Annotated in this window: 50 protein-coding genes and 11 pseudogenes (1 of these 61 running past the window's edge); 31 read left to right on the top strand and 30 right to left on the bottom strand. The window is 69.0% G+C overall.

The annotated features are described in order from the left end of the window. A pseudogene (locus ACZ6BB_RS37650) lies at positions 1 to 59 on the top strand (transposase); its annotated part reaches 420 nt to the left of the window's first position; the annotation flags it as partial. Here the strand turns inward: ACZ6BB_RS37650 and ACZ6BB_RS37645 are convergent. Together ACZ6BB_RS37645 and ACZ6BB_RS37640 are read right to left on the bottom strand one after the other, a co-directional pair. Further along, complete coding sequence (locus tag ACZ6BB_RS37645) at positions 56 to 418, bottom strand: hypothetical protein (RefSeq protein WP_471619619.1); 363 nt, start codon at positions 416 to 418, stop codon at positions 56 to 58. The pseudogene ACZ6BB_RS37650 and the gene ACZ6BB_RS37645 sit on opposite strands and share 4 nt — an antisense overlap. Beyond that, entirely contained in the window at positions 402 to 692 is a 291-nt protein-coding gene (locus tag ACZ6BB_RS37640) for a hypothetical protein (protein WP_471619618.1), read from the bottom strand. Before ACZ6BB_RS37640 ends, ACZ6BB_RS37645 begins: the two co-directional genes overlap by 17 nt. Between ACZ6BB_RS37640 and ACZ6BB_RS37635 the strand changes: the two genes are divergently transcribed. Both ACZ6BB_RS37635 and ACZ6BB_RS37630 read left to right on the top strand, forming a co-directional pair. Next, the gene (locus ACZ6BB_RS37635) at positions 679 to 1002 is read left to right on the top strand and encodes a Na+/H+ antiporter NhaC family protein (protein ID WP_471619617.1); all 324 of its coding nucleotides are present in this window, start codon (positions 679 to 681) and stop codon (positions 1000 to 1002) included. The genes ACZ6BB_RS37640 and ACZ6BB_RS37635 overlap by 14 nt on opposite strands. Before the next feature lie 20 nt (positions 1003 to 1022). Then, entirely contained in the window at positions 1023 to 1277 is a 255-nt protein-coding gene (locus tag ACZ6BB_RS37630) for a hypothetical protein (RefSeq protein WP_471619616.1), read from the top strand. On the opposite strand, the gene ACZ6BB_RS37625 is transcribed toward ACZ6BB_RS37630, so the two are convergent. Continuing rightward, entirely contained in the window at positions 1264 to 1476 is a 213-nt protein-coding gene (locus tag ACZ6BB_RS37625; RefSeq protein ID WP_471619615.1) for a hypothetical protein, read from the bottom strand. The two genes, ACZ6BB_RS37630 and ACZ6BB_RS37625, sit on opposite strands and share 14 nt — an antisense overlap. A 357-nt stretch (positions 1477 to 1833) precedes the next feature. Here ACZ6BB_RS37625 and ACZ6BB_RS37620 point away from each other — a divergent pair, with 357 nt between their 5' ends. The 3 genes and pseudogenes from ACZ6BB_RS37620 to ACZ6BB_RS37610 form a co-directional block, all read left to right on the top strand. Beyond that, positions 1834 to 2742 (top strand): dihydrodipicolinate synthase family protein, encoded by a 909-nt coding sequence (locus tag ACZ6BB_RS37620; protein ID WP_471619614.1) that lies wholly within the window; start codon positions 1834 to 1836, stop codon positions 2740 to 2742. A gap of 42 nt (positions 2743 to 2784) precedes the next feature. Then, positions 2785 to 3861 (top strand): Glu/Leu/Phe/Val dehydrogenase family protein, encoded by a 1077-nt coding sequence (locus ACZ6BB_RS37615; RefSeq protein ID WP_471619613.1) that lies wholly within the window; start codon positions 2785 to 2787, stop codon positions 3859 to 3861. Positions 3862 to 4260: 399 nt separating this feature from the next. After that, positions 4261 to 4365 (top strand): annotated as a pseudogene (locus tag ACZ6BB_RS37610) (RNA-guided endonuclease TnpB family protein); the annotation flags it as partial. 174 nt (positions 4366 to 4539) lie between these two features. On the opposite strand, the gene ACZ6BB_RS37605 reads toward ACZ6BB_RS37610, so the two are convergent. After that, positions 4540 to 5052: a winged helix-turn-helix transcriptional regulator gene (locus tag ACZ6BB_RS37605; protein WP_471619612.1), complete on the bottom strand. Its 513-nt coding sequence runs from the start codon at positions 5050 to 5052 to the stop codon at positions 4540 to 4542. Between the two features lie 462 nt (positions 5053 to 5514). On the opposite strand from ACZ6BB_RS37605, the gene ACZ6BB_RS37600 reads away from it, so the two are divergent. Both ACZ6BB_RS37600 and ACZ6BB_RS37595 read left to right on the top strand, forming a co-directional pair. Continuing rightward, complete coding sequence (locus ACZ6BB_RS37600) at positions 5515 to 5952, top strand: hypothetical protein (protein WP_471619611.1); 438 nt, start codon at positions 5515 to 5517, stop codon at positions 5950 to 5952. A gap of 655 nt (positions 5953 to 6607) precedes the next feature. Beyond that, positions 6608 to 8278: an FUSC family protein gene (locus ACZ6BB_RS37595; RefSeq protein ID WP_471619610.1), complete on the top strand. Its 1671-nt coding sequence runs from the start codon at positions 6608 to 6610 to the stop codon at positions 8276 to 8278. Positions 8279 to 8350: 72 nt separating this feature from the next. Here ACZ6BB_RS37595 and ACZ6BB_RS37590 read toward each other — a convergent pair whose 3' ends face one another. After that, a complete protein-coding gene (locus ACZ6BB_RS37590; RefSeq protein WP_471619609.1) occupies positions 8351 to 9622 on the bottom strand; it encodes an aldehyde dehydrogenase family protein in 1272 nt (423 codons plus the stop codon). Positions 9623 to 10039: 417 nt separating this feature from the next. On the opposite strand from ACZ6BB_RS37590, the gene ACZ6BB_RS37585 reads away from it, so the two are divergent. Continuing rightward, positions 10040 to 10168 carry a hypothetical protein gene (locus ACZ6BB_RS37585; protein WP_471619608.1) on the top strand — a complete coding sequence of 43 codons (129 nt, stop codon included), beginning with the start codon at positions 10040 to 10042 and terminating at the stop codon, positions 10166 to 10168. 215 nt (positions 10169 to 10383) lie between these two features. Here the strand turns inward: ACZ6BB_RS37585 and ACZ6BB_RS37580 are convergent, their stop codons facing one another. The 6 genes and pseudogenes from ACZ6BB_RS37580 to ACZ6BB_RS37555 all read right to left on the bottom strand — a co-directional run bounded on the left by ACZ6BB_RS37580 (position 10384) and on the right by ACZ6BB_RS37555 (position 14877). Further along, positions 10384 to 11085 carry an alpha/beta fold hydrolase gene (locus ACZ6BB_RS37580; protein WP_471619607.1) on the bottom strand — a complete coding sequence of 234 codons (702 nt, stop codon included), beginning with the start codon at positions 11083 to 11085 and terminating at the stop codon, positions 10384 to 10386. Between the two features lie 27 nt (positions 11086 to 11112). After that, complete coding sequence (locus ACZ6BB_RS37575) at positions 11113 to 11523, bottom strand: nuclear transport factor 2 family protein (RefSeq protein WP_471619606.1); 411 nt, start codon at positions 11521 to 11523, stop codon at positions 11113 to 11115. Between the two features lie 2 nt (positions 11524 to 11525). Further along, entirely contained in the window at positions 11526 to 12332 is an 807-nt protein-coding gene (locus ACZ6BB_RS37570) for an MBL fold metallo-hydrolase (RefSeq protein ID WP_471619605.1), read from the bottom strand. A 35-nt stretch (positions 12333 to 12367) separates the two neighbouring features. Then, positions 12368 to 12979, bottom strand: a complete 612-nt coding sequence (locus ACZ6BB_RS37565; protein WP_471619604.1) for a DsbA family protein — start codon at positions 12977 to 12979, stop codon at positions 12368 to 12370. A gap of 382 nt (positions 12980 to 13361) precedes the next feature. Continuing rightward, positions 13362 to 13857 (bottom strand): annotated as a pseudogene (locus ACZ6BB_RS37560) (MarR family winged helix-turn-helix transcriptional regulator). Positions 13858 to 13941: 84 nt separating this feature from the next. Then, on the bottom strand, positions 13942 to 14877 hold the full coding sequence (locus ACZ6BB_RS37555; RefSeq protein ID WP_471619603.1) for a helix-turn-helix domain-containing protein: 936 nt from the start codon (positions 14875 to 14877) through the stop codon (positions 13942 to 13944). 97 nt (positions 14878 to 14974) lie between these two features. On the opposite strand from ACZ6BB_RS37555, the gene ACZ6BB_RS37550 reads away from it, so the two are divergent. From ACZ6BB_RS37550 to ACZ6BB_RS37520, 7 genes and pseudogenes are all read left to right on the top strand, one after another. Continuing rightward, complete coding sequence (locus tag ACZ6BB_RS37550) at positions 14975 to 15757, top strand: MBL fold metallo-hydrolase (protein ID WP_471619602.1); 783 nt, start codon at positions 14975 to 14977, stop codon at positions 15755 to 15757. Positions 15758 to 15890: 133 nt separating this feature from the next. Beyond that, entirely contained in the window at positions 15891 to 16898 is a 1008-nt protein-coding gene (locus ACZ6BB_RS37545) for an SMP-30/gluconolactonase/LRE family protein (RefSeq protein ID WP_471619601.1), read from the top strand. A gap of 54 nt (positions 16899 to 16952) precedes the next feature. Then, positions 16953 to 17612 (top strand): annotated as a pseudogene (locus ACZ6BB_RS37540) (NADPH-dependent F420 reductase); the annotation flags it as partial. 98 nt (positions 17613 to 17710) lie between these two features. Then, a complete protein-coding gene (locus ACZ6BB_RS37535) occupies positions 17711 to 18652 on the top strand; it encodes an SMP-30/gluconolactonase/LRE family protein (RefSeq protein WP_471619600.1) in 942 nt (313 codons plus the stop codon). Between the two features lie 103 nt (positions 18653 to 18755). Beyond that, positions 18756 to 20030, top strand: a complete 1275-nt coding sequence (locus ACZ6BB_RS37530) for a multidrug effflux MFS transporter (protein WP_471619599.1) — start codon at positions 18756 to 18758, stop codon at positions 20028 to 20030. A 72-nt stretch (positions 20031 to 20102) separates the two neighbouring features. Then, positions 20103 to 20612, top strand: coding sequence for a MarR family winged helix-turn-helix transcriptional regulator (locus ACZ6BB_RS37525; RefSeq protein WP_471619598.1), 510 nt, complete (start codon positions 20103 to 20105; stop codon positions 20610 to 20612). Positions 20613 to 20929: 317 nt separating this feature from the next. Next, the gene (locus ACZ6BB_RS37520; RefSeq protein WP_471619597.1) at positions 20930 to 22033 is read left to right on the top strand and encodes an SGNH/GDSL hydrolase family protein; all 1104 of its coding nucleotides are present in this window, start codon (positions 20930 to 20932) and stop codon (positions 22031 to 22033) included. Positions 22034 to 22138: 105 nt separating this feature from the next. Here ACZ6BB_RS37520 and ACZ6BB_RS37515 read toward each other — a convergent pair. Then, positions 22139 to 22408: pseudogene (locus ACZ6BB_RS37515) on the bottom strand (ATP-binding protein); the annotation flags it as partial. Positions 22409 to 23059: 651 nt separating this feature from the next. On the opposite strand from ACZ6BB_RS37515, the pseudogene ACZ6BB_RS37510 reads away from it, so the two are divergent. Beyond that, positions 23060 to 23712, top strand: a pseudogene (locus tag ACZ6BB_RS37510) (IS5 family transposase); the annotation flags it as partial. A gap of 40 nt (positions 23713 to 23752) precedes the next feature. On the opposite strand, the gene ACZ6BB_RS37505 reads toward ACZ6BB_RS37510, so the two are convergent. Both ACZ6BB_RS37505 and ACZ6BB_RS37500 read right to left on the bottom strand, forming a co-directional pair. Further along, a complete protein-coding gene (locus tag ACZ6BB_RS37505; RefSeq protein WP_471619643.1) occupies positions 23753 to 24880 on the bottom strand; it encodes a serine hydrolase domain-containing protein in 1128 nt (375 codons plus the stop codon). Between the two features lie 57 nt (positions 24881 to 24937). Next, positions 24938 to 25714, bottom strand: a complete 777-nt coding sequence (locus tag ACZ6BB_RS37500) for a CHAT domain-containing protein (RefSeq protein ID WP_471619596.1) — start codon at positions 25712 to 25714, stop codon at positions 24938 to 24940. A gap of 98 nt (positions 25715 to 25812) precedes the next feature. Here ACZ6BB_RS37500 and ACZ6BB_RS37495 point away from each other — a divergent pair. Then, positions 25813 to 26244: pseudogene (locus tag ACZ6BB_RS37495) on the top strand (transposase); the annotation flags it as partial. A gap of 130 nt (positions 26245 to 26374) precedes the next feature. Here the strand turns inward: ACZ6BB_RS37495 and ACZ6BB_RS37490 are convergent. Beyond that, positions 26375 to 27574, bottom strand: a complete 1200-nt coding sequence (locus ACZ6BB_RS37490) for a serine hydrolase domain-containing protein (protein ID WP_471619595.1) — start codon at positions 27572 to 27574, stop codon at positions 26375 to 26377. A 344-nt stretch (positions 27575 to 27918) separates the two neighbouring features. On the opposite strand from ACZ6BB_RS37490, the pseudogene ACZ6BB_RS37485 reads away from it, so the two are divergent. Beyond that, positions 27919 to 28245 (top strand): annotated as a pseudogene (locus ACZ6BB_RS37485) (transposase); the annotation flags it as partial. 144 nt (positions 28246 to 28389) lie between these two features. Here ACZ6BB_RS37485 and ACZ6BB_RS37480 read toward each other — a convergent pair. The 12 genes from ACZ6BB_RS37480 to ACZ6BB_RS37425 form a co-directional block, all read right to left on the bottom strand. Further along, positions 28390 to 29022: a DUF6368 family protein gene (locus tag ACZ6BB_RS37480; RefSeq protein WP_471619594.1), complete on the bottom strand. Its 633-nt coding sequence runs from the start codon at positions 29020 to 29022 to the stop codon at positions 28390 to 28392. 111 nt (positions 29023 to 29133) lie between these two features. Continuing rightward, positions 29134 to 30207 (bottom strand): ABC transporter permease, encoded by a 1074-nt coding sequence (locus ACZ6BB_RS37475; RefSeq protein ID WP_471619593.1) that lies wholly within the window; start codon positions 30205 to 30207, stop codon positions 29134 to 29136. A gap of 2 nt (positions 30208 to 30209) precedes the next feature. Next, entirely contained in the window at positions 30210 to 31751 is a 1542-nt protein-coding gene (locus ACZ6BB_RS37470) for a sugar ABC transporter ATP-binding protein (RefSeq protein WP_471619592.1), read from the bottom strand. Further along, a complete protein-coding gene (locus tag ACZ6BB_RS37465; RefSeq protein WP_471619591.1) occupies positions 31748 to 32914 on the bottom strand; it encodes a substrate-binding domain-containing protein in 1167 nt (388 codons plus the stop codon). The genes ACZ6BB_RS37470 and ACZ6BB_RS37465 overlap by 4 nt, the downstream gene beginning before the upstream one ends. 165 nt (positions 32915 to 33079) lie before the next feature. After that, positions 33080 to 33595 carry a cupin domain-containing protein gene (locus ACZ6BB_RS37460; protein WP_471619590.1) on the bottom strand — a complete coding sequence of 172 codons (516 nt, stop codon included), beginning with the start codon at positions 33593 to 33595 and terminating at the stop codon, positions 33080 to 33082. A gap of 135 nt (positions 33596 to 33730) precedes the next feature. Next, on the bottom strand, positions 33731 to 34513 hold the full coding sequence (locus ACZ6BB_RS37455; protein WP_471619589.1) for an SDR family NAD(P)-dependent oxidoreductase: 783 nt from the start codon (positions 34511 to 34513) through the stop codon (positions 33731 to 33733). Further along, positions 34510 to 35301: a LysR substrate-binding domain-containing protein gene (locus tag ACZ6BB_RS37450; RefSeq protein ID WP_471619588.1), complete on the bottom strand. Its 792-nt coding sequence runs from the start codon at positions 35299 to 35301 to the stop codon at positions 34510 to 34512. Before ACZ6BB_RS37450 ends, ACZ6BB_RS37455 begins: the two co-directional genes overlap by 4 nt. Positions 35302 to 35437: 136 nt before the next feature. After that, on the bottom strand, positions 35438 to 35617 hold the full coding sequence (locus tag ACZ6BB_RS37445; protein WP_471619587.1) for a LysR family transcriptional regulator: 180 nt from the start codon (positions 35615 to 35617) through the stop codon (positions 35438 to 35440). Between the two features lie 224 nt (positions 35618 to 35841). Next, entirely contained in the window at positions 35842 to 36798 is a 957-nt protein-coding gene (locus ACZ6BB_RS37440; RefSeq protein ID WP_471619586.1) for a fumarylacetoacetate hydrolase family protein, read from the bottom strand. 18 nt (positions 36799 to 36816) lie between these two features. Then, positions 36817 to 37839, bottom strand: a complete 1023-nt coding sequence (locus tag ACZ6BB_RS37435; RefSeq protein WP_471619585.1) for an amidohydrolase family protein — start codon at positions 37837 to 37839, stop codon at positions 36817 to 36819. Then, on the bottom strand, positions 37836 to 38960 hold the full coding sequence (locus tag ACZ6BB_RS37430; protein ID WP_471619584.1) for an FAD-dependent monooxygenase: 1125 nt from the start codon (positions 38958 to 38960) through the stop codon (positions 37836 to 37838). Before ACZ6BB_RS37430 ends, ACZ6BB_RS37435 begins: the two co-directional genes overlap by 4 nt. Before the next feature lie 47 nt (positions 38961 to 39007). Then, the gene (locus ACZ6BB_RS37425) at positions 39008 to 39313 is read right to left on the bottom strand and encodes an antibiotic biosynthesis monooxygenase family protein (protein ID WP_471619583.1); all 306 of its coding nucleotides are present in this window, start codon (positions 39311 to 39313) and stop codon (positions 39008 to 39010) included. A 329-nt stretch (positions 39314 to 39642) separates the two neighbouring features. Between ACZ6BB_RS37425 and ACZ6BB_RS37420 the strand changes: the two genes are divergently transcribed. The 5 genes and pseudogenes from ACZ6BB_RS37420 to ACZ6BB_RS37400 all read left to right on the top strand — a co-directional run bounded on the left by ACZ6BB_RS37420 (position 39643) and on the right by ACZ6BB_RS37400 (position 44662). Then, positions 39643 to 40620 carry a fumarylacetoacetate hydrolase family protein gene (locus tag ACZ6BB_RS37420; RefSeq protein WP_471619582.1) on the top strand — a complete coding sequence of 326 codons (978 nt, stop codon included), beginning with the start codon at positions 39643 to 39645 and terminating at the stop codon, positions 40618 to 40620. Beyond that, positions 40617 to 41570, top strand: a complete 954-nt coding sequence (locus ACZ6BB_RS37415) for a VOC family protein (RefSeq protein WP_471619581.1) — start codon at positions 40617 to 40619, stop codon at positions 41568 to 41570. Before ACZ6BB_RS37420 ends, ACZ6BB_RS37415 begins: the two co-directional genes overlap by 4 nt. 70 nt (positions 41571 to 41640) lie before the next feature. After that, positions 41641 to 42948, top strand: a complete 1308-nt coding sequence (gene hisD / locus ACZ6BB_RS37410) for a histidinol dehydrogenase (protein WP_471619580.1) — start codon at positions 41641 to 41643, stop codon at positions 42946 to 42948. Between the two features lie 97 nt (positions 42949 to 43045). After that, positions 43046 to 43465: pseudogene (locus tag ACZ6BB_RS37405) on the top strand (SDR family NAD(P)-dependent oxidoreductase); the annotation flags it as partial. 1017 nt (positions 43466 to 44482) lie between these two features. Continuing rightward, positions 44483 to 44662, top strand: coding sequence for a hypothetical protein (locus tag ACZ6BB_RS37400; protein WP_471619579.1), 180 nt, complete (start codon positions 44483 to 44485; stop codon positions 44660 to 44662). On the opposite strand, the pseudogene ACZ6BB_RS37395 reads toward ACZ6BB_RS37400, so the two are convergent. Beyond that, positions 44661 to 45190 (bottom strand): annotated as a pseudogene (locus tag ACZ6BB_RS37395) (transposase family protein); the annotation flags it as partial. The gene ACZ6BB_RS37400 and the pseudogene ACZ6BB_RS37395 overlap by 2 nt on opposite strands. Before the next feature lie 25 nt (positions 45191 to 45215). Between ACZ6BB_RS37395 and ACZ6BB_RS37390 the strand changes: the two are divergent. The 4 genes and pseudogenes from ACZ6BB_RS37390 to ACZ6BB_RS37375 form a co-directional block, all read left to right on the top strand. After that, positions 45216 to 45752 (top strand): annotated as a pseudogene (locus ACZ6BB_RS37390) (transposase); the annotation flags it as partial. Positions 45753 to 45901: 149 nt separating this feature from the next. Continuing rightward, on the top strand, positions 45902 to 46207 hold the full coding sequence (locus ACZ6BB_RS37385) for a hypothetical protein (protein ID WP_471619578.1): 306 nt from the start codon (positions 45902 to 45904) through the stop codon (positions 46205 to 46207). Between the two features lie 374 nt (positions 46208 to 46581). Further along, a complete protein-coding gene (locus ACZ6BB_RS37380; protein WP_471619577.1) occupies positions 46582 to 46761 on the top strand; it encodes a cupin domain-containing protein in 180 nt (59 codons plus the stop codon). A gap of 98 nt (positions 46762 to 46859) precedes the next feature. After that, the gene (locus tag ACZ6BB_RS37375) at positions 46860 to 47642 is read left to right on the top strand and encodes an alpha/beta fold hydrolase (protein WP_471619576.1); all 783 of its coding nucleotides are present in this window, start codon (positions 46860 to 46862) and stop codon (positions 47640 to 47642) included. A gap of 607 nt (positions 47643 to 48249) precedes the next feature. Here ACZ6BB_RS37375 and ACZ6BB_RS37370 read toward each other — a convergent pair. Beyond that, positions 48250 to 48729: an ATP-binding protein gene (locus ACZ6BB_RS37370; RefSeq protein ID WP_471619642.1), complete on the bottom strand. Its 480-nt coding sequence runs from the start codon at positions 48727 to 48729 to the stop codon at positions 48250 to 48252. 1444 nt (positions 48730 to 50173) lie between these two features. Here ACZ6BB_RS37370 and ACZ6BB_RS37365 point away from each other — a divergent pair. Next, the gene (locus ACZ6BB_RS37365; RefSeq protein WP_471619575.1) at positions 50174 to 50632 is read left to right on the top strand and encodes a Mu transposase domain-containing protein; all 459 of its coding nucleotides are present in this window, start codon (positions 50174 to 50176) and stop codon (positions 50630 to 50632) included. On the opposite strand, the gene ACZ6BB_RS37360 is transcribed toward ACZ6BB_RS37365, so the two are convergent. Beyond that, positions 50544 to 50858, bottom strand: a complete 315-nt coding sequence (locus ACZ6BB_RS37360) for a hypothetical protein (protein WP_471619644.1) — start codon at positions 50856 to 50858, stop codon at positions 50544 to 50546. The two genes, ACZ6BB_RS37365 and ACZ6BB_RS37360, sit on opposite strands and share 89 nt — an antisense overlap. Positions 50859 to 51094: 236 nt before the next feature. On the opposite strand from ACZ6BB_RS37360, the gene ACZ6BB_RS37355 reads away from it, so the two are divergent. Both ACZ6BB_RS37355 and ACZ6BB_RS37350 read left to right on the top strand, forming a co-directional pair. Continuing rightward, positions 51095 to 54817 (top strand): nSTAND1 domain-containing NTPase, encoded by a 3723-nt coding sequence (locus ACZ6BB_RS37355; RefSeq protein ID WP_471619574.1) that lies wholly within the window; start codon positions 51095 to 51097, stop codon positions 54815 to 54817. A 460-nt stretch (positions 54818 to 55277) separates the two neighbouring features. Beyond that, on the top strand, positions 55278 to 56039 hold the full coding sequence (locus tag ACZ6BB_RS37350) for a ribosome-inactivating family protein (RefSeq protein ID WP_471619573.1): 762 nt from the start codon (positions 55278 to 55280) through the stop codon (positions 56037 to 56039). Positions 56040 to 56474 lie beyond the last annotated feature (435 nt).

The raw sequence follows: 56474 nt of genomic DNA, 5'->3' as shown, positions 1-56474 counted from the left end.
TCCTTGGAGGGTTCCTCGCCGGGACGGCCCTCGCTCTCGACAGACCGGACGGACCCTAATACGCCGAGGTCAGTAAACTCTCGTCGCCGGTCGGGTCAGCGCTCACCGTGTGAGCGAGCGCGTCGGGGCCCCGTTCGGGCCTTCGTACCGTCGGCCCCACCCGGTGAGAATGGCCGCGACCATGACGAGCGTCAGGCAGAGCGGGTAGAAGGCGGTGGGTGAAGATCGACGGTGCGGACACGGGCGGAATGCCTGGATAGCCCTGTGTCAGGGTGCTTGCGATCAGCAGAAACGAGCTGGCGACAGGGAAGATGACACCGAGCCCGAGGGTGAAACAGTCCATGATGTTGGCGCGCCGGTAGGGATGGAGCCCGACGTCGGCTCCGATCCGGTCGGCGAACTTACCGAAGAAGATCATTTGACGGCCCGTTCACGCCGTCGAAGGCGGAGGTGGTCAGCACGGCCCCTGCGGCGATCATGAACTCGGCGCACACCGGGCTCTTGCCGGGGTTCGAACGAGTCATCAGCGCCACGTTGTCGTCGAAGACGCCTGCGGACTGCAGGACTCCGATCATCGCGAAGATGACTACCGCGAGCAGGATGAGCGGCAACATCCCGCTCACCCCCGACACGAGGAAGCCGGTCGGCTTGCCGTCGCGCGGCACATCGAACGGATTCGTGTGGCTGGCCACCGAGCTGAACCTGAGCGGCGGAGCGTACGTCGCGGTCGCGTTCCTGGTCGTGTGCGTCATCGCCATGGCAGCCGGCTCCTCGATCGGCACCATGTTCACGGTCTTCCCGATCCTCTACCCAGCCGGGGTGGCGGTCGGTGCGCAGCCGGTACTGCTGGCCGGCGCACTGCTCTCGGGCGCGTTGTTCGGTGACAACCTGGCCCCCATCTCGGACACCACCGTGATCTCGGCCTCCTCGCAGCGCTACCGCCGGCGTAATGGGCTGGCCGAGGTCGGCGGCGTGGTCCGGGCACGGGCCCCTACTCGCTGAGTGCCGCGCTGGTCGCTGCGGTGCTCTTCTATCTGGCCGGGATGGGGGCCGGCAACCTGTTCGGAGGCAGCACGCACGCGGCGGCGGCCGCTGCGGGTGATCCCTCGCCGCGTGGTCTGGTCATGCTTGTCCCGGTGCTGGTGCTGCTGATTGTCGCGTTCGTCAAGCGTGATCTGTTCCTGACCGCCCTGATCGGACTCGTCACGGGCACGCTGGTGGCACTGGCCGCCGGCCTGATGTCGATGAAGGACCTCCTGTCGGTCACCTTGCCTTGATCATCGCCGAGACGACGCTGATCGAGAGCAGCAGAAGGAGCAGCGTCGCGGAGTTCTTGGAGGCGACGCCGTCGATGGCTCGTTCCCAGAAGGTCGAGAAGCTCCGGGCGAGTACGGATCCCACGAACAACGTCATCAGGCCGACGACCCCGAGAACGGTGAGGTCGAAGGTGCCGTATCCCGCGAAGAAGGCGATCACTCCGCCGATGAAGACGACGGCGCTATGTAGGCCCCGGCCTTGCCGAACCGGAAGGTGAGCGAGGGCCACCCCAGTTCGGGCCCCGCCCCTGTGTCTGCGTCCGACGGACTGTCAATGGATCTGATTTCGATCATCTCGTCTCCTGCGTAGAGCCCTGCAGACGCCTGGTCTGATGTCCGGCGGAGCGTAACCGCGCTCACATAGGCAAGCACAAGTGAGATGGCGGAAGAAATTCACTTTTTTAGAGAACGTCGATGTCAACGAGCCTGTCGCTGACTTGTGCATACTTAAGTCAGCCTCTACGCTGCGCTCAGTCGACCCCTCACCGACGGGGTTGATCATCCGAATGGAGCAGGAATGGCTACGACGCGAGCCGGCCGCCCCGGTGGCCTGGTGTGCCCAGTGATCACGCCGGTGACGCCGCACAACGGGTTGAACGGCCCCGCACTGTCCCGCCACATCGACGCACTGGTTCCGCACGTCGACGGCGTCTTCGTGCTGGGTTCCTCCGGTGAGCACCCGTGGCTTCCCGCAGATGTCGAGCGAGAAACGGTCGCGGTCGCAGGCCAGCAGCTGGACGGGCGCGCCGCGCTCTACGTCGGCGCCGGGCAGTCAAGCGTCGATGCGACCCTGCGTACCTTCGACCAGTACGCCGACTCGGCGGCCGACTACCTGGTGGTCACTCCGCCGACCTTCTTCCCGCTCTCCGACGCCGAGACCATCGACGCGTTCGTGACCCTCGCCGATCATGCCCCCCGGCCCGTCGTCCTCTACAACATCCCCCAGTTCGCCGGGAACGGTATCTCCGCCGAAGTCCTGCGTGAGGTCGCACAGCACCCGAGGATCGTGGGTGTGAAGGACAGCAGCGGGGACCTGTCCTTGGTAGCGGCCTTCCTCAAGGCCCGCCCGTCCGACTTCGCCGTGCTGCAGGGTCGCGACCATCTGATCGCGGCCACCCTCCGGCTCGGCGGGGACGGCGCCGTGGCCGCACTGTCCAACATCGCCGCACCGCTCCTGGCCGAGCTGGTCGGCGCCGGGCACGACCCCGCCGGACACCACCGCCTCGACGCTCTGCAGGACGAGGTCGACCACCTCGGCGAGCTGCTCGCTTACGGCCTCGTGGGCGCGCTCAAGGCGAGCCTCGAACTGCTCAGGTTCCCAGTCGGCGCACCCCAGCGCCCCGCACGCACGGTGTCCGCCGCCGAGCGGGACCAGATCGCAAAGATCCTCCACACCTTCGACGGACGCCTGCTCGCAGCGTTCTGACAAACCCACCCCACCAGCGGACCCAACAAAGAGGAATCCCAGATGAACACCCACACCGAACTCGACGCCACCATCGATCACGAGGAGGTGGTCATCCGCCGCGGCGAGCGCACCGGCCAGCCCGTCATCGTCGCCGTCCACAACACCAAGCTCGGACCGGCGCTGGGCGGCGTCCGCCTGACGAAGTACGACTCCCCCGTCTCCGCAGTCGTCGACGCCCTGCGGCTGAGCCGCGCCATGACGTTCAAGGCCGCTGCCTCGAACAACGGCACCGGCGGCGGGAAGTCGGTCGTCCCGCTGCTGCCCGGCGGCCCCCAGCGGGTCGACGGCCAGTTCCGCACCAGCCTGCTGCTCGACGTCGCCGACGTCGTCCACTCGCTGGGGGGCCGCTACATCGTCGCCCCCGACGTGGGCACCGGACCGACCGAGATGCGCACCATGCGCATGCGTACGCCCTACGTCGGTGGCTACACCATCACCCCCGAAGGCATCCCCGCCACCACTCACGGCACCGCCGGTGGCGTGGAGCGGGCCCTGCTGGCCACCGCCCAGCACCTGTGGGGCACCACCAACCTCGACGGACGCACCGTCGCCGTGATCGGGTTCGGTGCCGTCGGCCGCTCCCTCACCGAGAAGCTCATCAAGCGGGGCGCCACGGTCTCGACCACTGACATCGACGAATCCCTGCGTGAGCCGGCCGAGGCCGTCGGCGCCACCTGGATCCCCCTCGACACCGCCCATGAAGCCGAGGTCGACATCCTCGCCCCCTGTGCGCTCGGCGGCACCCTCACCCCCGCGCTCGTCCCGCGACTGCGCTGCAAGGCCGTCGTGGGCTCGGCCAACAACCAGCTCAGCACCGACTCCGTCGCCGACTCACTGCGCGAGCGCAACATCATCTGGACACCGGACTTCATCGCCAACGCCGGCGGCATCCTCTACGCCAGCGGCATCGAGCTCCAGCACCTTACCCCCGAGCAGGCCGACCACCGCCTCGACGAGATCGCGGAGACGACCACCCGGGCCCTGGAGCGCAGCCACCGGGACGGCGTCACCACGCTCGCCGCCGCCTACGACCTCGCGCGCGAGCGGCTCGCCGCCGCCGAGACCAACAGGCCGTAATAAGCGGGCCCCGCTGACGGGCACCCTGCCTGCCAATGCCGGCGGGACCGGCTGGCGTACCGATGCACAATCATGGACGCCACGCCGGTCCCCCGGCGCACTCACTACCGATGCCGTTGCTGCCCTTTGGGCCATCAGAGACACCGCGGTTGCCGACCGGCGCCCTCGCGGCCACCGCTGAACAGCGTTGGCTCTCGGGATCGCCGCCAGAAGTCTTCCGGCACGTCTGGCCGTTGAAGGCTCAGCCCAGACCGCATGATGTCCGTCGAACGTCGACACGCACGGGTTGAACCAGGGCACGACGATCCGAAGACGCTACAGCGCAGCCGACGCCAGGCCTCAGACAGGTAGCGATCGCCTGCTCTTCAACCGCGCGTTCTTCGCGTGTGAGCGGTTGGGCTCGCTGTCGGCAGGAAGATTGATCGCCCTCGGTTCCTGCGCCGGGCCGAGAAGAAGCTCAAGCGCCTACAGCAGGAGCTGTTCTGCAAAGCCAAGGGATCGAAGAAAAGCGGTCAGTGCGGGCCAGGAATCCGTCCATCAGAACCTGTCCCGCGCCTGCGGCTGCTTTCACCGGCCCAGCTCCGTCAAGGACACCTGGCCGCGCCGGCCCGAGTGATCACCGACGCCGACTCGAAGCGCTCCAGGCAGTCTCCAGGACATCCAGAAAGGCGCAGGCGCTCAGACGGCGCCAGGCTCTTGGAGAGGTTCGGTGCTGGCGATGGCTGGGCCAGGCACCAGTTCGAGGTCGTCCGGCGTGACGGTGTGTCCGACATTGCAGTGCAGTTCCGCGCGCACCCCCGCGCCGCAATCTGCGTGGCGCAAGCGTACGGCGCCCCCGTCGGGGGCCAGGTGCCGGTCGCCCCACTGCATCAGGGCGAAGAACACCGTCATGAGCTGGTTGCCGCGGTCGGTGAGTACATAGCGTTCACGGGAGCGCTGGCCGCGCTCTTGGTAGGAGACCTTGTTGAGAAGGCCGGCGTCGACCATTTCCGTCAGACGCGCGGATGCCGTGGGCTGACTTACCTTCGCCTGACGTGCAAGATCCGTGAAATGCGTCGTGCCGTAGTAGACCTCCCGCAGGAGAATCCACGTGGACTGGTTGGAGACGAGCTCCAGGGCGAGGCGCCCTGAACAGGGAACGTCGTACCAGCTGTCGCGGTCGGTGAGGGAGTCGCGAAGTGGAGTCGCCATGGTCTCACTATACGCTTAGGCACCGCGATCGAGAATCTGCGGTGGCTTCTGACTTAAGGCAGCGTACGGCAGGTGACTGCTTCGATCGCCCCGAGCGTATCCATGGCCAGAGCGAGAACGTCTGGCGAACTCATGCTCGTGGAATGCTGCTGATAGAGGGGCCGTCGTCCTGCCTGTCGTGAGAGAACGCGACGGGGCGGCCGCCTGCGAGCGATCCCGGTATCGGCAGACGGAGGAGGCTTGGCGCTTACTCGCTGTCCCGTTCATGGGTCTGTCTCGGTTGCTTCCCTGACTCAGACAAGACGGGTGCGCCGCGCAAAGGCAGTGGCAGGGTCAGACAGCAGGGTTGTGGGCTGCCGCGGAGCGCGGGGTGGGAACTGCGGTCCGCTTGCGCGATTGGTCCGGGAGCAGGTCGCCATGGCGGTGGCGGAGGTAGGCCAAGGCCTGCTCCAGGGAGGGGCTGTGGTTGATGCTTTTCTTGACAAACTCCAGCCGCTGCTTGGCTTCTCACAGGATCTCGGACCACGCGCGCACCCAGCTTTCAGCGTCGCCTGTGTCACCGGGCTTGGGCAGCGTGCTGACAGCGAGCGCCTGGCGGAGCTCCTGAACAGGACAAGTAGCCGAGTCGCCTGCATGCACCGCGAGGAGTACGACGTCCTCGTCACCCAGGGCCTCGACGTGTCGCAGATATGTGACGCGATCGACGCGATCAGCTCTGCAGCGAGGATTGGTGTCGGCATCCCGCGTACCGGAATCGCCGGCGCCGCGGTTGCGCCTGCGCCCGTCGGCTCTGCCGCAGGCGGGCAGGGCCCTCGTGGCATTGGTCAGTCGTCGGCTGCCACGGTGCTCAGCAGGGTGGGTGCCGCAACGACCTCGACCTCGCCAGGCGGCAGGATGTGACCCTCGGTGCAAGAAAGCCGCGGGTGAACGGTGCCCCCGCTCCCGCACGAAGTCCTGGAAGTGCGTCGTGCCGTAGAACGCCCCACGCAGCACCAGCAGGTTCGCCGGGGTACCGAGCACCTCCAGGGCGCGGGCAGCGGAACAGCGCTCGGACCGCCCGGCTGTCGCGGTCGACCAGCAGGACAACCAGGGATGACGTCACCACCCCCTCCCAAAGGCTCTGACTTAAGATAGATTAAGTCAGTCATCTCATCCGCCTATGAAGGTTCTCCATGTCAACTGCAGCCCTGGAAGCAACTCTCGACCACGAGCAGGCCGGTCCGGTCAGGCCGCCGGACCGGCGTCATGGCGACGCCCCCCTGGCAGCCGCAAACCGGCTCACGAAGCGCGCTCAAGACACCGCCCGACGATAACGACCTGCTCGACGACCGACCCGCCGACCGAGGGACGCCTCTGCGCCGCGGACGCCTCGCCTACCGGGTCGTGCTCGTGCGCCCGCGTCAGAATTGTTCCGATCTTGATGCTTGGCCCGGCGCGAAGGCTCACAGCCAGCTACGTTCGCCCCCCTTCTCGGCTCGCACTTCCCGCGCGGCACGACACCCCAAGCGCCGATCGCCCCCGCTAGGGACGACGGCGTATCTCACGGAGAAAATCGATGAGTACGCGTGCGGCCCTGCGCCGCGTGGCCCACGCCGGGATGCTGCGATGCGCCCCGCCCTCCGACATCTGGTTCAAGCCGGCGCTGAGCGTGCTCGCCGCTACCGCCCTGCCCGCGCTATCCCTGCTCGCGCTGGACAGGCTCGACCTGGCGATGTACCCGATAGCTGGTGCCATGTCGGCGCTGTACTGCCACAACCGCCCATACGCTGCCCGGTACCGGGCCCTGGCCTGGGTGGCGCTCGGCATGGTCGGTGGCCTCGCCGTCGCGCTGCTCGCGGCGGCGCTCACCAGTAACGCAGTTGTCCTGGTAAGTGTCGGCGCTCTCATGGCCGCCCTACAGAAAGCCGTCTGCGACGCCACCCGCATCGGCCCGCCCGCGAGTGTGGTCCTGACATTCATCAGCTCGACCGCTCTGTTCTTGCCTCAGACTCCCGCTCAGGTCCCCGGCCATATCGCGCTGGCCCTGCTGGGGGGTGTCTGGGCCTGGCTGGTCTGCATGGCGCCCGGCCTGCTGCGCCCCCACGGACCCGAGCGTCGCGCCACCGCCCACGCCCTCGACACGGTCGCCGCGTACGTCGCCGTGAGCGGCACGGTCGAGCCCCAGGTCAAAGGCCGCGCCGCCGCTGCCGCAGCTGTGCAGGCCGCCTGGCAATGCCTACCGCCCGCCGGCGCCCGAAGCGACCTCACACGCCGCTCCCTCATACGGCTCGTCGCGTGCGCCGAGGTCGCCGTCACCGCCCCTGGGGATGCCGACCCGGAGCGTCTGCAGGCGTGGGCGCGCAACCTGCGCGGCTCGGGCCCGCTCCCCTACCTCAAACACCCTGTGCCGGACGGCGAGGAACTCCTCGGCGTCGACGCCGAGACGACCGCGTCGCCCCGGGCGGCGTGGTGGAGCCGGCACAATCTGCTCGCCCCCATCGCGGTGCGCACCGGGATCGGCTGCGCGCTTGCCGGATACGCCTCCCTCGCCTTCGGGATCGGGCGCCCGTACTGGGCCCTCGTCACCGCCGCCTCCCTGTACCAGGCCAACCTCACGCTCACCCGGCGACGAGCAGTTGAGCGGGTCGTCGGCAACCTCATCGGCGTCCTCGTCTTCGCCGTGATCGTCCCGCTCGCCCACCTGCATCCGGCGGCCCTCGTGCTGTGCTTCCTCGCCACTTGTTTCGCCGCCGCGGCACTGATCGGCCCCAACTACTGGCTCCATACCGTTTGCGTCACCCCGATGGCCCTGCTCATCACCGAGTTCGCCCGGACCCAGGACTCCGTCCAACTGATCACCGGACGGATCACGGACACTCTCGTCGGCACGCTCGTCGGCTTCGCCGCAGCCCTGGCAGTCACCAACCGGCGCGCAGGCGACCGCCTCGACCACGCACTCACCGCCGTCGAGCACGCCCATGCACACACGGCGGCTCTCCTCGCAGAGCCGGATCCCGTGCCCAGCGCGCTGAACGCCTCCCGACGTCGCCTCGGCGCCGCACTGGTCGAACTGCGTGTCTCGGCCGACACCGCGGCCGGCGAGTGGTGGCAGCGCGCTCTGCCCAGCGGAAGAGTCGTGCACGCCGAGCAGTCCGGGCACCAGACGCTGGCCGAGGCACTACGACATCAGAGGCTGGCATCCCTGGACCAGGACGCGGGCACCACTGGGCAGGACACCCAGGCATGACCGGGCAACAAACCTAACGAACCCCGGGGGCCTGTCACCCGTCGAACGGCCGGCGTTCCGGCAGCCAGGGTTCTAGCCGAGATTCTCTGCGCTGGGCATGACCACGTACTGCCGCAGGTACAGATCGCGGAAGCTCACTGGCCCACGCGGACCGGGGACCCGGTCGATGTTGATACCTGTCTCCGGCAGTCGCAGCAGCTTGAAGCCGTCGAGAAGTCGCGTGGGGGAATTCCAGAAGACCCCGGAGCCGCCATAAGCATCGATGAACCGGGTGGCGGCGGCGGGGTCGTCGGTCACGATGGCGGCGGCCAGCCCGGACGTCTCCTCGTTCGCGACCCGCGCCGCGTCCGATGGGCCGTCGGCGGCGTCGATCGTCACGGTTGCCGCACGCTCCGGGTCGAGTGACCACTCGTATCCGCGCGGATGGCTGTGCGGGGGAAGGGATGCGGCGATGCCCAGGCGGTGCAGGAGCTGAAGAATGCCCGGCAGCCGCTCTTCGTACACAGGCCGGTCGATGAGCAGCAGATTGAGGCGGTTGCACACGCCCAGGCGGTCGAGGCTGTCGATGATCAGCTGGTGTGCGGTCTTGTCGGCGGCGGCGGAGTCCACGTACAGGACTCCGCCGCCGTCGGCATGGGCGAGGGTCCGCACACCGTGGCGTGCGCCTTCACGGCCGAGGTCACGGGTGCTGTCGCCACTCCCGCGCAGGATGACCAGCGGGATGAGCTCGGGCAGGGCCACCAGCGCGTAAGCCGCCGAGCGGTCTTCGCTGGGCACCAGTTGGATGGCGTCCGGATCCAGCCCCGCCTCGGCCAGGGCCGGCACGATCACTAGATCCACCAGGGCCCGGGACGAGCCGAGCGCAGCCGATCCGGTGCGCAGCACACCCGCGTTGCGTGACTTGAGGAGCTGGGACGCGATGTCGAGCGTGACGTTCGGGCGAGCCTCGAAGTTGGCGCCGATGACCCCGACCGGACGCCTGCGCTCCACCAGGGTGAGGCCGTCCGGGCGCACCTCGACGACCCTGTCCCTCGGCTCGTGCGAGGTGTCCGCCAGCGTGCGCAGTTCCGCCGCCATGGCCTCCAACCGCTCTGAGGTCACTCGCAGGCGATCCTGCAGCGCGGGCGACATACCTGCGGAGACGGCAGCCGCGAGGTCCTTCTCGTTGGCGGCCATAAGAGCCGACTGCGCCGATCCCAAACGCTCCGCCATGCAACGCAGCGCCGAGTCGATCTCGGCGTCCGAGGCACCCATGAGAGCGATACCACCCTGCTTGGCTCGGACGGCGCAGGCACGCACGACATCCAAGGAGGCCGGTGCTCGGTAGTCCTCGTCGCTAGTCACGGGCTTCCCCTCACTGTCCGAATGCCGCAGCAACCTGGCAGCCAGGATCGTAGCATCGTTCAACAATCTTGCTCGGCGCCTGTCTCCCGGTGATAGCGGAAGCCGCGATCGTGGGCGAGGGTGGTGATGGTGTCCAGGACCTCGGACTTGCAGAAGTAGCAGCGGTCGCGGCCGTCGGCCCGAGATCCGGGACGGCCCAGTGCCGGTGAGCGGCGTCAGGTGGGTGACTCCGACGTCGTCGGCGAGGCAGTTCACCAACCGCCAGACTCTCCGACACGGCTGTGAGGGCAAGGACGCGTTCCGGGCCGAGGGCGCGTACGGCGGCGGCCAGGACGAGGGGCGGAGTCAACAGCGCCGGAACAGGCGACGGCGACCGGGCCGATGGCCCGCATACGGTTCAGGAGACTCTGTTCCACGGTGTCGTCACTCACCCAACTCCTCCTGCTGTCGTTGAGGGCGGCGGTCGCCAGTCAGGCGCAGGGCGCGGGCAGCGACGGCCCGCAGCGGCAGGACAAGTTCCGTGGCGGCGGCCACGACGTCCTCTAGCTCGGGCTTGGGCACCATTCGACGGTCTCGAAGCCGCGCGCAGCGTATTGCGGGTGGCGGTGACACGGCGGACGCCGAAGCTGCCAGTCTCGGCCAGGACGAGGTCCCGCAGCCGCCGTTCGTGCTCCGGAACGGTCAGCAATCAGCGCTGTCGGTCTCATGACGAAAGGCTGGCTCCTGGCGTGGGTGAACTCCAGGAGCCAGCCGTGCGGACGCTAGGACCTGTTGGACGCGGCCCGCGCGACGGCCTTGACGAGAACGTCGGCTACCTCGTCGGCGTGGGACAGGTGCGGGGAGTGCCCGGAGGGAACACGGACACTGTGGGCGGCACGCGCCGCCCACTGTTCCTGTACCGCGGGCGGCAGCGCCGGGTCCTCGGTGGCCACGACGTACGTCAGGGGCACCTCGGTCGGTGCGGCGCCCAGCTTCTCGGTGAAGGCGCGCATGCCCTGCCAGTTGAGGCGTTTGACGGCCTCGGCGGTCAGGGCGGGGTCTACTCCGCTGAAGACGGACTCCTCGGCGTCTCCCGCCTTCACGGCCAGGCCGTCGGGCGAGTGGATCCAGGTGGGCGGGAAGTCGCCGCCCATCCACTCCATCATCGAGGTGCCCGCTTCCAGGGCGAAGGCGGCGATGTAAACGAGCTCCGCGACCTCGTCCGACTCTGCGGCGGCCCAGGTCGCGGGCACTCCGCCGTAGGAGTGGGCCGCGAGCACGACAGGTCCGTCGACAGCCGCTACGGCGGCGCGTACCACCTCGACGTCCTCGGCCAGCCCTTGGGCCGCCGCGCTGTCGGGATTGCTGCTGGGCAGTTGCACGGCCTGCGAGGCGATGCCGCGGGCGCTGAGCCGTTCGCGCAGGGGGTCGAAGATCCACGGGGTGTGCATCGCTCCGTGCACGAGCACGACGGTGGCGTTCATCTGTGCTGTCCTCAGATAGCGGGAGGGTCAGGCGGTCATGGCGTCGCGGACGAGCGCGGTGTCCACGAACTGTTCGAAGCGGACGATGAGGCCGCCGCGTACGACGAAGTGGTGGGCGACCCGGACGTCGATGTTCTTGCCGGTGGCCTTGTTGGCCGCCGTGTAGCGGGCGAGGACGACGACGTTCTCGCCGTCGACGACGTAGGTGTCGTCGTGGGCGGTCCAGCCGTCCCACTCCTTGCCCAGCTGCTCCATGACGTTGGCGGTGACCCCGTCGGGGGTGCGGTAGGTGCCGGCCAGGGGGAAGCCGGCCATCTCCGTCCACTCCACATCGGGGGCGAGGGTGGCGCGCAGGGCTTCCAGGTCACCGGCCGCGGAGGCCAGGTACTGGCGGCGTACGACGTCGGCGGGGGCTGTGGACGCGGCGAAGTCGGTCATGGTCAGCCCCACTTCATCTCGCCCTTGGCGACCTTGGCGCCGATCTGGGCGGCGATGAGCATGCCGTTGTCCGGGTAGCGGGCGACGAGCGCCTCGGTCAGGGCTGCGCCGTCGGCGGCCTTGCCCAGCTCTTCCTCGAAGGCGAGCAGGTAGTCGCGGGTGGCGGAGATCGCGGAGGCGTTCGCCGGGGCGTCGGGCAGGCGGTGGCCGGGGACGACCAGCTCCGGTCCGAGGGAGGCCATCTCGTCCAGCAGCGCGATCCAGGCGGCGCGGTCGTCGGGGGTGGGGGTGTCGGCAACCCAGACGTGCTCCTGCTGGAAGAGCAGGACGCCGCCGAGGAGGGCGCGGTGCTCGGCCTGCCACAGGTAGTGGCGGTCGGGCAGTGCGGCCGGACCGCCCTTGAGCTCGAAGCGGTGTCCTTCGAGGGTGAGGTCGCCGTTCAGGGGCCGGAGGTCCACAAGGCGGGTGGGCAGGTTCGGGCCGAGGGCGGCCCACGCCTTGAGCTTGCCCTCGTAGGAGTGCTGGATGTGCTCGATGACGAGCGGGGTCGCGACGAACTCTGCCTCGGGGAAGGTGTCGGCGAGGACCTCGGCGCCGAAGTAGAAGTCGGGGTCGCCGTGGCTGACGAAGACGGTGGACAGGGTCTTGCCCGAGTCGAGGATCTCGGCGGTTAGGCGGTGGCCGTCTGCGCGGGTGAAGGCGGCGTCGACCAGCAGTGCCTCGCTCTCGCCGGTGACGAGGGTGGCGGTCTTGTTCTTGCTGCCGGCCGGGAAGTCCAGGTCGAAGACCGTGAAGGAGAGGTTGTTCATGGTTGGTGCTCCTTGTGTGGGTGGGGATGGCACAGTCAGGACAGAACGGCGAGGCGCCGGTCGACCTCGTCGGCGGTGGCGTGGCCGCGGGCCAGGGCGGTCACGCGGTCGCCGTCGACGGCGATCAGGGTGGGGAAGCCGGTGACTCCCAGGTCGGTGCAGCGGCGGAAGTCGTCCGCCGCCCAGTCGTCAGCCTCGCGGGACTCGAAGGCGGCCACCACGGCGTCGGCATCCAGCCCGGCCTCCTCGGCGACCTTCCGGTAGGTGGACGCCTCGGACAGGGTGAAGCCGTCGGGGTAGAAGGCCCGCTGGAGGGCGCCGGCCAGTTCCGCCGCGCGGTCGGGGGCCGCCCGGCGCAGGGCGGCCCCCGACCGCGCGGCGGCCTCGGAGTCCATCACGAACGAGCCGTCGGCGATCAGCCGGTCGCACCCCTCACCGAACTGGGCCCCGGTGAGCTCGGCGATCTGGGCCTTGGCGCCCTGGACGTATCCGAACTCGCGGATCGGGCCCCGGCGCGAGCCGGTGAACAAGCCGCCGGAGATCACCTCCACGGGCAGGTCAGGGTGGCGGGAGACGACTTCCAGCAGGGTCGGGGAGAACCCGTGCGACCAGCCGCAGTAGGCGTCGAAGGCATAGACGAGCTGCATCGAGGACCTCGGCGTAGGGGTGGGGTGCTCGCCTGGTGCGAGCGGTTCACCGAAGCCAACAGTACCTGACTAGTCAGGTATTCTTGAGTTCGACCGTCAGGCGATTCATCTGATCCACGTGTCTCCGCAGTTCATGAATGCAGCGGGAAGCCGGAGTCAAGGAGTCACAAAGCTTGAGACCGTTCGGACGCGTTCCTCCTCGGGGCCGTGGCAGCCGTCCAGCCGTGGGGAGGGGGATCGCCGCAGGGGCGCCTCCGGCGGGGTTGAGGTCCGCCCGGGCGCAGGGACGCAGGTCAGGTCGATGGAGTGCCGTGGTGTCGAGGCCGTCGCCGGTCCAGCGGCGCGAGTGGAAGCGGCCCACCGGGAACGGGCCGCACAGTCCTCAGGGAAGCCGGGGCAGTGTGTCCCGTGCGCTGTGACTCAGGATGCGCAGGTTCTCGGCGAATCGGTCCCAGTCCTCCACCGGCAGGGGCGCCAGGAAGTAGCGCCTGATGTTCTCCACATGGATTCGGGACGCGGAGACCGTGGTCTCCTCGCCGAGCGGCGTCAGGCGCACCAGCCTCCCTCGCCGGTCACCTGGATCCTCGACGCGTTCGACCAAGCCGGCCGCCTCCATGCGGTCCACCAGGCGCGTGGCGCCACCTGTCGTGAGGACCTGCTCCTGGGCGACGGCCCGCATGGACAGCCCCGGGCCCCCGCCCGGCCCAGGATGAGCAGCACCTCGAACATCAGATGGCTGATACCGCACTCCACCTCCAGGCCCGCCCCAGGATGTAGTCCAGCCGGTTCGCGGCGGCCCCCTGCAAGCGCCCGAAGGTCAGGATCAGTGCGTCGTTCGCGGCGTCGCTCGATGTCGATATCTCCGCATGCTCGTCCATGGTCCTGACGCCCCTTCCCATTCCTGCTTCCACCCCGGCCACCGATCATGCCGCACCGGCTGAGCGGCGGGTCTGCCGACTTGGCTACCGGGCCTGGTGGGCGAGCCGGAACGCGCCGGGGGTGACGCCGGTGCGGCGGGTGAAGAACTTGCCGAAGTTGGTGGGTTCAGGGAAGCCGAGGCGACGGGCGATGGTCGCCACCGGTTCGTCGGTGTGGGCGAGCAGCCGTCTGGCCTCCAGGGCGACCCGGCTGTCAATGACGTGTTTGACGGGTTGTCCGGTGGCGGCCGTGCAGGCGCGGGTGAGGGTCTTGACGGTGTAGCCGAGGCGTTGGGCGTAGTCGGCGGCGCGGCGGGTGGTGGCGTAGGAGTGTTCCAGTTCGGCGCGGAAGCGGGCATACACCTCGCCACCGGCTTGGGGGTCGGTGCCGCCGTCGGGATGGGGCAGCCGGTCGATCTGCAACAGCACGGTGGCCAGCAGGAGTTGGAGGATCTCCGCCGAGACGGTGGGTTCCGGGCGGTCGTACTCGGCCCGCAGTTGGCCCAGCAGGGTCGATAGCCCCGCGTACGCGGGGCTCGCGCCGAGCTGCCAGCACGCTGACCCGTACCACTCGTTCACCAGCCGGTCGGCGCTGCTGGAGTACGGAGGAAAAGCCGGCGTGAACAACAGATGCGTGCCGTTCGCGGTGCCGGGCCGGACGAAGCGCTGGACCTGGCCCGGCCGGACCCACAACAGGGTGCCGGGACGGACGGGGTAGGTCACGAAGTCGATCGAATGCTCCCCGCTGCCCTCCGTGATCAGGGTGAGGGTGTGGAAGTCCACCCGGTGCACCAGGTCGGGCCGTCTCCCCCGCCGCCGCCGTCGCTCGTGCAGGGTGGCGAGATCGATGATCTCGAAACCCGGGACCCTTTCCTCGGGCGGGTTGAAGTCGAGGCGAAGGATGGGACCGTCCTGAGCAGGGTCGGCGCCGCCAGGATCCCCGTAAAGCACCACGATCTCCAGATGTCCTCGATTTACCATGCCGCGTCTTCAGCGTATCTCGCCTGCCTGCGCTTTCGCGACGAAAGTAGAGGTCGTCAAGGCGGCGCAGGGCCGCCTCCACCTCCAGGAGTCCCTCATGAACGGCACGGTCACGGTCCTCGACAAGGGCGCGGTGCGCATCCACAGCTACATGTCCCCGGCGGACACCTTCCACACCACCACCCAGTTGATCGAGACCACGGCCCGCGTCATCGCGATCGACGCCCAGCTGCTGCCCGCCTACGCCGACGAGGCCATCGCCTACGCCAAGGGCCTCGGCAAGCCGATCGACCGCCTCATCGTCACCCACGCCCACCCGGACCACTACAACGGCGCCGCCCGCTTCGGCGTCCCCGTCCACGCTCTGGTCCAGGTGCGCGACCAGATCATCGCCCGCGGCGACAGCAACCTGCCCACCGGGCAGGTCATTCCCCTGAGCGACTTCACCCCGAGCGTGGCCATCATCCCGGGCACCGAGTTCATCGACGGCGTCCCGTTCGTCTTCGAGGCCGTCTCCGGCGGTGAGGCCGCCGACGAGCTGCTCATCAAGCTGCCCGAGCAGGGCGTCCTGATCGCCCAGGACCTCGTCTACAACGACGTCCACCTCTACCTGGGCAACAACGACATCACCGGCTGGCAGCAGGCCGTCGACGCACTGGCCGCCGAGTCCGGTTACGACACGATCCTCGCGGGCCACGGCCTGCCCACCGGCCCGGAGGTCTACGAAGACGTCCGCCGCTACCTCGACGACGCGCGCGAGCTGCTCGGCGACGACGGCGACGCGTACAAGAAGGCGATCGTCGACAAGTACCCGGCCCACGTCGGCCCGTTCATCATCGACATCGCCAACCGCTCTCTCTTCCCGGCCGCCGGCAACTGAGCGCCGCCGGCGTGTGCCGCCCGCGCCGCGCGGATCCGGGGCACTCCGCGCGGACCGCGTCCTCCGCGCTCATTGCCCCACATTGTTGATCACCCCCTTGGTCTGCTCACTTACTCACGGCCGGAGATCCGTCATGTCCCACAACCGCCTCTTCCGTCCCCGCGCCGCCGCCGTAGCCGTGGCCTCCCTCCTCGTCCTGGGTGGTACCGCCCCGGCTCTGGCCGCCTCCGGCGGCGATGCACCCCACGCCGCCGCCTTGCATCACCGGGAACCCCTGCCCGCCAGCTACTCCGTCCCCGGCGACAAGACCTACCCCGAGGGCATCGCCCGCCAGCAGGGCACTCCCTTCTTCTACGTCGGCAGCACCAGCGACGGCACCATCTACCGCGGTGACGTCCATCAGAGCGCGACCAAGGTGTTCCTGCCGGGCGGAAAGGACGGACGGACCTCCGTCGCGGGCATGAAGACCGACCGCGCGGGACGGCTCATCGTCGCGGGCGGCGCCACCGGCAAGGTCTTCGTCTACGACACCCGCACCCGCGCCCTGCTGCACGTGTTCGACACCGGCCGTACCGACACCTTCCTCAACGACGTGGCCCTCGCCCCCAACGGCGACGCCTACATCTCCGACTCGATCCACCCCGCGCTGTGGCACATCACCGCCGCCGAGCTGAAGAGCAAGCAGGTCCAGCAACCACTGCACGTGGGCGTGGACCTCACCAACTCCCCGATGGTCTACGACGACGGTTTCAACGGCAACGGCCTGGTGGTCACCGGCGACGGCCGCTACGTCCTGCTCGCCGACTACAACGACTACGCCTTCTACCGCGTCGACGTCCGCACCCACCAGGTCGTTCCGATCGACCTCGGCGGCGCCAAGGGCGTCTCCGGCGATGGTCTGCTGCTGAGGGGCAACATCCTGACCGCCGTCACCGAACTCGACCACCCCGAGGGCCAGATCAGCGTCCTGAAGCTGAGCCACGACTACACCAGGGCCGAACTCGTGCGCACGGTCCACGGCCACGGCATGCACAGCCCCTCCACGGCCGCCGTCGACGGCCACGACCTGCTGATCGTCAACTTCCAGTTCCAGATCGCCGACCCCAAGCTCCCGTTCAACGTGGTGCGGGTCCATGTCTGACAGACGCCAGGCACAGGACAGGACAAGAGCGCGGCGCAGTACAGGAGGAAGGACACCACTCTCATGAAGATCACCATCGTCGGTGCCGGCAACATGGCCCGAGGCATCGCCACCCGGGCTCTGGCGGGCGGACACACGGTCACCGTCACCGCCAAGGACCCCGGCAACGCCGTACGACTCGTCGACGAACTGCACGGGCAGGCAACCGGCGAAGGCCGGATCGCCGCCGCCGACGCATCTGCCGTGGACACCGCGGACATCGTGGTCCTCGCCGTCCCCTTCGACGCCGCCAAGCAGCTCGCCGCCGCCTACGGAGAGCAGCTGAGCGGCAAGGTGCTGGTCGACATCAGCAACCCCGTCGACGCCTCCCTCGACGCACTCGTCGTCGCCCCGGGCACCTCGGCCGCCGAAGAGATCGCCGAGGCCGTCGCACCGGGCACCCGTGTCGTGAAGGCGTTCAACACCACGTTCGCCACGACCCTGATCTCCGGCGAGGTGAACGGCACTGTGCTCGACGTCTTCATCGCCGGCGACGACGAGGCCGCCCGTAAGCAGGTCGCCGACCTGGTCACCTCCGGCGGGCTGAACCCGGTCGACGTCGGCGCGCTCAGGCACGCCCGCGAGCTGGAGGGCTTCCAGCTGCTGCACATGGCCCTGCAGATCCGCGAGGCGGGCCACGGCTGGGCGAGCACGATCAAGATCGTCGCCCCCTGAGCCGTAGCAGTACCACCCCATCGAGCCCCACTGCCGGCCCACGACCCCCACGGGCCGGCAGTGGACCGTCAGCAGAACCCCACCAGGAGAACCACCCCATGCGCGTCCGTACCTCCCTGACCACCCTCGCCGCGACCGCGGTCCTGCTGGCCTCCGCGGCCACGGCAACCGCAACGACCCAGCCCCTCTCGGCGCCGCACATCACCAACCACTTCCAGCTGGCGGCCTCGCAGCAGCCCGAGAACATCACCGTCGACCGCACCGGGGCTGCGTACCTGACCTTCTCCTTCGCCCGGCAGATCGTCCGCGTCACTCCGGGCAGCCGGCCGCACGTCCTGGCCACACTGCCCGCCCCCGCCAAGGCGAACACCCCCAACCTGAGCAAGGCGTTCGTCGGCGGCATCGCCCGCGCCGACGACGGCACCCTGTACGTCACCTACGCCACCGGCACCGCCGACCTCACCGGCGTCTGGGCAGTCCGCCCCGGTGGACGCCCGCACCGCATCGCCGCCCTGCCCGCCGACGGACTGCCCAACGGCCTCGCCCTCGACCAGCACACCAACAAGCTCTACGTCACGGACTCCGTGCACGGCGTGATCTACCGCCTCCCCGCACGCGGCGGAAAGGCCACCGTCTGGGCCAAGGGCACACAACTGGAGCCCACCACGTTCGCCGGCGCCAACGGCCTCAAGCTGCACAACGGTTCCGTCTGGGCCACCAACCTCGACCGAGGCACCGTCCTGCGTATCCCGGTCACCGCCAAGGGCACCGCCGGAAAGATCCAGGTCCGGGCCACGGGCATGCCGTCCATCGACGACTTCGCGTTCACCGGCCACGGCGACACCCTGCTCGCCGCCCGCGACGACAACCAGGTCGACCTCGTCCGCCCCGACGGCACCCACACCACCGTCCTCACACCGGCCGATGGGCTCCAGACCCCCACCTCCGTCGCGGTCCACGGCAGCAAGGTGTACGTCCCCAGCGCCGCCTACCTGACCGGCAAGGACCCCAACCTGCTCATCGCCCGCCTCGGCCGCTGACGCGGCCGGCAGGACGCATCGCCGACCGCGCGGCACCGGCCCGTCCAGAACCGGCAGCACAGTGGTCCGCACGACCCGCTCCCCCGACAGCCCTGGAACCGACATGTCCGAACACTCCCCGACCAGCAGCGCCGGGACAGCAGACACCCTCCACGCGCCGTCCCCGGACCGCCGTCCGCGCCATCTGCCCCTCGTCCTGATCCTGGGCTCCCTGACCGCGCTCGGCCCGCTCACCATCGACCTCTATCTCCCCGCCCTCCCTCAGGTCAGCGGAGATCTCCACGCCTCACAGGCCGTCACCCAGCTCACCCTCACCGCCTTCATGACCGGGATCGCCCTGGGCCAGCTGGTCATCGGGCCCCTCAGCGACACCCTCGGCAGGCGCCGTCCCCTCCTGACCGGCCTGACCGTGTACGTCGCGGCGAGCCTCCTGTGCGCAGTCGCCCCCAATCCCACGGTCCTCATCGGCATGCGCCTGGTCCAGGGTCTGGCGGGCGCCGCCGGCATCGTCATCGCCCGGGCCGTGGTCCGTGACCTGTACGACGGACTCGGCGCCGCCCGCCTGCTGTCCTCGCTGATGCTCGTCTCCGGCACCGCGCCGATCCTCGCCCCCGTGCTCGGCGCCCAACTGCTGCGCCTGACCTCTTGGCGCGGCGTGTTCGTCACCCTCACACTGCTGGGCCTGGTCATCCTCGCCGCCACCGCGACCCTGCTGACCGAGACCCTGCCGGCCCACCAGCGCCGGCGCGGCGGGCTCCCCGACACCCTGCGCACCATGCGCGACCTCGTCAAAGACGGCCGCTTCTCGGGCTATCTGCTCACCGGCAGCCTCGGCTTCGCCGCCCTGTTCGCCTACATCGCCGGCTCCTCCTTCACCCTGCAAGAGGTCTACGGCGCGTCCCCGCAGACCTACAGCCTGCTCTTCGCCCTCAACTCGGTCGGCATGGTGGCCACCGGGCAGCTCAACGGCAAACTGCTCCTCGGCCGTTTCCCCTCGCACCGCATCCTGGGGGCGGGCCTGGCCGTACTCGCCACCGCGGGCACCGCCCTGGTCGTCCTGGCCACCCTCACGCACGCGGGCCTGCCCTGGATCGCCACCGCGCTGTTCTTCACGGCCTGCCCGGTCGGCATGATCCTGCCCACCACCACCGCCCTCTCCCTTCAGCGGGCCCCGCACACGGCGGGCAGCGCCTCAGCGCTCCTGGGCACCACCCAGTTCCTCATGGGAGCCCTCGCGCCCGCCCTCGCCGGTCTCGGCGACCAGGGCACCGCCCTGCCCATGGCCCTGTCAGTGCTCGGCCTCGCGCTGGCCGCGACGGTCTGCTTCCTGGCCCTCTGCCGCCCATGGCGTCCCACTCCGGACCCGCTGGCCCAGTAAGCCCGCGAACCAGGCCAATGCCGTCGCACTCGTTCGCGCATACAGACACCTTAAGGAAACGAGCCTGCCCCCATGCAAGAAATCCCCACCGCGACGGACATCCGAGCCTACGAAACGGTCGCACTGTTCGGCCGCCTGCTCGAGACCGCGGTGAACCGTGTTCTGCAGCAGAAATTCGACATCTCGTGGGAGGAATACGCGGTCCTGTCCACACTCCACCGATCTCCCCACCAATTCCTCCACATGATCGAGGCGGCCACCGCACTCGGATTCTCCAGAAGCCGCGTCACCCGGGCCATAACCCGGCAGGAACTTCAGGGACGGGTCACCCGCTCGGCTTGCCCCAGGGACGCACGCGCGACCCACGCCGCGGTTACCGCGCAGGGCACGGTCCTCCTCGACCGGATGAGGGACACCTACGAGGCCGCCGTACGCGGCAGCCTCACCAGGCTCAGCATCGGATCGGAACAGGCGGAGGGACTGGTGAAGCAACTCGAACCGCTCTCCGACCTACAGGCCCGGTCGGAGTCCGCCATCAACTGCGCACGCCGCCGACGTTCCGGCGCGCCGAACTCGTGGTGATGATCACCCAGAGGTGAGTTACCGGCCGGTCGCGTCACCGAATTGCGACCGATCGCGCCTTTCTGACGGTTACACGTGCCGCAACAGGAATTCACTTGTCGATAGCCTCCGCCCAAGTAGAGCCTCAGCCCGCTAAATTGATAACCGCGCCGCCAATACGAAGCAAGGCGGATCCCGCACTCTCACCGCGACGACTCACGTATATATTCAGCAGAGCGTCGTGCAGGTCCCCGGAAACCGCAGCGGAATGGTCCGCGTCTTTCGGCAACTCCCTGCTCTCCGGTATCCCCCCAACAACTGGAAAGTGCACGCAAGTGATGAGATTGCTTCAGCGATTCGGCTGCCGGCTGGCCGTCTCCGCGATGACGGTCGTGCTGAGCACGCCCGGACTGGCCGCCGCCGACACGGCGGCCCAGAGCAGTAACGCCACGTACTACGTCTCGCTCGGTGACTCCCTGGCATCCGGTTATCAGCCGGATGCTGACAAGGACACCGGCGTCGCCTATACCGACCAGCTCTACGCGCAGCTCAAGAAGCACGACCCCGGGCTGAAGCACATACGCCTGGGCTGCACCGGCGAGACCACGGCGTCGCTGATCAAGGGCGGCACGTGCACTTACCCGTACGCCAAGTCCCAACTCGACGCCGCCCTCAAGGTCATGGCCCAGCACCGGGGCAAGGTCGCCTATGTGACCCTCAGCGTGGGTGCCAACGACATCCAGACATGCGTCAGCTCTGTCGGTACCCTCGACGGGACATGCCTGGCCAAGACAAGCCAGTCGATGGGGAAGAGCCTGGCCCGGATCGCGGGCGCGCTGCGTAAGGCGGGCACTGCGAACACCCAGTTCGTCGGGTCGACGTACTACAACCCGCTCCTGGCCACATGGTTGCTGGGAGACGACGGCAAGAAGGCAGCCAAGGCGTCGGTTCCCCTCATCGAGGCCGGCAATGCGGGAATCGCCCAGGTCTACAAGGCTGTCGGCTTCAAGGTCGCGGATGTGGCCGGGGCCTACCGCTCGGACGACTTCGGCCACCCGGTCAACCTCCCCGGTACGGGCAAGGTGCCCGCGAACGTAGCCGAGATCTGCAAGCTGACCTGGGCGTGCACCCCGAAGCAGGACCCGCACCCCAACACCGTTGGCCACAAGGTGATCGCCGCCGCGTTCGCAGCGCAGTTCTCGAAGATCTCGGAGCACGAGCAGCAGCCCGCACCCGGCCCCAGCAACTCCTCCGCTCCCGGAGCGGCCAAAAACCCGGGGGATGCAGGGGCGAACAAGCCGACGGCCGACGGGGAGGACCTCGCCGAGACGGGTGCTCCGAGCAGCGCACCCCTCGTCGCCGGTTCCGGTCTCGCCGTCGTGCTGGCCGGCACCGGCGCGGTCTACTTCGCCCGCAGGCGCCGTACGGCCACTCAGAACTGACGGTCAGGCAGCGCAGCCCCTTCGGCGTGGAACTCCATGCGGCCGGTCCCCGTCGCCTCAAGGTGCTCCCCGGCCATGGCGCAGTCGGCCTCTGCGCCAATGGCCTCATTGGGCTGTGCTGTGGCCTGGCAGGGAGTTCAGCATCGGCTGTTCGGTCCATATGATCTTGCCGTCGGGCGTGTAGCGCACGCCCCAGCGTTGGCTGAACATCGCGACCAGTTGCAGTCCGCGCCCGCCTTCGTCGGTGTCTCCTGCGCGGCGGATGCGAGGGGTGGTGAGGCTTCCGTCAGAGACTTCGCAGATGAGGCTGCGACTGCGGACCAGGCGCAGTTGCAGGGGGCTGCTGGCGTGGCGTACGACGTTGCCCACCAGGTACTTCTTCCTGATCTCGGCGAAGGAACCGACCGTCGCAGGGGAGTAGACGGCTGCGATGTATGTTTTGTCGTCGCGCCGGACGAGAATGTCCTTCTTCCCGTCGGGCCGCCAGAGGCGCCTGCGGCTGGATGTCGGTGTAGCCGCTGATACGAAGGATCCCAGCACATAGGCGCTCGGCAAGAGCCTGGCCAAATCGCCAGTGGTGGAGGGCCAGTTCTGTCAGCACCGCCGCATCTTGACGACGGACGGGCACTGGAAGCCTGGGTGTCCCTGTGCCAGGCCAAGGGCTGGGCTTCTCAGCGCAGCTGTGTCGGACTGTGACGGGTTCGGCATGCGCGGTGCCCCCTGCAGTGGGCCCTGGTGCCGACGTGGTTCCTGCACGGTGAGGTGCAGGGCTTGATCGAGAGGCAGGTGCGTGTCGTCTCTGACGAATCTCAGCGCGTCCAGGAAGTTCGGCTTGCCGACCGCGTCGGGTCCCGCCAGGACTGTCAGCGAGCCGGGTTAGATGTCACAGGCCGCCCTCGACCGGTAGTTCTCGGGTGGGACACGCGTCAGAAGCATGGCCGCACGCTGCCAGGGTTCGTTCTAGCCCGGTGGGGCGACGTCGGGATGGTCGTGGATCCAGGACAGGCCGCCCAGGTCGAGGCGTTGGCCGACTTCCCGCCTTGGCGGACCGTCTACGGCTTCGCACGGCGCTGGGCGGTGGCCGGGGTCATCAATGTCATCCGCGACCAGCTCCGGCGCCGCATCCGTCTCACCGCTGGCAAGACACCCCGCGCAGCCTCGGTGATCGTGGACTCCCAGTCGGTGAAGGCATCCGAGACGGTCGGCGAAGACACGAGAGGGTACGACGCCGGGAAGCAGATCAACGGCCGCAAAAGGCATCTGATCTGCGACCATCGCGGTCTCGTGCTGATGGTGATGGTCACGGCCGCGGACGTCACTGACCGGGACGCGGCCAAGGAATGTTTTTCCGGCTCGCACTCACGCACCCCGAGATCGCCATCATCTGGGCGGACTCGGCCTACGCGGGGAAGCTGGTGGACTGGGCGAAGAAGTATCTCGACATCACGATCAAGACGGTGCGGCGCCCGCCGGACGCCAAGGGCTTCGTCGTCCTGCCGCGCAGGTGGGCAGTGGAACGGTCCTGGTCTTGGATCATGCGAGCCCGTCGGCACTGCCGCGACCACGAGCGCCTCCCGGAGATGAGCGAGTCGCTGATCACCTGGGTCGCCATCACCTTGATGACGAGGCGCTTGACCCGCCGCACGGCTCGTCCCGCCGAGCGTCGTGACGCTGCCCCGTACTACCTCGCACAGGCAGCCTGAAAAGGCGTGTGCATGCTCAAGCGGTGCGGCACAGAGTGTGGTCGATGAGATTGCGCAGTGCGTCTTCCTGACGTTCCGCGATCTGCGGGTCCGCCGGACGGCTGTGCGCAGAGACAGTGACGGTGCGCCGGCCATCCGTGGTGGTCGCTGCACGGACGACATATCCGAAGCCGCTTCCTCCGTGTCCTAGGTAACCGCCGCCGCAGGACAGGGGCGTGAAAAACAGGCCCAGGCCGTCCCGGGTGCCTGCGGGGTGGCCGCTGTCCTGCGGCACCGGGACTGTGGTCCGCATGGCAGCGAGCTCGGCGGGCTTCAGCAGCCGTCCGTTGACCAGGGCGGTGAGGAAGCGGTTGAGGTCGCGGGCCGTGCCGGTCATCGAGCCGTCAGCCCCGCTGTCGAAGGGACGGTAGGGAATGGTGGTGTCGACCATCGGGCCGTCCGCGGCGAACTGCTGGTAGTTGGCGGTGTGCGGATGCGGCAGGAAGGGCCGGGGGCCGGGGGTGTCGGTCTGCTCCAGGCCGAGCGGGCGCAGGATGCGGCTGTGGACCTGCTGTTCCCAGGTGCGGCCCGTGATCTTTTCGATGATCATTCCGGCGAGTACGTAGTTCGTGTTGGAGTACGCCCACCGGGTGCCCGCTGGGAAGGCAGGCTCATGGCGCATGGCCAGGGCGACCAGCTCTTGGGGTTTGTAGGCACGCCACCGGTTGGCGAAGTAGGTCTGGGCGCTCGAATCGGGGAAGACGTCGTAGATGTAGTCGGATAGGCCGCTGGTGTGCTGCAGCAGGTCGCGGACGGTGATGGTTCGTCCGTCGTTTCCAGCACCTGACACGACCCCGGGCAGCAGTTGCTCCACCGTCTGGTCAAGAGAGAGTCGCTTTTCGCCCACCAGCTGCAGCACGACGGTGGCGACGAACATCTTGGTGGTACTGCCCAAACGCAGGTATCCGTCCTTCGGAACCGGGCGGCGAGTGACCAGGTCCCCCACTCCGGAGCGGGCTGTGACTGTCCCGCTCGGGGTCTCCAGGCGGACCGCTACTCCGGTGACCCCGGCGTCCCGCAGCGTGTCAGCGTCACGCTGCACAGACCAACCCGTGCCCGAGGGGTGCGGCGTGGCCGAGGCCGCAGCGGACGGCAGAGACGACACGGCCAGCGCCAGCACTACAGCTGATAACCGTAAACGACGAGAGATCATGACCCGAGGCTAGGAACCACAAGGGTCACCAGCCATCCGGATACACCCCTTCTTGAACGGGTGCCAGCCGGATGGACGATCGTGCCAGGCATCTGCCACATCTACTGGCCGCCCGCACTTGATCATGTGGAAACAGGTTCGGACACAGGTTCTGACCGCGAAGTCGGCCGAGAGACCGGCCGCCCGCTCGATCGGGAACCGCAGCAGGTGCAGGGCCTTGCCCACACCGAACCCGACGACGCCCCGGTCCGCCGCCGGCCCGCCCGCCGGGAGCGCGAACTGCTCCATCGGAACGCGGAACGTCTGGGCCCCGGCGGCCTGGTCCGTGCGGCCGACCCGCACCGCCGCCCTGGGGAACACCCAGCGCACGACGCCGGTCGCATCTGCCTCCAGCAGGACCTGTCCCTCGTCCCGAGGGGGCGCGGGCGCCTCCAGCAGGAGGTGCGGGCCGGGAGCGCCGCTCCGATCGGGTCCGCCGGGGCGGCGTGGCACGGCCAAGTCGCTCAGCGGCACGGTGAGCACCGGACGCATCCCGGCCTCCTGCGCCGCGGTGCCCAGCAGGCGCGCGGCGGGCTCGGGGACCTGGCAGGCGTTGAGAAACACGAGCCGTACCCCGCTGGCCTCCACTCCGCTGACGGACCGTCGGCTCAAGTACGTGCCGTCCACCATCTCCAGCCCGTCTTCCAGCTCTTCCGTGCTGAACTTCCCGTGCACGGCGAGGTGGAGAATGTCCGGCCCCCGCTCGCCCTCCAGGACCATGAGCACCTGGCCGGTGGTGGCGTCCACGGGGTTCGCGCGCCGTCCATCTTCCGTTCCAGCGGCATGGACCTCACCACCACCGGCACCTACATCGAGATGCTCTCGCGACTCCTCGAACCCGCCCTGTCGGCCGGGTCCGCTCCGACCGCGTCATGCGACTGCCGAAGCCGCCTCGTGTCTACGACCCGAAGGGCGGCCGGCCGCCTAAGCACGGCCCGGAATTCCGCTTCGCCAAGCCGGAGACCTGGCCCGCGCCCGCGATCACCACGGTCACCGCAACCACCAACTACGGCAAGGCCGAGACACAAGCATGGGACCGCGTCCACCCGAGGCTCACCCACCGCTCCTCATGGCTCGACCATGACGGTGAACCTCCCCTGGTTGAGGGCACGTTGATCCGGTTGAAGGTCGAGCATCCGTCGAAGGACCGTGATGCCCCGCCGGTGTGGTTATGGTCCTCCAAGACCGGCGTCACTCCGGACGACGTGGACCGTTTCTGGCAGGCATTTCTCCGCCGCTTCGACCTGGAGCACACCTTCCGCTTCGCGAAGCAGACCCATCACGGCCTGCCGATTCCCGGGGCCTCAGCAGGCCGAGCGACCTGCGACGTTAAAGGCCAAGCTCAGGAAGAAGGGAGCTCAGACCTGGCAGTGCAGCTACCTGGAAGTCACGCAACTGGCTCCGGGGCTACTGGTGCCGTGGGAGAGCCTGTGCCTTCTGCGCCGAAAGAGTCTTGTAGACGGTACCGGCCAGGTCCGGCAGCGTGTCCCCTTCGTCAACGGCGCTGTTGACAGCAATGGCGATGATCATGCCAGTCTTCGGGAAGTACATGTGCAGCACCCGGTTCCCATAAGTGGCCCCCTCATAGGCCCAGACCGTCCCGGCCACAGGATGGACGAACTTCACGACACCGAGCCCGAAACCGATGGGATCGTCGGCCGTGACGGTCTTGATGGGCTTACTCGTCTTCGCCGAGACCAGGGACTCCAGCTCGCGCTGCTGCGCTGAGGGCAGCAGTCGACCGCTGTACAGCGCCCTGTCCCAAGCCGTCATGTCTCTCAGCGAACTCACCAGGCCACCCGCCCCCTGCGCCCAGGACAGGTCGAGCGGAGGAAGCGACTTGTTGAGATGCTTCGGCAGGACGGAATGGGTGGAGTACGGCGTCGGCATCCGCGAGGCCGTGTCCGGAGAGCAGTCCGGGGGGAGGCAGGTGTCGTTCATTCCGAGAGGTTCGATGATGCGCTCAGCGAGCCGCTCTTGGTAAGTATCGTGCGACGCTCGTTCGACAATCATCTGCGCGAGGAGGTAGTTCGTATTCGAGTACTCGTAATTCGCGGAACCCAGTGGCATGCCCTCCACATAGGACATCAGGCGCTTCAGCGTGAAGCGCCTGGACGGATTGGCGTCGAAATCCTTCAGGAACGCACTCTGCTCGGTGTAGTTGGGGATGCCGCTGGTCATCGACAGCAGTTGCTTGATGGTGACATCGCGCCACGCCGGATACTGGGGAAGCCACTTTCCCAGCTTGTCCCGTATGGACAGCTTTCCTTCGGCCTCCAGTTGAAGCAGCAGCACGGACGTGAACGCCTTGGTGTTGCTGCCTATCTGCCACAGCGCCTTGCTGTTCACCGGTCCACCACCGCCGTATCGGGACGTCCCCACATCGACCGAGATATCGGGTCGCTGATTGGCGTAGGTCACCCGAAGGGAGACCGCTGAGAAATGATCCTTAGTGCCCTGAGCGTCCAGATATTTCTCGAGGTCATTTCGCAGTGAAGCGGTGGCACTGCGAACGGATGGCTCCACCACTGCGTGCGCGACGGCCGGCCCACCTCCCGATACCATCATCCCCGAAACAATCGCCGCGGTGACCGTCGCCAGGGCCACGAGGCGCTTCCCTTGCCGGCCACCCCGCCGACGAAGCCTGTACCTCATTGTCGCTATTCCTCCATCGAAATCGAACAGAACTGGGAACGCCGATCACGCTACGCAGTGGAGGCACGGCAGGTAATGGAGGTACCCCCCGCTTGGTAGTGGTGCTGACCCCCTGAGTGAGGCCAAGTGCAGCTTCGAAGGCAGCCATCTGCCCGTCGGGAGAGGAGAGACCGCGACGGTCATTGACTCATCACTGAGGTGCGACAACTGACTCCTCAGAAGACATAGGCCCCTTTAGCTCTGGTGGATCTCGTGTTTCAGGAACCTCCCTATGCGATTGTCAGGCCGTGGACGCGGCTGGTTGTGCGGCTTACTGTCAGATCGGGGTGTTCGCCGCCTACGCCACCAGCTCGGGCCGGGCCCTGGTCGACCGGGACCTCTACCTGCCGGAAGCCTGGACCTCCGACCGCGAGCGCTGCCGGGCGGCGAAGATCCCCGACGAACGGGGCTTTGCCACCAAGGGAGAACTGGCCCGGAACATCGTTCGCCGATGCCTCGCGGCGGGTCTGCCCGCCGCTTGGGTCACAGCGGACGAACCCTATGGGCAGGACTGGCATTTCCGCCGTCTGCTCGAACAACTCGATGTCGGCTACGTGGTCGCGGTGCGCCGCCACCGTGACGTCCTGGCCGCCGAACTCAAGGAACGCGCCCACATCCACAGCGCGAAAGGCATCCGCTGGGGCGGCCGACCGGCTCTCGCCGCATGATCAGACAACATGGCGAGCGTTCCAGGTCGCAGCGCCACTTCCGCCGCGAATCTGTCTGGGCTACTTGACCAGCCGGAAGGCGGGGTGCCCAACCCAGGCCCGCAGGAACTCCGCCGATCCCAGCGCCATCCAGTCGTCGCCCGCGATCCCCAACACCCCCGGGAGGCCGGCGACGACCGACGCCTGTCCATCCAGCAGCTCGACATTGGCCACGCCCCCGATGACGTCCATGACAGCGGCGGTCAGCAGGGCCGTGGCCACGTGGTCGATCTCGCGATTGCAGCAGGCGCTGACATTGACGGCATGTGTCGGTCTGAAGCCGAGGATGGCCTCCACCTCGGGCTCGTCCGCGTGCTCAGCCTCGAAGGTGCTCTCGTCGCCGACCCCCGGCCCCATCAAGTAGACCAGGAAGGGCCGACGCCAGTCCTCGCGCTGCGGATTGAATCCCACCAGGGCTGCGAGCTCCTCGTCCGCGATGGTGTTGCCGAGGAGCGGAAGCGGGAACGGCTTTCGCCCGTCCTTCTCCCGCCTGTCCTCGACGCCCAGTCGCTCTGCGGGCACGTTGACCTCGAAGAATCCGGGCCGCTTTTCGGCGAAGTGGGAGGAGAGCCCTACCATCAACGCTCGGAACTCCCGCAGCGCAGCCAGGGAGAGCGGCTCCGCCAACTCGATCACCAACGTCGGACCAGACATGCTGGGAGCCTAGTTTGATCGGCTCCGCGACCGCTCAAATTCTTCCCACACCGAGCCCAGCCGGTCCGAGCACCGACGCCGCCACCCCGGCGAACCTATGCGGTCAGAGCACTAGACGGCGGCTCCGGCGGCCCGCCTGCGCCCGAAGTAGGTGGACAGGCCCACGGCCAGCAGGAGCGCGGCGCCGTTGAAGACCGGGTCGACCCAGTCGCTGGCACCGGCCAGCGTGAGGCCGCTGACGGTCTCGGAGACGAACACCACGCCGATCATCGTGCCGAGCACGTTGAACCGGCCCGGCTCGATCGCGGTCGCGCCCAGGAACACCGCGGCCAAAGCGGGGAAGAGCAGGCTGGTGCCGCTGTCCGCGGTGGCTCCGCCGACACGGGCGGTTTGCAGGACGCCGGCGATCCCCGCGAGCGCTCCGGCGATGACAAAGGTCAGCAGCAGGTTGCGCCGGACGCGGATGCCGACCAGGTGCGCCGCTCTGGGGTTGGATCCCATCGCGTACAGGGCCCGCCCGTATGGGGTGTGGCCCAGCAGGTACCACATCAGGGCACCGAGAACGACGACGACGGACACCACGCGGGGTAGACCCAGCCACTGCTCGGAGCCGAAGTCGAGCAGGGCGGGCGAGACGCCCGCGCTGATGGTCTGGCCGCCCGAATACCACTGGATGACTCCGCCGAGGAGAGTGGCGCTGCCCAGGGTGGTGATGAACGAGCTCATCTGGAACCGGGCCACCATGACGCCGTTGACCAGTCCGATGAGCACGCCCGTCGCCACCGCGGCGAGTATCGCGGGCACGACACCCACGTCGTGGCGGGCCATGAGCGCCGCGCACACCAGGGAACTGGTCGCGGCGTTCGCCCCGAGGGAGAAGTCGAAGTAGCCGGCGGCCAGCGGCGCGAGGGCGGCCAGTGCCAGCAGGGCGATGACCGACTGGTTGCCGGTCACCACGCTGAGGTTGGCGGAGGTCGGGAAGACCGCGGCACTCGGCGGGTAGAGGCTGAAGAACACCGCCACGGCGATGGCCAGGGCGGGAAGGCTGTACCGCTCGGCGAGCCGCCCCGGCGACAGCGCGGACCGCCGGGTGCGCCGGGTGGGTTCCGTCTCCTCGGACGTCTCGGATTTCGGTGGGGGCGGGGGCGGCGGGGGCGAGGGTGCGGAAGAAGTGACACCGCTCATGGTCATGTCCTGGCTCCGGAGGTGAGGGACGGTGAACGCTGGACGAGGTGGACGAGGCGCTCGGCACTGAGCCCTTCGCCGTCGGCCTCGGTGACGACGCGGCCTTGGTTCAGCACGAGGACCCGGTCGCACAGGGCTGCCAGTTCCTCCAGGTCGGAGGAGGCGACCAGGACCGCGCACCCAGTGGCAGCGGTGCGGCGGACCACCGTGTAGATGTCGGCGCGGGACATCACGTCCACGCCCTGGGTGGGCTCGTCGAGGAGCAGCAGCTGGGGGTCGCGGCGCAGCCAGCGGCCCAGTACGGCCTTCTGCTGGTTGCCGCCGGACAGGGTGCTGAACGCCGCCTCGACGGAAGGTGCCTTCACGCCGTAGCGGCTCACGAGGTCCTGGCTGTCGCTGCGTTCGGCCCCTTGGTCCAGGCGCCAGCGCCGCCAGTAGTGGTTCAGCACCGACATCGACAGGTTGGCCCGCAGCGGGAGGTCCGGGAACGCGGCGTCAGCGCCGCGGTCTTCAGGGACGTAGGCGACGCGGGCACGCATCGCATCGCCGGGGCCGGTGAAGGACACCCTGGCGCCGTCGAGTTCGATGGTGCCGCCGGTCGGCCGGTGGGCGCCGAAGAGGGTGCGCAGCAGCGAGGTGCGGCCGGAGCCGAGCAGGCCCGCGACGCCGACGATCTCACCTGCGCCCACCTTGAGGTCAACGCCACTGAGCGGGCCGCCGGTCAGGTCGGTGACCGTGAGCACCGGGTGGGGCCGGCTCGTGCTCACGGTCGGACGCACGGCCTCGTCCAGTGCGCGCCCGGCGATGAGCTCCACCAGGTCGGACTCCGTGGGGCGGTGGTCCACGAGGGTGCCGGCGACCCGTCCGTCCCGCAGCACGGTGTAGTCGTCGGTGACGGCGATGACCTCGCTCAGGCGGTGGCTGACGAGGATCACCGTCTGCCCCTGGTCGGCACGCCGGCGTACGGACTCCAGAAGGAAGCTCGCCTCGTGCTCGGGCAGGCTCGCCGTGGGTTCGTCGAGGACCAGGACGAGGTCGTCCCCGTCGGTCTCCTGCAGTGCCCGGGCAATGGCGACCATGGTGCGGGCGGCCGGGCGCAGGGTGCCGAGCGGGGCGCGGGGGTCGGCGTCGATCTCGAACCGCTCCAGCAGTTGGGCGACCCGGTCGTGCAGCGCCCTCCAGCTGATCCGGGCGCCCGTCCGGGTGGGCCAGCCGGAGGCGAGCGCGATGTTCTCCGCCACGGTGAGGTCGTCGAAGACCCCGAGGTCCTGGTGGACGAAGCGGAGCCCGGCCGCCTGTGCGGTGGCGGCCGAGAAGTGCCGGGCTTCCCAGCTCTGCTCACCGACCTCGATCGTGCCGCCGTCGGCGCTGTGTGCGCCGGCGAGGATCTTGATGGTGGTGGACTTGCCGGAGCCGTTGCCGCCGAGCAGCGCGTGGACCGTGCCGGCACGGACCCGGAGGTCCGTGCCGTGGAGCACCGTGGTACCGCCGAACTGCTTCGTCAGCCCGGTGATCCGCAGTGCCGTGCCGGACGGGCGGCTCACTGCTTCCCCCACCCGGTGGTGTAGTGCTTGACGTAGTCGACGGGCGGCTCGTAGGGGCTGCCCTTCTTGGGCAGGTTGTGGTCGGCGTCGATGCCGACGAGGCCGACGCCCGCCGACTCCGCGGGCTTCTGGCCCGCCAGCAGACGGACGGCGTCGTCGACGGCGGCCCACGACAGCTGCTTCGAGGAGTAGCCGACGTCGCCGTCCTGCGCGCCGCCGCTGCGGATGACGTCGGCGTTGGCCGCGCCGCCGAAGTTGCCGACCACCGTGAGCTGGGCACTCCGCCCGGAGGAGGATATGGCCTGGCCGATGCCCGCCTGGAGCCAGCCGTCGATCGGGAAGGCGACCGCGTTCACGGTCGGCGCCCCGAGGAGGGCGGAGGAGAACTTGGAGCCGAGCGTGTTGTTGACGAGATCCTGGTTGCCGACGTCGAGCTGCTTGACGACCTCGCAGCCGGCGCACTTCTTGAGCTCGTCACGGAAGCCCTTGGTGATCATCGGGCCCCAGATCGGGTCGGTGAAGTTGACCAGGAGCACCTTCGCCTTGCCGTTGGTCTTGCCGATGACGTAGTCGGCCTGGAGCGCGCCCATCCGAGCGCGGTAGTCCGCGAGGGTCATGCTCTTGAGGGGGGTGGTGACCGCGGAGTACAGCTTCTTGCCGCCGGCTGCGTCGCAGTCCATGCCGCCGTTGCCGATGGTGATGATTTTGGCCTTCTTGGCCTCGCCGAGGGGGCCTTGGACGGCCGGGCAGTCGACGCCCACGGGCACGATCACGTCGGCCTTGGCGCTGATCGCCTGCCGGATGCAGGCCCCCCAACCGCCGGGGTTGAGCTTGCCGTCACAGAGCTTGGTCTTCCAGCCTGCGGCCTTGCCGGCCGCCATGGCGGCCACGCTGGGCTCCACACATCCGGGCGACTGCTGGCCGCAGGAGATGACCCACAGGTTCACCCCTGCCTTCGGCTTCGCGGTGACCTCCGGCAAGTCACCGGTGGCGCCCTTGAAGGCCGTCTCCAGGGCGGCGCGCGCCTCCTTGGAGGTCCCGGAGTCGGAGGACCCGCCGGCCGAGGTGCTTTCGGAGGCACCGCAGGCGGCGGTGACGGCGGTGACCGCCGCGACGATCAGGGGCAGGGCGAGTCTGCGGAGTGAACGCCTTTGTTCGGACACGATTCTCCTTGGGGAGCGGTGGCGGAAACGTCGCCATTCCGGAGTCGGTGATGGCTGGAATTGAACACAGCAGGCGACTGCGAGGGAAATTGCCAATCCGCATGAGTGTCATCGCGGAGCACGATGCGTTGATCCTGCTGATCCGCGGCCACTTCGGCAGCGATATCAGGGGTGATTGGGATCCGTCAGCAGGCTTTCCATGACTCCCTCGGGAAGCCGCTTAGTGAGCCGGTCGGAGAATTCGCCGTCGACAAGTACGAACGCCATCCGGGCGACTGCTCCGCAGCGGTTCTCCCAACGGTGATCGGTGCCCCGCTGTACGACCACATCCCCTGGCCGCAGCACGGTCTCCGTGTCGTCGAGCACCAGGACGACCTCGCCCTGCAGCACGATGCCGTAGTCGACGGTCTGCGTACGGTGCATCGGTGACACGGCACCCGGCGGGAACTCGTTGATCCTGATCTTCGTACCGTTCGGGTCGGGCGGCACGGTCAGGGAGATCTGCGTCGGCTCCGGTTCGTCAGGGTCTATGAGGGCCGGCGTTTCGCGGGTGTTCCACAGCTCGTGGAAGACCGCGCCGTCCGGTGCGGTCCGCACCACGGGCGGCGGTCCGTCCGAGAGGAACACCGATTTTCCGTTGTCGTCGTGACCGGTGACGACCCGGCGAGAGATCCAGCTCATACAGCTCACCTTTCAGCGAACGAATGAAATCAGCGTGGTGAATGAATCGGCGCGCTGTCGGAAAAGGGCACAGCGCAGCCCGCCGTCCGGTGCGATAAACACCGCAGGGCGTCAGAGGCGGAAAAATGCGGAGGGCTACACGGCGTCGAGCGCGTCGGTGAACGCCTTGGTGCCGCCGTGTGCCGAGAATCCCCCGTCGACGGTGATCTCGGCGCCGTTGACGTACGCCGACTCATCGGAGAGGAGGTACACCACCAGCGGTGCCACCTCCTCGGGGACCCCGGCCCGGTTCATGGGCGTCATCGACAGATGCGCCTTCACGAACACGGGGTTGGCGTTGGCCATGATCGGCGTGTCGATGTATCCGGGGTGGATGATGTTCGTACGGATCCCCCGGGGAGCCAGCTCCAGCGCCGCGACCTTCGACAGTCCGCGCAGTGCCCACTTGCTGGCGGTGTAGGCGACCGCGTGGTGGGCGACGAGGCCGGCGACCGAACCGACGTTGACGATCGAGCCTCCTTCGCGCATCAGTGGGGCCATGGCCTGCATGCCCAGCAGGGCGCCGGTGGTGTTGACCGCGAAGGCCCTGTTCCAGTCGGCGACGTCGACCTCGCCGAGCCGCGCGCGTACCGGCACGCCGGCGTTGTTGACCAGGCCGTGCAGGGGACGGCCGAGTGTCTCCAGCCAGTCGGCGAGAGCGGCCCAGTCGTCGGGTGAGGAGACGTCGAGGTGCCGGTAGTGGACGTCCAGGCCCTGGGCGGTCAGGGAGGCGGCGAGGGCCTCGCCGTCCTCGCCGAGGACGTCGGTGGCGAAGACGGTGGCGCCCTCGCGGGCCGCGGCCTCTGCCTCGGCGGCACCCTGGCCCCGGGCGGCGCCGGTGACGACAATGCTTCGGCCTTCCAGGCGCCTTCGACTCACGGCTTCCTCCTGTTTCTTGCCTGTGTCCCGTCCGGGCACTCGGCCGTACCCGGCACGGGACTCACGCTAGGAAGCGGCGACGAGATACGGAAACGGTTGTTGCCGATGTCTGGCATCCGGAGCCGCCATGGCTTGAACGGCGGCAGCGCCGGTCGCCGATGCCACGGCGGCGGGAGCCGGCATGCCGGGTTCGGCCAGTTCCGCGCCGACACGACGGACCACGCCGCGCAGCCACGTGTGCCCGGGGTCCGTATGGCGCTTGTGATGCCAGTACATTGCCTCGACCAGTGGCAGCTCGTCGGGGACGGCGCCGGTACGACGGCACAGTGCGCGAAGCCTGCGTACCGGCGGGCCAGCCGTTCCGGCACCATCGCCACCAGATCGGTGCCACTCACCACGAACGGCAGGACACTGAAACCCGGGGTGCTGACCTGGATCCTCGGAGTGATCCCGAGCACCTCCAGCTGACGGTCCGACGGGGTGGGGCTCTTGGCGAATCCGGCCGCGGCGTGCGGCATCTCCGCCAGGTCCCGAAGGCTCAGCCGTCCGTCCACCAGCCGTGGGTTGTCCGGGTCGACGATGCACACGAACCGGTCGCGCAGCACAGCCTCGTTGACCCCGGGCACCCCGTAGCCGAGCGGCGCGATCAGCAGGTCGTGGCAGGCCAGATGCGTCTCGCTCGCCAGCTGTCCGGGCGTGGGGTGGAAGTCGATGCGCACGCCCGGCGCTTCCTGCCCGATGACCCGCAGGAGCGGCTCCACCATCACCGTCATCATGTAGTCGGACATGACGGCGGAGAACCGTTGGTGGCCGGTGGCTGGATCGAACCGACGGTCAGGGACAGGGGGACAGGGCCTCCTCGGCCTTCTGCAGGGACGCCTGTACGACGGGCAGGAGGCGCTCCGCGAGCGGCGTCAGCTCGTACTACTCCCGGCCCACCCGCACCGGCAGCTCGTCGTCGAAGTGTCGGCGCAGCCGCGCCAGCGAGCCGCTCATCGCGGACTGGCTGGTGTTCAGACGTTCACCCGCCCGGGTGACGTTCTTCTGCTGCAACAGCGCTTCGAGCGCCACCAGCAGGGTGAGATCGATCGTTCCGAGCCCCATCCGAGTCCCCTGCCGGCAACGTCGCCGAACGAGCGCCGGACCGCGGGATTAACCAGGGCGGTGAGCTTAACCGGGAGCAATCAGGCAAGGAAGGGGTGGCGTGCGGCCGTCACGGAGATCCGTACCAGCCATCGGTGCCACGGATGACAGCCGCGACGCCACCCGTGGTGCTGGTGCGGTCCGCCGCAGCAGCCCGTGGACGTGCGGCTCTACGGTTCCCACGCTCAGGGCCGCGGGGTACGCCCGCGCCTGCGGGCCCGGGGCAGGTAGACGTCCTGGCGGCCCGGCACGATCCGGTTGGACACGCTGCCGAGCCGTTCCACGGTCAGCGTCACCACGTCACCCGGGGTGAGCGGGGGCGGGGTCCGCTCGCCGTTGCGGCCCCAGTGTTCCGCCAGGGCGCCCCAGCCACAGGTGCCCGAGCCCAGCAGGTCTCCCGGGCACACCCAGGTGTCGCGGCTGGCGTAGGCGATCATCTCCTCGAAGGTCCACGAGCAGTTGGCGAGGGTGTCACGGCCGATGACGTCGCCGTTGACGGTGACGGTCATCTCCAGGTCGAGGAACCCGTCGGGGTCCCTGCGGTCCTCCACCTCGTCCGCGGTCACCAGGAACGGGCCGAGGGTGTTGGCGAAGTCCTTGCCCTTGGAGAAACCCAGCCCGAGGCTCTTCTCCGGTTTCTGCAGGTCACGGGCGGACCAGTCGTTGAACACCAGGTAGCCGACGATGTGGTCCCCGGCCTGCTCGGGCGTGAGGTCCCGCCCGGGACGGCCGATCACGGCGGCCACCTCCAGCTCGCAGTCGAGCACCGAGCACCCGGCCGGGACCGGCACCTCGTCGTGGGCGCCGTAGGCGGCGTGCGGGTTGGTGAAGTAGAAGTTCGGCGCCCGGTACCACTCCTCCGGGATGTGCTCCAGACCGTCCAGGGCCTTCGAGACGCCCTCGATGTGCGCCTCGAAGCCCACGAAGTCACGGATCGACGGCGGCTTCAGCGGAGGCAGCAACCGGACGTCCTCGACCCGTGGACCGCCGTCCCCGGCCAGGGCCCGCTCGCCCGCCTCCCGCAACGTCCCGTTCTCCAGGAGCGACAGCACCGTGGTGCCGTCCGGCAGCGGGTGGATCACCCCGTCCCGGACGACACCCGCGCGCTCGGCGCCTTCGTGCTCGTATGTCGCGAAACGCATCGTGTGTCTCTCCCGTGCTCAGTGGTGGGTGGGGGTGGGTGCCCGCAGGACCGTCCCCAGCAGGTCCATGGCGTTGCCGCCGGCGATCGCGGCCCGGACCCCCGGGTCCAGCCCCGCGGCGTCCAGGCGCGCCACCGGGTCCTCGACGCCCATGTCGAAGGGATGGTCGGTGCCGAGAACGACACGGTCCGCCCCGGCCTCCTCGACCAGGTGGCGCAGTCCCCGGGGCGTGTAGACCAAGGCGTCGAACCACATGCGCCGCAGGTAGGTGCTCGGCGGGTGGGCGCAGCCCCGCGCGTCCTGGCGTACCTGCCATGCGTGGTCGGACCGTCCGATGTACGTGGGCAGGTAGCCGCCGCCGTGCGCGGCGACCAGCTTCAGCCCCGGGAAGCGGTCGAGTGTGCCGCCGAAGATCAGCCGGGACAGCGCGACGGTGGTCTCCACGGGCTGGCCGACGGTGTTGCCGAGGTAGTGGACGGCGAGCCGTTCCCCGAGGGAACAGCCCCACGGGTGGACGAACACCACCGCACCCAGCGCCTCGGCCTTGGCCCACACCGGGTCGTGGGCGGGGTCGGCCGGCTCGCGGCCGTCGACGGAGGTGGAGACGCTGATCCCGTACAGCCCGAGTCCGGTGACCGCCTCCTGAAGCAGCTCCACTGCGAGGTGCGGGTGCTGCAGCGGCACGGTGCCCAGGCCGCACAGCCGCTCCGGAGCCTGCGCGCAGTGCGCGGCGACCGCCTCATTGGTCGTACGGGCCAGGCGCTGCGCGAGGTCCTCCCCGGCCCAGTAGTGGTGCATGGGCATCGGCCCGACCACCTGGATGTCGACGCCCATCGTGTCGAGGTCCGCCAGCCTTGCCCGTACGTCGGTCAGCTTGGGCCGCAGCCGGGACAACTGGGCGCGGTTGGCCGCCAGCGACTCGGGCGCGTGCGCCCGCTGCTCGGCTGCGAACTCGGCCGCGAGTCCCTCCGTACCGGCGCACAGCTCGTCCGCCGCGGGGACGGCCAAGTGGCCGTGGAAGTCCACGACAGGCGTGATCATGCCGGGGCGCGCAGCGCGTCGAGGGTCTCGGTCATCAGCCGGGCCGGGTGGGCCCCCGGCGTCTCCGGGTCGATCTCCCACTCGGCCAGCTTCAGGGAGTTCTCCAGCACCATCCGCACACGGGGCATCCGCCGTGCCATGAACGCCTTGAGCGCGATCTCGACCGGGTCGTCACCGACGAGCAGCTCCGCGAGGACCACCGCGTCCTCGGCGCACATCGCCGCGCCCTGCGCGACCAGGGGCGGGCACGCGTGCGCCGCGTCACCGATCACGATCGTCCGCTCCCGGTACCACGGCTCGTCGACCATCACGGTCTCGATCCAGCGGTAGTCGACCGCCGTGTCGTCGGGCAGCGCGGCGATGAGCCTGCCCCAGGTGCCGCCGTATCCCTCGCCGCGTTCACGCAGCAGGGACACCGGGGCGGACGGACCCACCAGAGAAGCGTCCAGGTTCTCGTCCAGCAGGTAGGCGTAGCACTTGTCCGGGGAGATGGGGCTGTAGCCGGCCTTGTAGCGGGGGCCGCCGTAGTAGACCTCGTGGCAGTCCAGCTCGGCCGGGCGGTCGGCGACCACCCGGAAGATGGACATGCCGACCGGGCGCGGCTCGACGGTGATGCCGATCAGGGAGCGCATGTGCGACTTGATGCCGTCCGCGCCGACGACCAGGTCGTAGTTCCCCGTGGTGCCGTCGGTGAAGGTCACGTCCGTACGGCTGGTCGACTGTTCCAACCGCTCGACGGTGAGGCCCAGCCGGACGTGCACCCCTTGGGCGTACACCGCGTCGCACAGGGCGTTCTGGAGGTCGGAGCGGAGTGCGCCGGCCGTCGAGGGAAGGTCGGGTCCGCCGGTGTGGGCGACCGCAAGATCGGTGATCAGCTCGCCGTCCGCCTGACGCAGTCGCAGACCGTCGTAGGGCACCGCCCGGGCGAGCACCTTGTCCAGGACGCCCACCGAGCGCAGCGCCTTCAGCGCGTTGCCCTGGAGGGTGATGCCGTTGCCGACACCGAACCACTGAGATGAGATCTCGACCAGGTCGACGTCGACGCCTCGCTGCGTCAGCGCGAGCGACAGCACGCTTCCGGTGATGCCGCCGCCGACGACGAGCACCTTGTCCACTGCCATGGGCATTCCTTGCCGTGTGAGATGTGAGGTAGGGGAAGGCCGGTCCGTCAGCCGGTGAAGCGCTCCCCGAGTTCGTGGTGGTGCTCGACGACGGGGGCCTTGTCGAAGTACGGGCCCACCAGGGAACGCCAGCGCTGGAACCGCTCGGAGCTGCGGAAACCGACGGTGTGCGCCTCGACGCTGTCCCAGCCGACGAGCAGCAGGTAGGTCTGCGGCCGCTCCTCGCAGCGCAGCAACTCGGCCCAGCGGAAGCCGTCGGCCTCGGCCAGAACCTTGCGTCCCTCGGCGAAGGCCGCCTCGAACTGCTGCTCCTGGCCGGCCGATACGGCCAGTTCCGCGTGCTCGACGATCACCAGATTCTCCTGACGTTCCGGGTGCGGCGGTCCAGCACACCCAACGCCCGCCGTCGGGTCTGCGTTGCATGACCCTCCGTGAGTGGCGACCGCGCGGTCAACGGATTCGGGCATCGCGAATCAGCACGTCATCCATGCCCTACGGCGATGGACCAGCCGGAACCATGCGCGATCCGGGATGACGGAGAGTAGTGGCCGAACGTGATGGCTGGCATCGCCGATGACCATTTCCGCCGGGCCCTCGCGGCTGCCTAGCGTTCCCCGTGGATGCCGTGTCCGCATCCCGTGTCCTGTCACTTCCCCTGTCACCCATGGACGAGGAGTCGCTCGTGCCTGATCGTCTACCCCTGCACGCCGGGCCGTTCGCGCTCGGCACCTTCAGCCGCGATGGCGGCGATCCGTTCCCGGGACTGGTCACCGCCACCCGGGTGCGCGATCTGTCGCACGTGGCGGCGTCGGTGCGTGCGCTGGTCGAGGACTGGGACGGGGTGCTGCCGCGGCTGGCCGCTCTCGCCGAGGAACCGCAGACACCGGACGGCGCCTGGCACGACTTGGCCGACCTGCGCGTGCACGCCCCGATCGAGCCCGGCCAGATCCTCCAGTCGGGTGCCAACTACCGGCGTCACGTGGTGGATCTGGTCGCGGCCGAGAAGGAGAGCGTGCACGGGGCCACCCCGGACGAGGCGCGGGCCGACGCCGAGAAGATGATGGACGAACGCGCCCGCAACGGCGTGCCGTACATCTTCCTCGGCTCGCCGCGCGCGATGTGCGGCCCCTACGACGAGGTGGTGCTGCCGGAGCTCGGCGAGCAGCACGACTGGGAGCTGGAGCTCGCGCTTGTCATCGCCCGTGAAGGGCGGAACATCGCCCCGGAGGACGCGTGGTCGTATGTCGCCGGCTACACGATCTGCAACGACATCACGACCCGTGACCGGCTCTACCGCCCGGATCTGAAGGCCATCGGCACCGACTGGTTCACCGCCAAGAACGCCGACACCTTCCTGCCGACCGGGCCGTTCGTGGTGCCGGCCGGCTTCGCCGGCGACTCGTCCGACTTCCGGATCACCCTGCGCCACAACGGAGTCGTACGCCAGGACGAGTCGACGAAGGACATGATCTTCGACATCCCCCGGCTCATCGCCTACGCCTCGACCACCAGCACCCTGCGCCCGGGAGACCTGCTGCTCACCGGCTCGCCGGCCGGCAATGGCGCCCACTGGAACGTGTTCCTGGCGCCCGGCGACGTCATGGAGGCCGACATCACCGGCCTCGGGCACCAGCGCAACACCGTCAGGAGCATCCGATGACCTCGACTTCTTCCGACGCCTTCCAGCCCATCACACATCTGCGTCACTTCGACCTGGCCGTGCCCGACTTCGACCAGCAGCGCACCTTCTACTCCGAGGTGTGGGGACTGACCGAGATCGCGGGCGACAGCGGCATCGCGTTCTTCGCGGCCGAGGGCAGCCCCGAGCAGTACGTCGTCCGCATCCGCAAGGACCAGCGCAAGCGCATGGATCTGGTCGCCTTCGGCGCCGCCTCGGTATCCGATGTCGACGAGCTGGCCGCACGGCTGGGCACCGCGGACGTCCCCCTGGTCAGCGAACCGGACGCCATGGACACTCCGGGAGGCGGCTACGGCTTTCGGTTCTTCGACCCCGACGGGAGGGTCGTCGAAGTCTCCGCGGACGTGGAGAACAGGGTCCACCGCAAGATCGAGGAGAGGGAGGCGGTCCCGGTCCGGCTCTCGCACTGCGTGGTGAACTCCACCGATCCGGCGGGACTTCGGGACTTCTACGCGCGGCACCTGGGCTTCCGGCTCTCCGACACCCTGTTCTCGCAGCACATGGGTGACCTCATGTACTTCATGCGGTGCAACCCGTTGCACCACTCCTTCGCCATCGCGCGCGGCCCCCATGTCTCCCTGCACCACGCGTCGTTCGAGATGCGCGGAGTGGAGGAGTACATGCGCGGCACCGGACGGGCGCTGCGCGCCGGGACACGGCTGACCTGGGGGCCCGGCCGCCACCTGGCGGGCGACAACACCTTCGCCTACTTCCACGACCCGCACGGCAACACCGTCGAGTACACCACGGAACTCGCCGTCCTGGAGGAGGACCTGTGGCACCCCGGACGGCACGACGTGGACGATCCGCAGACGCAGGACCAGTGGGGCACCGCAGACCCGATGAGCGAGTCGGTGGCCAAGGAACAGTTCAACGACCCCGACGTGCTGTTCGAGGCCCCGCCCGTGTGACCGGGATGTAATCAGCACCCGCCGCCCCCTCTGGCGAAACACCCCCGAAGCATCCGAGAAAGGCGCCACCGTGGCGAAGACGTTTCTGAAGACCGCCGTTTCCGAGGAACAGGTCACCGTCGATCTGAACGCCGTGCGCGCCACAGTCACCGACGTCATCGCGGACATCCGCGAACGCGGCGACACGGCAGTGCGCGAGTACTCCGAGAAGTTCGACGGATGGAGCCCGGAATCCTTCCGACTGTCACCGGAGCAGATCGAGGAGATCGTCTCCTCGGTGCCCGCCCAGGTCATCGAGGACATCCGCTTCGTGCAGGAGCAGGTGCGCACGTTCGCCCGCCACCACCTCGACTCCCTGGGCGAGTTCGAGGTGGAGACCCTGCCCGGCGTGAAGCTCGGTCAGAAGCACATCCCCGTCCAGGCCGCGGGCGCCTACATCCCCGGGGGCCGCTACCCGCTGACCGCCTCCGCCCACATGACCATCGTCACGGCCAAGGTCGCGGGCGTGCCCCGGGTCGTCGCCTGCACCCCGCCGATCCGCGGCGAGGTCCCCGCCGCGACCGTCGCCGCCGCGCACCTGGCGGGCGCCGACGAGATCTGGCTGCTCGGCGGTGTCCAGGCCGTCGCCGCGATGGCCGCCGGTACGGACACCATGCGACCGGTGGACCTGATCGCCGGGCCGGGCAACGCGTACGTCGCCGAGGCCAAGCGGCAGTTGTTCGGCGAGATCGGCATCGACCTGTTCGCCGGCCCCACCGAGATCCTGGTGCTGGCCGACGCTGATGCCGACCCGTTCATCTGCGCCGTCGACCTGCTCTCCCAGGCCGAGCACGGCCCCGACTCCCCCGCCGTGCTGATCACCACCTCCCGCGAGGTGGGCGAGCGGACCATCGCCGAGGTGGAGCGGCTGCTGCCCGGCATGCCGACGAAGGACTTCGCGGAGCCGGCGTGGCGGGACCACGGCCAGGTGATCGTGGTGGACTCCGTGGACGAGCTGTACACGCTGGCCGACGAGTTCGCGTACGAGCACGTGGAGGTGCTCGCCGCCGACCCGCGCGAGGCACTGGAGCGAATGACCCAGTACGGTGCGCTGTTCCTCGGCGAGGGCACCTGCGTGTCCTTCGGCGACAAGGTCATCGGCACCAACCATGTGCTGCCCACGCGCGGCGCCGCCCGCTACACCGGCGGTCTGTGGGTCGGCAAGTACCTCAAGACGGTGACCTACCAGGAGGTCACGAACACCGAGTCGCAGGCCCTGCTGGGCCGACTCTGCGGCCGGGCCGCCCGGATCGAGCTGTTCGAGGGACACGCCCGGTCCGGCGACGTACGGGCCGCCAAGGCCGCGGGAGACGAACTGCCCTGGGCGGTGCGGGCATGACCACCCTGCCCCTGCGGGACCGTACGGCACTGGTCACCGGCGGAGGGGGCCCGCTCGGACGGGCCTTCTCGCGCTCGCACAGGCCGGGGCCCGGGTCATCCTCGTCGGCCGCAACGCGCAGGCCCTCTCCTGTGCGGCTCGCCGTGTGGCCATGGAGGGTGCCACGGCCCGCACCGCGGTGTGCGACGTGTCGGACCCGGCGTCGGTCACGGCACTCACGGACACGCTCGCCGAGGAGGACATCTCCGTCCTGGTCAACAACGCGGGCGTCGCGGGCCCGGTGAAGCCTCTCACCGAGGTCGAACCCGACGAGTGGGACGGGGTTTTCTCCGCGAACGTACGCGGCGTCTACCTGATGTGCCGGGCCTTCCTTCCCTCGATGATCGGGGCCGGCCGCGGTGACATCGTCAACATCGCCTCGGTCAGCGGCAAACGCCCCCTCCTCAACCGCACCCCCTACACCGCCTCCAAGATGGCCCTGCTGGGCCTGACCCGCACCCTCGCCGCTGAGGTCGGACCCAACGGTCTCGCCGTCAACTCCCTCTCCCCCGGCCCGGTGCGCAGCCCGCGCATGGACCGCAACTTCCGGCTGGAGGCCGAACTGACGGGCAGCACACCGGAGGAGGCCGAGCGGGCTTTCGCGTCACGGCGCCCTGGGCAGATTGGTGGAGGAGGACGAAGTGGCGAAGGCCCTGGTGGCGATGCTCGCCATGCCCGGACTCTGCGGCGCGGACATCGACCTCTCCGCCGGCATGATCGCCCCCTCGTGACCCACGGCTCCGGCCCCGCCGTACGTAGTCCTGCCCGACGCGGAACGCATCGTCCTCAACCTGCACCGGGGCCTACGCCGAGACCACCGGCCACCCCTTCGACCTGCCCCAGGCACTCACCGACGCGATCACCTGCAACTCGCACCCTCCTCCACACCCAGGTCTGACCGGCGTCGGCCTACCACACTGAGCGAAGAGAACTGACGGGACGCTGAAGAGGCGATGGACGTCGGCGCGGGTCGCCGGCGGCAGTCCGGCCGGTGGATCACCCGTCAGGGCCACCGGCCACACCGCCGTACAGCCACAGCCCTTCCTGAGTGGGTGTGGGCCCGCTCATGGCCGCCGCCCGCAACCGGCAGTACTCCCTCAACGGCGAACTGGCCGAGCCCGGGATCTACGCCGGGACCCTGTCCATCCCAGCCTTCATCACCCGGCGAGACAGCCGCCACGATGATGCCAGACACCATCGGCCCGCTCGTCGACCCCGACGACCTCGCCGAGCAGTACTGGGACCTGTACACCAACCGCGACCACGTCGAGCAGATCCATCCCCCGCTCCAGGCCGGCTGACATACCCCGGAACCCGTGAGGGGCCCTCCCAAGGACACCCCGGGAGGACGGCAAGCGGGCTGAGAGCCCCTCGACACGCACGACTTGACAGGGAACAGACCCGGTCGGTGTAAAGCTTGGCTTCCCCGTGCTTCCACACGGCCGTGGCTCCCCTCCCGGATGCGAGGGGACCCACGGCCGCCGGCGCTGGAACCATGAAGGCCAGCGCTACCTGGTCGGACACCATCGCGTTCGGGATGGTCGCGATTCCTGTCGCCCGACTGCCGCTGCTGACCAAGCACACGATCACAGTGGCGGGCTTCATCGAGCCGACGGGTGTGGTTCCGATCAGCTACGACCGGGCGTACTACGTCGCTCCCGCAGCACGGACGTGATGATCGTGGCGTAACGGTGGCGACGGCGCAGGGCGAAATCGTCCACGCCGATCACCCGCGGGTCCGCCTGCTGCGGCAGCGGCAGGCGTCGCAGATGGCGCAGTGCGGTGCTGCGGAAATCGGGCACGGCCAGCAGGCCGGCGAGGCGTGCGGCCGCCCGGCCGCATAACTCCCGCGCCACCTGGGATATCAGCCAGGCAAGCCGCACCGTGCGGCGCTGATGATGCTCCGGCAGCCGGGAATCTGCTCGCGGAAGGTCTGCCGTCGGCAGCCCAGGGTCAGACATGCCAGCCGCCGTACGCGCAGGTGGACGACGACCTGGCGTCCGCCGACCGGCACGTCCGTCACCGTCCGGCAGTGATACCAGTGCACCTTCGCCGTCGGCGTCCGGCACACCGGACACGGCATCGCCGCATCCCGAGTGCGAGCCGTGATCACCGCCGCGTCACCACCGTCCGCCACGTCCTCGACGACCAGCACCGACAGCCCGGAAAACACCGTGCTGACAAGGGAGTTGACATCCATCACGAGATCATGATCAGGGGCGGTTACCCGGCGTCACCACCGACTACGGGACAGAGCCGCTCGTTTGACAGGCCCCCTGCACGAGATCAGGGAACTGGGCTATACCGGCAGTGCCAACCTGCTGGTCCGCTACCTCAATCAGGGCCGCGCCGAAGGCGACCGCCCCATGACAACCCCCCGCCGCCTCGCCCGGCTCCTGCTCACCCACCCCGAGCACCTGTGGACCAGGGACACCGACCTGCTCGGCCTCCTCACAGCGGCGTGCCCTGAGATGACCGCACTCGCCCGACTCACCGGCGAGTTCGCCGCGTTCCTTACCCCGGCCCAGGCCAACGAGGACACGCTCACCCAGTGGATCGCCGCAGTCCGCACCGCTGGCCTGCCACACCTGCACAGCTTCGGCAACGGCATCGAACTCGACCGCGCCGCCGTGAACGCCGGCCTCACCCTGCCCCACCACAACGGCCGGACCGAGAGCTTCAACACCCGAATCAAGAAGATCATGCGTCAGATGCACGGCCGAGCAGGATTCGACCTCCTCCGTCACCGCATCCTCCTGCAATGAGGAGAACGCACCGTCACCACTGACTGCGGACACCAACCCTCCTCGGATGGACGCCCCGGAGTGCACCGGCGATACCAGCGGCTTAGCTTCGCAGTGCTGTGCCGCGGGCCGTCCGGACGCGGCGCGTCCAGGCGGCGAAGGGAACCTCCATGGCAGTCGTGATGACCTTTTCCTGGCCCGAGATCACACCTGACGTGTACGACGCGGTGCGCAAGAAGGTGCGCTGGGAAGACGACGCACCGGAGGGGTGCGTGCTGCACGCCGCCTGGTTCGTCCACGGCGGCCTCAACGTGATGGACATCTGGGAGTCGGAGGACCACTTCAACCGGTTCATCCAGGCCAGGATCGCCCCCGTGCTCAAGGGCGAACTGGGCGTGCAAAGCGACCCCGAGCCGAAGTTCTACCCCCTGCACCGGCGCTTCGTCGCCCCCGGGGTCAGCGGCGCCAGCTCCTGAGGTACGCCTTGCGCGTGAGGGGCCTCGTCAGGGATGCCTCCTCGGCCTTCACCCCGCAGAACCGCACCGACGCCACCGCCACGGTCTTCGCAGACTCCGATTGCGAAGACGTCACGGTGCGCTCGGTGACCTTTCCGGGGCCGGCCTGAAAAGCGAGGCACACTGCCGCTCCACGAGCGAAGCGAGGCAGCAAAGACAGGGACAACCCGCCAGGACACGCCAGTCGCAATCAAGGGCGGAGGCGTCGAACCCCGTACACGAGCGTTCGGCGGAGGCATGTCCGTGGCCTTTGTGTACCTGCCTCAGGGGACGGATCCGCGGCTGGCCCTGAAGGGGCTGACCGATGATCTCTGTCAGTGCCTCACTGGGGGTACATGATCAAAGGCCGGCTGAAGATGGTGACGAAGGACGGTGAGGATGTCTACGAGGCGGGACAGGCGTTCTGCCGGCCGCCCGGATACGCGCCCGTGGCCCTTGAGGACTGCGAATGCGTGGACTTCTCCCCGGCAGATGAGTTCACCTTGGTCATCGACCACATCACGTCGCAGGGCTGAGCCAAGCCTTCGGCAAAGGGCGCTGGCGTGCGCCGGTCGGCGGGTGTGGATGCCCGTCCGAAGCGCGCAGAAACCACCCATCACCGTACGATACCGACATGTCGAACATCCAGCTCGTCAGCAGCCGTCGCGGCAGCGGCCCGACCCTGGTCGTGATCCGCCAGCTGGACCGGGGGGGCTGGGCACCCGTCATAGACCTGCTTGCTCGCGAACGCGAGGTCGTGGCCGTCGACCTGCCGGGATTCGGCGACAGCCCACCGCTGCCGGACGGCACCCTCCCCACCGTCCACGCACTGGCTGCCGCGGTCGCCAGGTGGTTCTCCACAGTCGGCCTCACTCGCCCGCCCGTCGTCGGTAACTCGCTCGGCGGGGCCGTCGCACTCGAACTCGCCCGGACGGGTGCCGTCAGCAACGCTGTCGCACTGTCCCCCATCGGCCTGTGGACCAGCCCCGAAGCGGCCTATGCCCTCGGCTCGCTTCGGCTCGCGCGCATGATGGCGGAGAGCCTCGGGGGGCGTACGGCACGAGTGACCGGCCATCCGCTGGGCCGCACACTCGCCTTCTGGCAACTCGTCGCGCGGCCCCGGCAGATGACAGCACAGGCAGCCGACGGCGCCCTTCGCAACCTGGCCCGCTCACCCGGCTTCGAAGCCACCCGCCGGGCGGCCCACAACTACCGGCTCCGTGGCTTCGCCCCCGGTGTCCCCGTCACCGTCGCATGGGGCACCCGCGATCTGCTGACACCGCTGCACCAAGCACGCCGCGCGACTCGGCTCCTGCCCGGGGCTCGTCATCTCCGGCTACACGGCTGCGGGCACTCCCCCATGTCCGACGATCCCGCCCGCGTCGCCCACCTCCTGCTGTCCGCGCGCAGCAGCTGAGGCGGACCGGGACGGCCTGGGCCTTCGGCTCGGCGAGACCGGCAGCGCCTACCGCTCAAGCCGCCCACAGACGAGGTGGCCGCGCTTCGCGTACCGACGCTGGTGCTGGCGCGACGCTGTTCGAGCTGTCTCGTTCAGGCGGTGACGACCTCAGGCGCGATAGATGCTGCGGCCACCGCATGGCCTGTGACCTGCTGGTCGTCCAGGAGTCCAGGCCGAGGGCGGTCATGAGCTGGTCGGCCTGCTGGCGGGCCAGCACTTTCAGGATGTCGGGCATCTCCATCTGTACGGGCCAACGTCGCACACACATCGGCGAGCAGCTTCTCCACGGAATCAGAGATCACAGACGAAGCCTGTCCACGCCTCCTGACGGTTTCGAACGCAGATAATTCACGAACGACAAAAGAGCCCCACCCAGCGGCTCTTCGGCTCCGCCTCAGCCTCCTTCCACCTCCGACGTTCACTCTTTACTCCTCATGCCGGATCGCCCCTGATGCGCGGACGCCACCCGGCCGGTGTGCAGCTGGCGGCCAGGTACGGAGTGCGGGTCGGTGTTCCGCGGGGTGCCCCGTGGTGCCGCACGCTGACCTGTCCTGCGTTCTGCTGGCTACAAAGCCGTGCGATTTCGCCAGATGGCCGGATCCGCGTCGAGGTTGTCGGAGAGGGCGATGCCGGCGGTGATGCGTTTGCCGACCGGCTCGCGGTGCACCTCGAAACTCTGGGCGACGGCCATGACGATCTCCAGGCCGTGCTGGCCCACGCGGCCGGGTTCCGCAGCCCGCGCCAGGGGCAGGGACGGGCTGCTGTCCCACACGGTCACTTCCAGCCTGGCACCGGCAACACGAAGCTCCAGCAGGGCGGGCCCGGGGGCGTACTTGCGGGCGTTGGTGACCAGTTCACTGACCACCAGCTGCGTCACGTCAGTGGCCCGCGCGGAGACCGGCAGGCCGTGATCGGCCCGCACGCGGCTCAGAAAGTCGGCCGCCAGATCGCGCGCCTGAGCGATGCAGGAGAAATCCCCCTCAAGGGCTGCGGCCGTCTGCAGCGCAGTCGTGGCTCCCGTCGCATCGCCCTCACCCTCAGGCATCTCACCTGCTGCCACGGCCGAGAGGGGGTCGGGGAGTACACCGGGCAGCCGACGCCTGGCCCTGCCCGCCGGGAACGTACTGCTCTTCCCGCGCCGGTGCAGGACGGACGGTGCCTGCGGCTCGGCGCGGCGCACGACGGCGTGCACCGCCGGCCAGGCACTCATCAGCGCCGCAAGCAGCGCAGCAGAAACGACGAACAAAAGGACGCGAGCCCACGCCGGTTGGCTGGAGATGGCGGCCGTGGCGGCCAGGACGCAGAACAGCAGCAACGCTGCTGCCGTGAGCAGACGCTGGTGCGGTCGTTGCTGTCTCATGCGCTGCCACCCGGGCCGTGACGGGATTGCCATCCTCATGATCGGCGTCTTCCTACCGTAAGACACCGGTAGACGGCTTTTGCCGACCCCTTGTGAATGGCTGGTGAAACAACCGATGGATCCCGCCCTGACACCTGGCCTGCCTGCCCAGCGCGCCCACCGGCCCGACAGGGCACCGGCGGCTCGGGCTCCAGCTGTGCCGCTTCGGCTACCCGCTTGTACTTGGCACGTCTCTGCCCGCCCATCTCAGCATCGGACTCTCCACCCAGACCCGCGTCGAAGAGGTCTGCGAAACCGCGACCGCTGCCAGGCCACACAACGCAGCCTGAAGAAAGACGAGAAGGCGGCGTTCGACCTCCCCAGGCTTCCCGCCGCACACTCGTCAGCCTCCGACGCATACCCCCGAACACGGGTTCCATGCCGGTAGTCGTAGCAGGTCCACTGCCATGCGCTGCGCCACCGCGCACGGCATGCGCACTCCGCCATCCGGCCCCACCCTGGTAGACGGCACCCTCGGCTGCACAGGCCGACCATCCCCCGGGAGGCCCTGTGATCCTGCTCGCCCTGCTCGTGCCCGCCCTGATGACGGCCTTCCTCTTCGCCATGGACGCGCTCGAGAATCTCCTCTTCCCCCGCCCGACAGCGACACACGACACGACGTGACAGCAGCCAACCGACGCGTCCGTCCCGTGACATCCAACAGGAGCCCATCCAGCCGCCCTCCGGTCAGCTCCAGGTAGGTCTTGCCCGTGGTCCGGCGACGGGCCCCGGTCGCCGCGCGCCGGCCGAACTCACCGCCGCCCTGGCCTTGCCCGATCCCTGATGCCGCCCGCACGGCCCCGGCGGCCCGTCGGTCTCACCCCGCCCCGACACACGGCACGCGGGGCGGCCACGCGGGAGCAGCCGGCTACCGCCGACTCCCCACAGGCCGGCAGGGCCGAGACCGGCGCTGGGCAGTGTGTCGACGTGTCTAGCAGCTCAACGTCACGCTGGAGTGCGCTCTCGGCCCGCTTCTGCGGCCTGGCTCTGCTGCCGAGCAACAGGCTGCGGACGCCCCTGGCCCGAGTAGTCCGGCCTGTGAGCGAACGGCGAAGACGGGCTGAACGAGCCGCCCCGATGGCCGTGCTCGGTGCCGTCGAACCGCCCCCTGTTGCCGCTGCCGCCCACCCTGTTCACCCTGGCCCGCTGGTCAACTGCCGTGGTCGGCCCGGACATCCACATCAAGGTCGGCCGCACTCTCTACTCGGTGCCCTGCAAGCTGATCGGCCGCAGGGTTGACGTCCGCTCCACCACCACGATGGTGCAGGTCTTCCACGACGGCGGCCTGGTCAAGACCCATACCTCCCTTGAACAGGGAAAACGCACCGACAAGAGCGACTACCCGCCGGAGAAGATCGCATTCCAGAGTGGCAGGGGTGCGAGCTGTTCGAGGGCGTCATCGGCCGCAGGTCACCGCTACCGGGTTCGCAGGTTCGTCTACCGGGCCGGAGGACCGTCGATCACCCCGCTCGGTCCGGCTGGTTCCTCGCCATCCCGGTGCGCATCTCCGGAATCATCGAGCGCGAGACGGCGGCGGTGGAAGTCGTAGCCGCGGTCGGTGTCCTGGTTTTGTCGCGGTCGAGCCGGTTTCGGTGAAGGTGCTGTTCAGCGGCCTGTTCCAGCATTGCTCGTGCGGATTTCGTCTGGCGCATCGCGGTCTTCTCGTCGAGGCCGAGCACCTCGGCGAGGTGGAGCGGGTCCGGACCGTGGGTCAGGGCCTCCTCGAGTTGACGGTCGACGCGTTGCCGTTCCAACGTCGCGTCCTGCCCGCGCATCACGGCGCTGATCCAGTGGTTGCCGGCGCGGCTGGTCTTCGTGGCGGTCTGGTTGTTGATCAGTGGGTGGAGATGCGCGGTACTCGGGCCGATGACAGCTCATGGAGCCGAGTGTCACGGCCTCTGCGAGCCGCTGGAGAACATCACAGGCAGGATGGGTTTTCGCTCGAGGGGGGCGAAAAGTACCTTGGGCTGCTGATCAGCTTGTTCTTCTTGTATGCGAAAGAGGCTTTGCGGTGGGGCGTCCCGAACTACCGGTCGACCCGGAGGCCGGTCCGGTGCAGCGACTCGCCCATGATCTTCGGGAGCTGCGCCGCTCGGCGGGGGGCGTGTCGTACCGGACCATGGCGAAGAAGGCCGGCTTCTCGGTGACGACGCTGGCCAAAGCGGCGAGCGGCGAGCGGCTGCCGTCGTTGGCCGTGCTCCAGGCGTACGTCCAGGCGTGCGGCGTTGACCCCGCTCCGTGGGAGGCACGGCGGGCGGAGGCTGAGGCGCTTGCCGGGGACGAGAGGCCCGAGGATCCCGAGGCCGCTCCCCCCTACCGTGGCCTCACACGCTTCGAGCCGGACGACCGTGACCTGTTCTTCGGCCGGGACCGAATGGTCGACGAGCTGAGCGAGCTGACGTGCGGGTCCTCGTTCGCCGTGGTGTTCGGGGCGTCCGGCAGCGGCAAATCATCCCTGCTACGTGCCGGTCTGGTTCCCCTGCTGCAGGAGAGGATCGCGCAGCAGGGACGCAAGGCGGTGTTGCGGATACTCACTCCGGGAGCCAGGCCCGCCACCACCTACGGACATCTGTTGGCGCCGGAAGCCGACGATCCGGAGTGCTGGGTGGTGGTGGATCAGTTCGAGGAGGTCTTCACTCTCTGCCGCGAGCGCGCTGAGCGGGACCGCTTCCTCGACCTTCTGCTCGCCGCGCGAGATCCGGGAAGCCGACTGCGTGTGCTCATCGCCGTCCGGTCCGACTTCTATGCGCGGTGCGCCGAGCACCCGCGACTGGCGGAGGCGCTGCACGGGAGCGGGCTGCTGGTCGGTCCCATGACCGCGGACGAGCTGCGTGATGCGGTGATCGGTCCCGCGCAGGCGGCCGGGCTCATTGTTGAGCGGACCCTGACGGCGCGGATCGTCGAGGAGGTGCTCGACGAGCCCGGCGGACTGCCGATGCTGTCCCACGCCCTGTTGGAGACCTGGCGGCGGCGCAAGGGGCGGATGCTGACCCTGGCCGCGTATGAAGCAGCCGGTGGGGTACGGGGCGCGATCGCGGCCAGCGCCGAGGAGGCGTACGGGGAACTCTCACCGGCGCAGGCGCGCGCCGCCCGGCATCTGCTCCTGCGGATGGTCGAGCCCGGCCAGGGCAACGCCGACACGCGCCGCCCGCTCAGCTGGGAGGAAATGGCCGGGTGGGAGGACACCGACGTGCGGGCCGTCGCCGGGCGGCTGACCCGGGCCCGGCTGCTGACCACCGACGACGACGGTGTGCAGCTCGCCCACGAGGCGCTCATCACCTGCTGGCCGCGGTTGCGCGAGTGGATCGAAGCGGACCGGGAGCGACTGCGCCACCACCGGCAGCTGACCGACGCCGCCCGCACCTGGCTGGAGCATGACCGCGACCCGGGCACGCTCTACCGGGGCACCCGCCTGGCGCGGTCCGAGGAACTGTTCGCGGGTGACGACCGCAGCTACGACGGTCTGACGTCCGAGGAGAGGGCCTTCCTGGTCGCCTCGGCGGAGCAGCGGGCGGCGGAGGAGCGGGCCGCCACCCGGGCCCGGCGCCGCAGCCGTACACTCACGGCCTCGCTCTGCGCCGTACTGGCGGTGGCCCTGGTCGTCGGCCTGGCCGCCGTACGACTGCGTCAGGACAGCGAGAAGCAGACCACCGACACGGCGGCCCGCCGGGTGGCCGCAGTCGCCGACGCCCTGCGGGGCACCGACCCGCGCACAGCGATGCTGCTCGGCGTCGCCGCATGGCGCCTCTCTCCCCTGCCGGAGTCCCGCCGCGCCCTGCTGGGCGCGCTGGCCCAGCCCGAACTGGGCAACTTCACCGACCCGGCGCCCGGCGACACCCCGGACCGGTTCCTCGACACCTCCGGGCGCACTCTGCTCAGCATCAGCGGCAACACCTGGCGGACGTGGGATGTGGACACGCACCGCCGTATCGCCTCGGGGTCGGTACCTCGCGGGACGGTGGTCGCCGCGGGTCCGGGCGGCCGGGTGCTCCTCATTTGGACCGCTGCCAGGACCCAGCGGCTGTGGGACACCCGAACGGGGCGCTGGGTCGGGGACCCGTTGCCGTTGTTCGGGTACACCGTGGGCTTCGGGGCGAGGGGTCGTCATTATTGGGTGAGGACCCGGGACGGCCGGGCTCGGCTCTACTCCCTCACCGACGGCCATGTCGTCTTCCGGACCCCGTCGGCCCGCGGTGGAGAGCTCGTTCACGCTGCGGCCGACGACGACCGACTGCTGGCGGTCTGCCCGCGCGGCCGGTCCCCGCAGGTCTGGGACACCTCCACGCGCACCGTGCGGCGCGGTGCCTGGACCAACGCCCGCGGCGTCTGCGGTGAAGGCTTCCTGGGCTTCACCGGCGGCCGGCTCCTTTCTCTCACCGAGGACCGGGCGCGTGTGTGGGACACCACGTCAGGACGACAGCTCGCCGACGTCGCCCACCCGGGTGCCGATTCCGCCGTCGTGAGCGCGGACGGCTCTTTTCTGGCGACCGGCGGCGGCCAGGAGATCAGAGTGTGGCGTCTGCCCACCGGCGGCGCTCCCGTTTTCCGCCACTCCTTGGCCAACGCGTCGCTCTTCGGTCTCGCCTGGGACTCCTCGCGGCCCCTGCTGCGGTACCTCGAAGGGGGCACGGTCCACACCCTCGATCTCACCACGACGCTCACCCGAACCTGGCGCACGAGTCCGCTCACGGGGGTCCGGCTCAGCCCCGACGGCAGGATGCTCGCCACCGCCGAGCGTATCGGTGACCGCTACGTCTTCCAGCTGCGGAACACGCGCAACGGCCGTCTGCTGCGAACCCTGCCGACCCCGTCACTTCCCGTCTTCAGCACCGGCATACCGACGGTCCCCGCGGACATCATCGAGCCTTTGCTGTCCTTCAGCCCCGACGGAGGCATGTTCGCCTATGGGATCTCCGTCCCCGGCTGGAACGTGGTGTCGCAGCGTCTGACGGTGTGGGACGTGACCGCCGGACGCGCGAAGACCACGGTGGACCTGGCGACGGCGTCCGCCATGCCGCCGGACGCGATCGCCCTGGGACCGGGCGGCCGTACACTCCTCACCGCCCGTTTGACCGACGACGGCATCGTCAACGAGACATGGGACACCATGCGGCGGCGGAGGACGGTGCGCCTCCCCGGCCCGGCCGGCAACCATCTGGCCGTCAGCCGGGACGGTGGGCTCCTCGTGACCGACAACCGTGTCGTCCGAGCAGGCCGGTCCCACTCCCATGACCTCGTCCAGCGCGACAGCATCGAGGAAATCGCCTTCGCTCCCGACGGCTCCAGACTGGCGGCCGGCGACGGGACAGGGCGGGTGGCTCTCTGGGACGGCGCCCTCCGGCACCGAGCAGGCATCCTGAGGAACGTCCTTCTGGGGCCCGTCGATCAGTCCTCCGACTCAGCCGAGGCGATCACGGCCCTCGCCTTCAGCCCGGACGGCAGCACGCTCGCCGTGGGCGGCAACGCGGGCACCCTCCAACTCTGGGACACCGCCACCCAGCAACCTCTCGGTCCTTCTCTGCCCACCTCCGGTGAGAGCGTCGACACGCTCGCGTTCAGCCCGGACAGCACCCGGCTGTACGCGGGCGGCGAGCACGTCCCGCTCCAGCGGTACGTGGTGGATCCTGACCGAGCGGTGTCCCTTGTCTGCTCCCGTGCCGGGAACAGGGAACTGACCCGGGCGCAGTGGCGCACCTACGTTCCGGATCGGCCGTACCGGCGGATCTGCTCCTGACCCTTTCCACGGATCACGAAAGTGGCCGGGCAGTCTGTTTCCCACTGCCATTGCCTGACCGCCGCCGCCATCACTGCGACAAACGTGCGCGACGCCGGCGTGCGGCGAGGGCTTCGGCCTGGCGGCACGAAGAGGCGGGCAGGCGTCGAGCAGGTTGCCGTGCTCCGGTGGCATCCTGCACCAACGTGGTCCGCCAGATGTTCCTCACGGTGCCGATACCGAGCCGAGCTGCGCGGCGAACTCCGCGACCCGTCACTCGCGCGCACCGCACGTGCCCTTCGTCGAGCCGTCGGGGTGAAAGCCGGTGAACAGAATCGGGGAGACATGTCAATCTACATATGGACAAATAACGTGAAACTCGACCCTCCGGAGTTGTATGCGGCGGCAAAGGGGGCCTGCCAAACAACCTCCCGGCAGTGAGCGTGGGTGAGATTGCTGCACTTCGAACAACCGGAGCACCATGCCCACCAGCGTCGTCATCGTGGTCGCCTTGTCCGTCCTTCTCGGATTCCTGGTGATGGTGCTGCCCACCGGGGACGCCGAGAGATCCGGCTCGACGGCCGACCATGCGACGACCAACCCAGAGACCGTCGCCGGCAGGGAACACATCGACTTCCCGCAGGTCCACTGGAACATCAGCCGTGGCTCAGGCGCCTACCTGTCCATGCTCGGCCAACTGCGGAACCTTGCCGAAACCCCCGCCCCCGGCCGCCACACACCCAACACCGACGCCGGAATGAACCCCGCCATAACCGACAACACAGACAACCGGCGGTTCGCGGACGTTGTGATCAGCAGCGACAGCGAAATCCCCACGGTGCATGCGGTCGTACGGCTCAGCGACTTCCACGTCGTGCGGTTCTTCTCCGACGACACTCCGTCGCACGGCTTCGCCCTGGACCTCTCCCCCGAGGTCCGCAAGGACGACGTCACCGATGACGACTGGTTCGTCGGCAAGGAGGGCTACAGCTCCCTCGCACGCGTCGCGAACCAGCCGCTGACCGCCATCAATCTGAGCGCGTCCGGCCTCGAAGACGGCCTTGGGAATCTCGGCATCCGCGGCACCGACCGCACCGCCCAGGCGCGCGGCATGCTGCGCTACCTCATCGCCATCACCGAGGCCGCCCGGTTCCACCCCGTCGCCACCTGCATCGCGAAAGGCGCGGACAACAGGTCCGACGTCTTCCTCACCGAACAGCAGGTCAGCGTGATGCGCAATTAGGACTTGTCCAGTCGATCACGTGGCTACTGCACGTTCGGGTCGTTGATGTGGACATGAGGCGGGGTGATCTTGCGGATGTCTAGTGGAAACGGTTGCGGCCGGATCTGCTGCTCAGCAGTAGGCGTTTCGCATGGTGGAGGTCGTCGGCAGGTGGCCGAGGGGATTCGGCGTCGGGCAAGGAAGAGCCTTCCGTGGCCTGACCAACCCGGTAGCGGCGGTCGTCCGCGTCTCCTCACGAGAGCGGTGTGAGCCTTTCCATGGGACGGACAACGAGGTGCGAGGGACGACAGCGCGTGGCGAGGGAGCAGAGCAGGGGGGGCGGTTCTGCCGGAGCGGGTCGGACGGTGGGCCGGCTGGGGGCGGTGTGTGCCGTGCTGTGGTTGGTCGTCGCGGTCCTGGCGGCGCGGCAGATCGCGGTTGTGTTGCGCACGCCGA

This window comes from Streptomyces sp. NPDC041108 (assembly GCF_055592645.1).
This window is presented reverse-complemented; position numbering and strand designations above follow the sequence as displayed.

Coding starts and splice junctions, on each gene's coding strand:
- ACZ6BB_RS37580 (WP_471619607.1), bottom strand. CDS start 11,085: ATGAACGCCACCGTCGTGCTCGTGCACGGAGCGATGCACACCCCGTGG.
- ACZ6BB_RS37375 (WP_471619576.1), top strand. CDS start 46,860: ATGTCGAACATCCAGCTCGTCAGCAGCCGTCGCGGCAGCGGCCCGACC.
- ACZ6BB_RS37565 (WP_471619604.1), bottom strand. CDS start 12,979: ATGCAGCTCGTCTATGCCTTCGACGCCTACTGCGGCTGGTCGCACGGG.
- ACZ6BB_RS37620 (WP_471619614.1), top strand. CDS start 1,834: ATGGCTACGACGCGAGCCGGCCGCCCCGGTGGCCTGGTGTGCCCAGTG.
- ACZ6BB_RS37545 (WP_471619601.1), top strand. CDS start 15,891: ATGTCCCACAACCGCCTCTTCCGTCCCCGCGCCGCCGCCGTAGCCGTG.
- ACZ6BB_RS37555 (WP_471619603.1), bottom strand. CDS start 14,877: ATGGTAAATCGAGGACATCTGGAGATCGTGGTGCTTTACGGGGATCCT.
- ACZ6BB_RS37475 (WP_471619593.1), bottom strand. CDS start 30,207: ATGAGCGGTGTCACTTCTTCCGCACCCTCGCCCCCGCCGCCCCCGCCC.
- ACZ6BB_RS37615 (WP_471619613.1), top strand. CDS start 2,785: ATGAACACCCACACCGAACTCGACGCCACCATCGATCACGAGGAGGTG.
- ACZ6BB_RS37440 (WP_471619586.1), bottom strand. CDS start 36,798: ATGCGTTTCGCGACATACGAGCACGAAGGCGCCGAGCGCGCGGGTGTC.
- ACZ6BB_RS37525 (WP_471619598.1), top strand. CDS start 20,103: ATGCAAGAAATCCCCACCGCGACGGACATCCGAGCCTACGAAACGGTC.
- ACZ6BB_RS37595 (WP_471619610.1), top strand. CDS start 6,608: ATGAGTACGCGTGCGGCCCTGCGCCGCGTGGCCCACGCCGGGATGCTG.
- ACZ6BB_RS37645 (WP_471619619.1), bottom strand. CDS start 418: ATGATCTTCTTCGGTAAGTTCGCCGACCGGATCGGAGCCGACGTCGGG.
- ACZ6BB_RS37460 (WP_471619590.1), bottom strand. CDS start 33,595: ATGAGCTGGATCTCTCGCCGGGTCGTCACCGGTCACGACGACAACGGA.
- ACZ6BB_RS37605 (WP_471619612.1), bottom strand. CDS start 5,052: ATGGCGACTCCACTTCGCGACTCCCTCACCGACCGCGACAGCTGGTAC.
- ACZ6BB_RS37380 (WP_471619577.1), top strand. CDS start 46,582: ATGATCAAAGGCCGGCTGAAGATGGTGACGAAGGACGGTGAGGATGTC.
- ACZ6BB_RS37370 (WP_471619642.1), bottom strand. CDS start 48,729: ATGCCTGAGGGTGAGGGCGATGCGACGGGAGCCACGACTGCGCTGCAG.
- ACZ6BB_RS37350 (WP_471619573.1), top strand. CDS start 55,278: ATGCCCACCAGCGTCGTCATCGTGGTCGCCTTGTCCGTCCTTCTCGGA.
- ACZ6BB_RS37575 (WP_471619606.1), bottom strand. CDS start 11,523: ATGACCGACTTCGCCGCGTCCACAGCCCCCGCCGACGTCGTACGCCGC.
- ACZ6BB_RS37570 (WP_471619605.1), bottom strand. CDS start 12,332: ATGAACAACCTCTCCTTCACGGTCTTCGACCTGGACTTCCCGGCCGGC.
- ACZ6BB_RS37360 (WP_471619644.1), bottom strand. CDS start 50,858: ATGCGCGGGCAGGACGCGACGTTGGAACGGCAACGCGTCGACCGTCAA.
- ACZ6BB_RS37400 (WP_471619579.1), top strand. CDS start 44,483: ATGAAGGCCAGCGCTACCTGGTCGGACACCATCGCGTTCGGGATGGTC.
- ACZ6BB_RS37445 (WP_471619587.1), bottom strand. CDS start 35,617: ATGGGGCTCGGAACGATCGATCTCACCCTGCTGGTGGCGCTCGAAGCG.
- ACZ6BB_RS37535 (WP_471619600.1), top strand. CDS start 17,711: ATGCGCGTCCGTACCTCCCTGACCACCCTCGCCGCGACCGCGGTCCTG.
- ACZ6BB_RS37520 (WP_471619597.1), top strand. CDS start 20,930: ATGAGATTGCTTCAGCGATTCGGCTGCCGGCTGGCCGTCTCCGCGATG.
- ACZ6BB_RS37435 (WP_471619585.1), bottom strand. CDS start 37,839: ATGATCACGCCTGTCGTGGACTTCCACGGCCACTTGGCCGTCCCCGCG.
- ACZ6BB_RS37480 (WP_471619594.1), bottom strand. CDS start 29,022: ATGTCTGGTCCGACGTTGGTGATCGAGTTGGCGGAGCCGCTCTCCCTG.
- ACZ6BB_RS37415 (WP_471619581.1), top strand. CDS start 40,617: ATGACCTCGACTTCTTCCGACGCCTTCCAGCCCATCACACATCTGCGT.
- ACZ6BB_RS37430 (WP_471619584.1), bottom strand. CDS start 38,960: ATGGCAGTGGACAAGGTGCTCGTCGTCGGCGGCGGCATCACCGGAAGC.
- ACZ6BB_RS37530 (WP_471619599.1), top strand. CDS start 18,756: ATGTCCGAACACTCCCCGACCAGCAGCGCCGGGACAGCAGACACCCTC.
- ACZ6BB_RS37385 (WP_471619578.1), top strand. CDS start 45,902: ATGGCAGTCGTGATGACCTTTTCCTGGCCCGAGATCACACCTGACGTG.
- ACZ6BB_RS37550 (WP_471619602.1), top strand. CDS start 14,975: ATGAACGGCACGGTCACGGTCCTCGACAAGGGCGCGGTGCGCATCCAC.
- ACZ6BB_RS37450 (WP_471619588.1), bottom strand. CDS start 35,301: ATGTCCGACTACATGATGACGGTGATGGTGGAGCCGCTCCTGCGGGTC.